This window comes from Sphingobium cloacae (assembly GCF_002355855.1).
Taxonomy (GTDB): Bacteria; Pseudomonadota; Alphaproteobacteria; order Sphingomonadales; family Sphingomonadaceae; genus Sphingobium; species Sphingobium cloacae.
Genome location: NZ_AP017655.1, coordinates 2,264,715 through 2,317,808 on the forward strand (window position 1 = coordinate 2,264,715; position 53,094 = coordinate 2,317,808).

Here is a 53,094-nt window from a genome sequence, read left to right on the forward strand (position 1 = left end):
CCCGCCTGTTCAACCGCGCTGATATGCACGAACACGTCTTCGCCGCCGTCATCGCGAACGATGAAGCCGAAACCCTTTTGTCCGTTGAAGAACTTGACGACGCCCGTGCCTTCGCCGACCACCTGCGCAGGCATGCCGCCACGGCCGCCGCCGAAGCCGCCACCACCGCCGCCGGCGCCGCGGAACCCGCCGCCGCCGCCACCGCCACCACCGAAGCCGCCGCGATCACCGCCGAAACCGCCTCGATCGCCGAAGCCGCCGCGATCACCAAAGCCGCCACCGCCGAAACCGCCGCGGCTACCTTCGTAGAAACTGTCTTCGCCGAAACCGTCGCGCTTGTCCTTGCCGCGCCCGCCGCGGCGACCTTTATCAAAACTCATGCCCTGTTGGTCACTTTCGCTTCGCCCAAATGTAAAATCGGACAGACATGCCGGGCGAAATGACATGCAGAATCCACCGCATCAACGCGGTTTGGGAATCACTATATCAACTTTTCAGGGGAGCGCGAATGATTTTAGCCTGCAACGCTTCATATTCCGCCAGCCCGCATTTCAACAGGGGCGGAATGAAAGCGTCGATTGCGATCCCGCCTCTTTCGCCATAGAGGGACATCATGACCGTTCATTTCCATGAAGAGGACCTGCCCGCAGGCGTCCTTGCCCCCGGCCCCGTCGCCGTCGATACCGAAACCATGGGCCTCATCACCCCGCGCGACCGGCTGTGCGTCGTCCAGATCAGCGACGGCGGGGGGACGAGCATCTGGTGCGCTTCAACCCCGGCAGCACCTATGCGGCGCCGAACCTGAAAGCCGTCTTGGCGGACCCGGAACGGCTGAAACTCTATCATTTCGGGCGTTTCGACATCGCCGCGATCCAGCATTATCTGGGCGTTACCGCCGCGCCCGCCTATTGCACCAAGATCGCTTCGCGGCTGGTGCGGACCTATACCGACCGGCATGGTCTCAAGGAACTGGTGCGCGAATTGCTGGGGCAGGAGATCAGCAAGCAACAGCAAAGCTCCGACTGGGGGGCGCCCGTCCTGTCCGACGCGCAGAAGGATTATGCCGCGTCCGACGTGCGCTATCTGCACCTGCTGAAAGAGGAACTGGACAAGCGGCTGATCCGCGAAGGACGGATGGAACTGGCGCAGGCCTGTTTCGATTTTCTCCCTCACCGGGCGCAGCTGGACCTGGCCGGGTGGCCGGAGATCGACATCTTCGCCCATATGTAACGCGAATCGGGAGACACGCCGCCCATGTCGATCCAGGCCGAACAGCAACGCCATGCGCGCCGCCACTGGGCGCGTCCGGGCGGCAGCCACGACCGGCTGGTGAAAACGCTGAAAAACTGGCTGCCGGTCGCGGTGGGCGTGCTCGCCGCGCTGCTGGCGACCGCGCCCTTCACCGGCGGCAGCACGGTCAGTTTCCTGCTCGACAAGAACAAGGTCGAGATCGCGCATGAGCGGATGCGCCTCAGCGAAGCGCTCTACCGGGGCGAGGACGGCAAGGGCCAGCCCTTCTCCCTGCGCGCCGGATCGGCGGTGCAGAAAAGCTCGCGCGAGCCGGTGGTGGACCTCAACGACCTGTCGGCGCGCATCCTGCTGTCGGACGGCCCCGCCGTGCTGAGCGCGCAAAAAGGCCAGTATAATATGGACAATGAGCGGGTCGGCATCATCGGGCCGGTGCAGTTCGAATCGGCGGGCGGCTATCGCATGACCACCCGCGACGTGGGCGTCGACCTCCAGTCCCGCCGGCTCCAGAGCGCGGGGCGGGTCGACGGGCGCATCCCCATCGGCACCTTCAGCGGCGACCACCTGGAAGCGGACCTCAATGCGCGCACCGTGACGCTGAACGGCAGGGCGAGCTTGCGCATCGAGCAAAATGGCCTCAAAGGGCGGAATTGATGAAACGGACCGTCATCCTCTTTTCGCTGGGCGCGATCGGCGCCGGGAGCGCCATCTTCGCAGGCGCGGGCGCGCAGGTGATGAAGAATCACGACAGCAACGCGCCGGTGAACTTCTCCGCCGACCGGATCGAGGTGCAGGACCGCGCCGACCGCGTGGTGGTGTCGGGCAATGTCGTCGTGACGCAGGCGGGCATGACACTGAACGCGGCGCGCATGACCGTCGCCTACCGCCAGACGCCGGGCAACAGCACCGGCAATACCGGCAGCGGCGTGGAGGTCGACCGGATCGACGCGTCGGGCAATGTCGTCGTGACGAAAGCGAACCAGACCGCGCGCGGCAACGTCGCCATCTATGACCTCAACAAGCGGCTCATCACCATGCTGGGCAATGTGGCGCTGACGCAGGGCGCGAACCGGTTGACCGGCGGGCGGCTGGTGATGGACCTCAACAGCGGGCTTTCGACGGTGGACGGCCGATCCAGCGGCGGCGCCGCGCCGGGGGTTTCGGGCGGCTCCGGCGGACGCGTATCGGGCACCTTCACCGTGCCGCAGCGCAAGAACTGATCCGCCTCACTTCGCCTTCGGGCGGTTGATCCCGATCAGCCAGGGCTTCACCTTGCCGGTCGGGCGCGGGATTCCGTCCAGCCTTTTGGCGCGGATGATGCGGACCGGCTTCACGATCATCTGCCCGCGCATCGGGCCGGAACCGCAGCAGGTCGGCACGGCCAGAATGCGCTTCACCACGTCCATGCCCGCGACGACATGGCCGAAGGCGGCATAGCCGATATAATCGCCCGCCGCGTCCATATTGGGCGTCGGTCCCACGGTGATGAAGAAATTGCCCATGGCCGAATCCGGGCGGTTGGGCCGCGCCATCGACAGCGTGGCGTCGAGATGGCGGATGCCCGTCTTCGTCGTCGGCTCATGCGGGATGGGCGGCAGGGCGCGGCGGGCATCCGTGTCGATGCCGCCCTGTATCAGTCCCAGTTCCGGCGCGCTCCTGCGCCGTGCCGCGCGGTAAAAGGTCACGCCGTCGAAACGGCCGTCATCCACATAGGCGAGGAAATTGGCCGATGTGCGCGGCGCGCGGCGATCGTCGGTGGCGACGACGATCGTGCCCATGGAGGTTTCGATCGCTACCCGCGTATAACCGGGCGTCGGGCGATTGGCCGGAAGCGCGAAAGCGAGGCCGGGAAGCAGGGCGAGGATCGGGAGCAGGAAACGCAGGACGATGGGAAGTGGCATCAACGGGCAGGCACTCATATCTGGACGGATGGAGGGACAGGCGAGGCCGAGGGATTATGCAGCTTGCCAAGCCGGTGTCGAGGGGTGGTGCGTCAGGGTGGAAGGCGGACGGTCTGTTTAGACCCAGCCATGTGCTTCATTTGTGGGTTCCAGACATCCACGCCCGTTCGCCCTGAGCCCGAACGGGGTGAAGGAACGGCAACAATTGCCCCAAACCAGCCTTTGCAGGCCACCCGCCCATCCTTAAAGCCAGTCGGCCCGTTTGAAGCGGAAGTAGAGCAGCGTGCAGATGCTCGCCATCACCGTCAGGACGACGAAATAGCCGTAATGCGTCCGCAATTCGGGCATGTTGTGGAAGTTCATGCCGTAGATGCCCGCGATCGCGGTGGGCACGGCGAGGATCGCGGCCCAGCTTGCCAGTTGCCGCGTGGTCGCGCCCTGACGCTGGGATTCGAGCAAATGGCTGACCTCGAACACCGATGTCAGCACTTCGCGCAGATTTTCGACCATGATCTCGACCCGCCGCACATGATCGTACACGTCCTTGAAATAGGGCCGCACCTGCGCGTCGAGGCAGGGCAGGTCGAGATGGACGAGCCTGCTCGCCATTTCCGACATGGGGCCAAGGATGCGGCGGAAGCGGATCAGTTCCCGGCGCAGGTGGAAGATGCGCATGATGTCGTCCCGCTCCAGGAAGGTGTCAAGCGCCCGGTCCTCCATCGCCAGCACCTCCTCCTCGATAGTCTCGACGATGGGCAGATAGCCGTCGACGATGAAATCGAGGATCGCATGCAGCACATAGTCGACGCCATGGCTGAGCAGCGAGGGGGCCGCCTCCAGATGCGCGCGCAATTCGGTATGGGCGCGGGCGGAGCCGTGACGCACGGAGATGATGTGGTTCGGCCCCACGAAGATCGCCGTTTCGCCGTAACAGATCCTGTCGCCCTCCAGATGGGCGGTGCGCGCGACGACGAAGAGCTGATCGCCATAGACATCGACCTTGGGGAGCTGGTGCGCTTTCAGCGCATCCTCGACCGCCAGCGGATGCAGGCCGTAATTGTCCTGGAGGGTGCGCAGTTCCTCCTCGGACGGCTCCACCAGCCCGATCCATACGAAGTCGGACGGGTTGTGGATCACCGGCGCATGGTCGAGCGAGACGGGTTCGACCGGCTTTCCCGCGCTGTAGAGATAGGCGGCGACGACGCTCATGGCTGCTCCCGGCCCGGATGAAAAGCCCAGCGGTAGCAGATCGCCGGTCCCGCCGGAACAGGCGAAGGCGAGGCCGCGAAAGACGGTTGCCGATCATGACCAAGATTTCATCATCGGATCATCACCGCAGCAGGCGCGCCCCTCTATGGCTGGCGGCAACAGGGACAGGCGCGCGCGAACCACGAGATGACAAGCCCGATTTTCTTCGATCCCACCGGACGGCGGGGCCTGTGGGCGCGGCGGGCGCTGGCGGCGTTGCTGGCGGCCATCGTCATGGCGGCCATCGCCTTCGCCTCCACGCTGATCGCCGTGCCGTCCGAGGGCGATCTGGCCCTGCCGCTGCCCCAGCCCCATGCCGCGCGCCTGTCCGGCCTTTCGCGTGTGCATCGCGACATCGCGAAATGGCTGCCCGACTGGCCCGTCGCGCGCAAAAAGGCGAAGCCGCTCAATGTCGGCTTCTACGTGCCCGACGATGAAGGCAGCATCGCTTCGCTGCGGCGGCATGTGGGGCAACTGGACTGGATCGTGCCCGCGCTGGTGACGGTATCGGGTCCCTCGGCGGCTCCGCATTTCGTCGGCGACCCGCGCCTGTCGCAGATGATCGCCGCCATGCCCCGTCCGCCCCGGCTGTTGCCGATGGTCCAGAATGTCGGCGCGGACGGATGGGACGGCGCTGGCATGGCGCGGCTGTTGCACGACGAGCGGGCCAGCCGCCTGCTCGCGGCGCGTCTGGGCGATTATGTGGCGCGGCACCGGATGGGCGGGCTGGTCATGGACATCGAGGCCCTGCCGCCCGGATCGCTGCGCGACTATCTGCGCTTCCTTCCCATGCTGCGCGCCGCGATGCCGACCCATGCGACGCTGGCGCTCACCGTTCCGGCGGGGGACGGCTGGCCCTTGCAGCGGCTGGCCCATGCCGCCGACCGGCTGATCTTCATGGCTTATGACCAGCATTGGCAGGGCGGGGAGGCAGGCCCCATCGCCGCGCAGCCCTGGTTCGCGGGACAGGTCGAAGAGGCGATGCGACGGGTCGGGCCGGACAAGCTGATCGTCGCGCTGGGCAGCTATGGCTATGACTGGCATGGCGGGACGGCGGACGCGCTGTCGCTGGACGAGGCATGGCTGGCCGCGCATGACAGCGACGCGCCCGTCGCCTTCGATCCCGCGAGCGGCAATGCGGGCTTCGCCTATGACGAAAGCGGCCAGCGGCACCAGATCTGGATGCTGGACGCCGCCGCGACCTGGAACCAGATGCTCGCGCTCCGGCGGCTGGGCGTCGCCAGCGTGGCGCTGTGGCGGCTGGGCAGCGAGGACCCCGGCTTCTGGTCCGACCTCACCGCCTTCCGCCGGGGCGGGCGGCCGGACCTGCGCCGCATCTCCAGCATGCTCAACACCGATGTCGAGGGGAATGGCGAGATATTGCGGATCACCGCCACGCCGACCGAAGGCAGCCGCGCCATCGCCTTCGGGCCGCGGGACATGATCGTGCGGGAAAGCTATGGCGCTCTCCCCACGCCCTATCAGGTGCGGCGGACCGGCGGGCAGCAGGCCAAGATGCTGGCGCTGACCTTCGACGACGGGCCGGACGCGACATGGACGCCGAAAATCCTCTCCATCCTGGAGCGGACGCATACGCCCGCCACCTTCTTCGTCATCGGGGAGAATGCGCTGGAGCATCCCGCGCTGCTGCGACGCATCGTCGCGGACGGCAGCGAGATCGGAAACCACACCTATGCCCATCCCAACCTCGCCACATGGTCCGAACGGGGGACGCGGTTGCAGCTCAACGCCACGCAGCGGCTGGTGCAGGCCTATACCGGACGCAGCATGAAGCTGTTCCGCGCGCCCTATTTCGGGGATGCCGAACCCACCACGGCGGACGAACTGGAGCCCGCGCTGGCGGCGCAGAAAGCGGGCTATACGGAGGTGGGGCTGCACGTCGATCCCAATGACTGGCAGCGGCCCGGCACCGACGCCATCGTGAAACAGGTGCTGGATCAGGTCCATTCGGCAACGCCCGACCGTTCGGAGAACATCATCCTGCTCCATGACGGCGGCGGCGAACGGTCGCAGACGGTCGCCGCCCTGCCCCGCATCATCGCGGCGCTGCGGGCGGAAGGGTACAGCTTCGTCCCCGTCTCGCGCCTCGCGGGCCTGTCGCCGGAGGCCGCGATGCCGCCGGTGCAGCCCACCGACCTGATGGCGGTGCGGATCGACGTGGCCGCCTTCATCACGCTGGCGGCGTTCAGCACGCTGCTGGGCTGGATGTTCACCCTCGCCATTTCGCTGGGGATCGCGCGGGCGGTGCTGATGGCCGCGCTCGCCGCCTTCCAGTCGCGCCGCCGCCGGGCGGAGCCGCCGGTCCATCGGCCGAGCGTGTCGGTCATCATCCCGGCCTATAATGAGGCCCGCGTGATCGAGGCGTCAGTGCGGCGCGTGCTGGCGAGCGACTATCCCGGCCTGCAACTGATCGTTGCCGATGATGGGTCGAAGGACGCGACCAGCGCCATCGTCGCCCATGCCTTTGCCGGCGATCCGCGCGTCACGCTGCTGACGCTGGACAATGGCGGCAAGGCAGGGGCGCTGAACCGCGCGCTCGCCCATGCGACGGGGGAGGTCGTCATCGCGCTCGACGCCGACACCCAGTTCGAGCCGACGACCATCGCGCGGCTTGTCCGCTGGTTCGCCGATCCCGCCATCGGCGCGGTGGCGGGGGACGCGCGGGTGGGCAATCGCGTCAACCTCGTCACCCGCTGGCAGGCGGTCGAATATATCACGGCGCAGAATCTGGAACGGCGGGCGCTGGCGGGCTTCGACGCGATGACGGTGGTGCCCGGCGCGGTCGGCGCGTGGCGGCGCGCGGCGCTGGACGCGGTGGGCGGCTATCCCGAAGATACGCTGGCCGAGGACCAGGACCTCACCATCGCGATCCAGCGCGCGGGCTGGCGCGTCACCTACGATCCCGAAGCCGTCGCATGGACCGAAGCGCCCGAAAGCTTCCGCGCGCTCGCGAAGCAGCGTTACCGCTGGGCGTTCGGCACCTTGCAATGCCTGTGGAAACATGCGGGCGTGCTGCGCGAACGCAAGCCCACCGGTCTGGCGCTGGTCGGGATGCCGCAGGCGTGGCTGTTCCAGATTATCTTCGCGGCGATCTCCCCCCTCATCGACCTGGCGCTGCTGCTGTCCATCGCGGCGACGGCGGTGCGGGTGCAGGAGCATGGCTGGGCGCAGACCAGCGGCGACGTGTGGACCATGGGCGTCTATTGGCTGGTCTTTACCGCCATCGATGTCGCCTGCGGCTGGGTCGCCTATCGCCTGGATGGCGGCGAGGCCCGCTATCCGCCGCATCTGCTGGTCGCGCAACGCTTCGTCTATCGCCAGATCATGTATTGGGTGGTCGTACGCGCCATCGCTTCGGCCATTGGCGGCTGGGTCGTTGGGTGGGGCAAGCTGGAGCGGTCGGGCCGCGTCGCCATGGCGGCGGGCGAGGCTCCGTCCCCCGAGCGATGGCGCGCCGCATGACCGTGCGGGACAGGCGGAACAGGGCGGCGACCGGAGTCGCGCTCGCCTGCCTGGCCGCCGGGGCGCTGGGGATGAGCGCCGCCTTCTTCCTCCACGCCCGCCGCGCCACCGGCAGCCATGCGGGACAGGCCGCCGCGCAGGGGCATGTCCTGCCCGGCGTGACGCTGGCCAACGCGCAGGCGGGCGGATCGGGCCTGATCGTCACCAGCCTCGCCTCCGACGGGCAGGCCCGGCGGCTGGGCTTCGCGGTGGGCGACGACATCGTGCAAATCGACGGGCGGGCGGTGCGATCGCTGGATCAGGCGGCCGCCTATCTGTTACAGCATCCGCAGGGCAGCATCCATCTGGCGCTGCGCCATGGGGGAGCCATGCGGAAAGTGACGTTCCAACTGCCGGATGAGCGGAAATGAGCCAGAAAATCCTCGTCGTCGAAGATGATGCCGCCACCGCCGACTATGTCGCCAGGGGCATGAGCGAGGCGGGCTTCACCGTCGACCGGGCGGACAATGGCCGCGACGGCCTGTTCCTCGCCAGCGACGGGAGCTATGGCGCGATCATCCTCGACCGGATGATGCCCGCCATGGACGGCATGTCGATGCTCAAGGCCCTGCGCGCGGCGGGGATCGAAACGCCCGCGATCATCCTGTCCGCGCTCGGCACGCCGGAGGACCGGGTGGAAGGGCTGACCGGCGGGGCGGACGATTATCTGACCAAGCCCTTCGCCTTCGCCGAACTGCTCGCCCGCGTGCAATTGCTGCTGCGCCGCGCGCGGGGCGGACAGGGGGGAAGCGCGGTCGTGACGATGCTGCGCCACGACGATCTGGAGATGGACCTGCTTTCCCGCCGGGTGAAGCGCGGCGGACGGGCGGTGGAGCTGCAACCGCGCGAGTTCCGCCTGCTGGAATTCTTCCTGCGCCATCCCGACCAGGTGGTGACCCGCACCATGCTGCTGGAGGGAGTATGGGATTATCATTTCGATCCCGGCACCAATGTGATCGACGTGCATGTCAGCCGCCTGCGCCGCAAGCTGGATGACGGGTCCGACCGTCCGCTGCTGCATACGGTGCGCGGCATGGGATACCGGCTTGGCGCCGAGAAATAGCAGCGCCGCCGCCCGCCTGCGGGGTTTCGCGCGGTCGACCATCGGGCGTTTCGTCGGGCTCGCCTTCCTCTGCCAGTTCCTCGTCAGCGGCGGCGTGCTGCTGTTCGTGCAGCAGGCGAGCCAGCGCGCGGTGGTCGCGGCGGACCGGCGGACGGTCGAAGGCCTGCGCGACGAACTGCTGCGGGTGCAGCGCGCGCGCGGCCTCCCCGCGCTGCAACGGGCGATCAAGGGGCGGCTCTCGACCGTCCGGGGGGAACGGATCGTCCTTCTCCTCACCGACGCGCGGGGACGGGTGCTGATCGGCAATCTGGGAGCATGGCCCGCCACCATCCCCTATGACAGCCCATGGCAGACCATCGACCTCTATCGCGTCGGCAACGACCGGCCCGAACCCATCGGCGTGAGGGCGGACAGCCTGCCGGGCGGCGGTCGCCTGCTGACCGGGATCGCGACCAGCAACAGCCTGCAATTGTCGCGCATCTATGAAGAGGCGCTCAGCATCGCCTTCGTCATGACGCTGGCGCTGACGCTGGGGATCGCTATCCTGCTGGGCCGGGTGCTGGCGCGGCAGGTGTCCGCCATCGCCGATACCGCCAATGCCGTCGCGGTGGGCGCGCTCGACCGGCGGGTGGAAACGGACGGCAGCGCCGACGCCTTCGACCGGCTCGGCCAGTCGATCAACGCCATGCTGGAGCGGATCGACGCGCTGGTGACGCAGTTGCGGATGATGACGGACGGCCTTGCCCATGACCTCAAATCGCCGGTCACGCGCCTGATCTCCGTAGTGGAACAGGCGAGCGCGCAGACAAGGGACGACATGGCGCTCGACGCGCTGGAAAAGGTGCATCGCGAAGCGCGCGCGCTGCAATCCATGCTGTCCACCGCGCTGCTCATCAGCCGGACGGAGGCAGGGTTCGGCGGCGACCGGCTGCTGGAGACCGACATCGGCGCGCTGCTGCGCGATCTGGGGGAAGTCTATGGGCCGCTGGTGGAGGATAGCGGCTTCGCGCTTTCCATCGACGCGCCGGACATGCCGCCCTTCCCGCTGCATCGCGAACTGGTGAGCCAGGCGCTCGCCAACCTCATCGACAATGCCCTGACCCATGCGGAAGGGGGCGACCACATCACCCTGTCGGCGGAGCGGCGCGAGGAAGGCGCATGGCTGGCGATCAGCGTGGCGGACAACGGCCCGGGCATAGCGGAGGAACAGCGCGCCGCGGCGCTCAAGCGTTTCGGGCGGCTGGACCCGTCGCGCAGCAAGTCCGGATCGGGTCTCGGCCTGTCGCTGGCCGAAGCGGTAGGACGGCTTCACCAGGGCCGTATCGAACTGTCGGACAATCGGCCGGGCCTGTGCGCCACGCTGCTGTTGCGAAGGCATGGCCAGGCGTTTCGAGCGGCTGGCTGAAGGCGCGCCTTCGATTCTTGAGGAGCGCGCGGGCCGACCATGGGAGAAGGCGGCTGGGTGAGAATGGAGATGGGAGAGCGCGCTCTCCCCCTCAAGGAAGAAGGAAAGGCGAAATCCGCCATCGCAAAATGGCGGCTTTGCAATATGATCGGCTTGATTTATCTTCCCTTCGGACCCGTCATTGCGTGGACGTCCTCCGATGATCCGGCTTGTCCTATAACATGCTCCGTCCTTGCAGAAGGGGAACCGACATGACGAATCAAGCCAGTCTCGGAAGCTTTTCCGATATCGCATGGCTGACCGACAATTGGTGGCTGGTCCTGCTGCGCGGGATCGCGGCGATCCTGTTTGGCGTCCTCACATTCCTGTGGCCCGCCTTGTCGCTGCTGTCGATCGTGCTGCTGTGGGGCGCGTTCGCCCTTGTCGACGGAATTTTCGCCATCGCCACGGCCTTCGTCACGAAGCGGGCGGTCGCGGGATCGCGCTGGTGGATGGGGCTGGTGGGGCTGCTGGGCGTGGCGGCGGGGCTGCTTACCTTCTTCGCGCCCGCCGTCACCGCCTTCGGCCTGCTCACCTTCCTGGCCGCATGGCTGATCGCGACGGGCATCCTGCAGATCGTCGGCGCGATCCGGCTGCGCAAGGCGATCAGCAACGAATGGATGCTGGCTTTGAGCGGCCTCGCCTCCGTCATCCTCGGCGTGCTGCTGATCGGCTATCCGCTGGCGGGCCTTGTGACCGTCGCCTGGATGATCGGCATTTTCGCGCTGGTGGTCGGCGTCTTCTATATCGGCCTGTCGCTGCGCCTCAGGAAAGTGAAGAACGCCTTCGTCGTCTGAGGTCACCGCAAAAGGCGGCGCGTCAATGCGCCGCCCCCGGCACCAGCCGCCACATATGGCGCGACAGGGCCAGGAAGAAGCAGAGCGCCGCCCAGCGGACCAGTTCCCCCTTGCGGGCATGACAGGCGGCGATTTCCGCAAAAGGCAGGGGCGAGGCAGCCTCCATCTTTTTCCGGTAGCGGCTGAGGTCGCCGCGCAGCAGATGCAGGACCCGCTGCCGCCGCCGCACGCGCAGCAGCCTCTTGCCCAGCTTCACATATTCGCGCGCCAGGAAGAGCGCGACCAGCCGCCTGGTTTCCTGCGACACGCCGGGAAGCACGCGAACCAGTTCCTCGCGGAAGCCCGCCATCGCTCCGGCCAGTTCATCGTCGCGCCGATAGTCACAATCCGCGCGGACCTGCGCCAGGATGCTGCCGGGGCGCGAGCGGTAGAAGACCCATGGCTGGGCCGCATAATAATAGCTTTCCGCCCTGAGCAGCAACCAGGGAATGGTGGCCATGTCCTCGAAATAGACGCCTTCGGGGAAGCGGACGCCCTCCAGCACCTCGCGCTTCCAGACGCGCGACCAGGCATGGAGCCGCCGCCGGGAGAATATGCCCGCCACCAGCGCCTCCGTCCCGAGTCGGAACTGCCGCGCCGGACCCTCGAAAGTGGCATGCACCTTCCCGCCGCTACAGGCATAGTCGCACAGCACCACGTCCGGCCGGCAACCCTCGACGATTTCCCGTAAGGCGCCGATCGCGCCGGGCAGGAGCGCATCGTCGGAATCGAGGAACCAGACATAATCTCCGGCGGCGGCATCGGCCATGGAATTGCGCGCGGCGCTGAGACCCCGATTCTCCGCATGATGGAGCAGCCGGGCCCGCCCGCCGTGGGAGGCGATCAGCGCCTCGGCCAGTTCCGCCGACCCATCCGTCGACCGGTCGTCCAGCAGGATCAGTTCGATCCCCTCATCCCCCTCGATCTGGGAGAAGACCGACGAAAGGCAGTCCTCCAGCCAGGGCAGGACATTGTAGACCGGGATCAAGATGCTGAGCCAGGGACGGCCAGTCGCATTTTTCGGCACGAGGGGCACATCCTCTCCAGAAACCAGGGGCGGCAGGATCACTTTACGCATCCGATCATGTCCCGGGAATGACGAAACCATGACGGTTTTCCCGTCACCGCGTCGCTTCGGCAACCTCGATCGGCGCGACCGGGCGGGTGGCGAACAGGCCGAACAGCAGGATCAGGCCATAGGCGATGGCCGGGACGACCAGCGCCGTGCGCAAAGTCGCCACGTCGGACACCCATCCGGCGATCGGCGGCAGGATCGCGCCCCCCACGATCGCCATGCAGATCACGCCGGACCCGTCCGCCGCGCGGGGCCCCAGCCCTTCGCAGGCAAGGCTGAAGATCGTCGGGAACATGATCGCGTTCATGAGGCCGATGGCGATCAGCGACCAGCCCGACACCGCGCCGACGGTCGATGCCGAAACGGCGAGCAGCAGCACCGCGCCCCCCGCGACGCAGGCCAGCACCTTGCCGGGCGGGAAGAAGCGCAGCACCGCCGACCCGATGAAACGGCCGACCATCGCGCCGCCCCAATAATAAGCGACCAGCTTGCCCGCGCTTTCCAGATCCAGGCCCAGCGTGCTGGACTGCACCAGATAGAGCACCATCAGGCTGCCGATGGTGACCTCCGCGCCGACATAGAGGAAGATGCCCAGCGTCCCGAAGGCGAAGCGCGGCCGCGACAGCAGGCCGAAAGCGGCGGCGACGTTCATCTTCGCGGCGCGCGTTTCGCGGAGCTTCCCGCGCTGGAACCAGACCGCCAGCGCGACGATCACCAGCGCGACGGCAAGGCCGATATAGGTGTGGACGACCACCCGCGCCTCCTGCGCGCGGAAGGCGGTCAGCGCCTCGCCCGTGAGGGTGGCGGGATCGGTCGTGGCGATGCTGCCCAGGATCAGCATCGACCCCACATAGGGAAAGACGGTGGTGCCCAGCGAATTGAACGCCTGCGCGAAGGTGAGACGGCTGGACGCGGTTTCCGGCTTGCCCAGCATGGAGATCAGCGGGTTGGCGACCACCTGCACGATGGTGATCCCGCTCGCCAGCACGAACAGCGCGAAGAGGAAGGCGCCGAACAGGCCGGACCCGGCGGCCGGGATGAACAGCAGGCACCCCGCGGTCATCGCCAGCAGTCCGATCACGGCCGTGCGCATGTAACCGAAGCGGTGCACCAGCGCGGAGGCGGGGATGGAGATCAGGAAATAGGCCGCGAAGAAAGCCGACTGGACCAGCAGCACCTGCGCGTTGGTGAGGGTGAAGAGGTCCTTGAGCTTGGGGATCAGCACATCGTTGAGACTGGTGATGCCGCCGAACACGAAGAACAGCGCGAAGACGAAACCGGCAAGGCCGCGCGCGGCGGTTCCCGTTCCTTGCCGGGAAGCGGAAGGCTCCCCGCCCGTTGCGATCGCCATATGCGGCCTTCCCCCTCATCCATGGCCGGCGCAGCGCAACGGCGCGCGGCCGCCGTCATCCTATCGCCGGCAAAAGCGAAGGCAATTAAAATGAAGCCGCTTCCCGCGCAACCGGCGCCGGGGACTTTTGGGGCGGATGCGATCATGGCCGCGCCGAACGCGATTCGAAAGCGGCGGCGGTCTTGCGAAAGCGGAGAGAATGGCCATTTCCATCCCATGTCCGGGGCGGCCGGTGATTTTTCCGCTTGCCCCCGCGATCCTGACATGCACAAAGCTTGCCAATTGCCGCATTTCGGATCGACGATAACGGGCGATTAACCCTGGTGGCCGCAAGGACGGACGGATGGACGATGTGACGATCATGGAAAACAAGGCGGCCGAAGCGCCTCCTGTGCCGCAGGAGGTGAGCGACGGCCTGTCGGTGATCTCCATCGCCAAGAGCTATGACAAGCGCGCCGTGCTGACCGACGTGTCGCTGACGGTGGGCAAGGGCGAGGTCGTCGGCCTGCTCGGCCCCAATGGCGCGGGCAAGACGACCTGCTTCTATTCGGTGATGGGCCTTGTCCGGCCCGATCATGGGCGCATCATCCTCGACGGGCAGGACATCACCGGCCTTCCCATGTATCGCCGGGCGATATTGGGCCTGGGCTATCTGCCGCAGGAAACGTCGATCTTTCGCGGCCTCACCGTCGCGCAGAATATCGGCGCGGTGCTGGAACTGGCCGAGCCGGACAAGAGCGCCCGCGAAGCGCGCCTCGAACAGCTGCTGGACGAATTCGGCCTGATGCGCCTGCGCGATTCCGCCGCCATGGCGCTGTCGGGCGGCGAGCGCCGCCGCTGCGAGATCGCGCGCGCGCTGGCGGCCAATCCCTCCATCGTCCTGCTGGACGAACCGTTCGCGGGCATCGATCCGCTGTCCATCGCCGACATCCGCGACCTTGTGAAGCAATTGAAGACGCGGGGTATCGGCGTCCTCATCACCGACCATAATGTCCGCGAAACGCTGGAGATCGTGGACCGCGCCTGCATCATCTATGGCGGGCAGGTGCTCTTCACCGGCAGCCCCACCGAACTGGTCGCCAATGCCGAAGTGCGGCGGCTCTATCTGGGCGAGAATTTCTCGCTGTGACATGATCGGGCGCCTTTCCCTTTCCTGCCTTCAAGGCACTGGAACAGACTGATGGCGCTCGGCCCCCGCCTCGATCTGCGGCAAAGCCAGTCGCTCGTCATGACGCCGCAGCTTCAGCAGGCGATCAAGCTGCTGGCGCTTTCCAATCTGGAGATCGAGGCCTTCGTCGCGGGCGAACTGGAGAAGAATCCGCTGCTCGAATCCGGCGGTGGGGAGGATGACCGCTTCGCGCCCGCCGACGGCGTGGACCGTGAAGTCGAACAGCCGACCCTCTCCGCCGACATCGGCGAGGCCGACACGCTGATCGGGCAGGGGCTGGGCGAAACGGACTCCCCCCTCGACGTCGACCACAGCACCGAAACCTTCATCGATGATGGCCCCGGCGACCGCATGGCCGCGCAGGCGGTCGGGTCGGGCAGCGGCGATATGGCATCCAGCTATAGCGGCGAAGCGCCCGATTTCGACAGCTTCGCCAACCCGGAGCCGGGGCTTCAGGAACATCTGATGGAGCAGGCGGGATCGCACCTGTCCGGCATGGACCTCCTCATCGCGACGCAATTGATCGGCCAGATCGACGAGGCAGGCTATCTGGAGGCGAACCTGCTGGAAACCGCGCATGCGCTGGGTGTACCGCTTCATGATGTGGAGCGGGTGCTGGGCGTGATCCAGAGCTTCGATCCCACAGGCGTCGGCGCGCGCTCGCTATCCGAATGCCTCGCCCTGCAAGCGAAGGAGGCCGACCGCTACGACCCCTGCATGGCGAAGCTGCTCGCCAATCTCGACCTGCTGGCGCGGGGCGCGCTGCCCCAGCTTCGCCGCATCTGCGGCGTGGACGAGGAGGACATGGCCGACATGATCCGCGAACTGCGCGGCTACGATCCCAAGCCCGGCCTGCGATTCGGCGGGGATCGCGCCGCGCCGGTGACGCCGGACCTGTTCGTCAACCCGACCAAGGAGGGTTGGGCGATCGAGGTGAACGGCGCCACCCTGCCCCGCGTCCTCATCAACCGCAGCTATTATGTCGAACTGTCGGGCGGCGCGCAGGACAAGGCAGCGAAAAGCTGGCTCGCCGATTGCCTCGCCAGCGCCAACTGGCTGGTGAAGGCGCTGGACCAACGGCAAAGGACCATCATCAAGGTCGCGAGCGAGATCGTGCGCCAGCAGGAGGAGTTCTTCCACAAGGGCGTCGCGCATCTGAAGCCGCTGACGCTCAAGGCCGTGGCCGAAGCCATCGAGATGCATGAGTCGACGGTGAGCCGCGTCACGTCGAACAAATATCTGTCCTGTCCGCGCGGCCTTTACGAACTCAAATATTTCTTCACCAGCGGCGTGGCGGCGGCCGATGGCGACGGTGCCGTCTCGGCCGAGGCGGTGAAAAGCCACATCAAGGCGCTGATCGCCGCCGAAGCCCCGCAGGCGATCCTGTCCGACGACACGCTGGTCGACCTGCTGCGCGCCAAGGGGATGGACATCGCCCGCCGCACCGTCGCCAAATATCGCGAGTCGATGGGCATCGGCTCTTCCGTCCAGCGGCGGCGGCAAAAGGCGTTGCAGGGCAAGGCGGCTTGATGGCGATGCCGCAACCCTGATCCGGATGACGGGTCGAACGGATTTCCGCCCTTCAATCCCCTATAAGGGGAAATGGCTGGCCGCAGGCCAGACGGAGGATAATGCCATCCTGATAGGGGTCCTCCACCTTTATGCGACGCCCTCCTGACGGGAGGATCGGGACGTCCATTTCCGGCCCGAAGCTGCCATTCCTCTCAACTTTGCGGGGGTGGCTACCCCCTGTTCGTCTCGGCGCGCCGCGCAGGCGATGCATTATGTGGTTCCCCCCTTGACCCTCGCCCGCGAAGCGGCGACATCGCTGGCCATCGCCACCGTCGGAGGTCCATCGCTTTCCCATGTCCGTCGCCTATTTGAACGGTCGTTTCCTTCCCCTGGCGCAAGCCCAGGTCTCCGTGCTCGATCGGGGGTTTCTCTTCGCCGACGGCATCTATGAAGTGGCCGCCGTGATCGACGGCCATCTGGTCGACAGCGCGGCGCATCTGACACGGCTGGAACGGTCGGCGGGCGAAATCGGCCTGTCCCTGCCCATCCCCCCGGCGGAGATCGAGGCGGCGCAGAAGGATCTGGTCGCGCGCAACGGCCTGGGCGAAGGACTGGTCTACCTCCAGTTGACGCGCGGCGCGGACGCCACCCGCGATTTCCTGCCGTCGGCCGCGATCCGGCCCACGCTGGTGATGTTCGTGCAGGACAAGCCCTTTCTCGACGTGCCCGCCGTCCGCACCGGCATCAGCGTCGCGACCATGCCCGACCTGCGCTGGAAGCGGCGCGACATCAAGAGCGTGATGCTGCTGGCGCAAGCCATGGCGAAGCAAGCCGCCAGGGCGGCGGGCGCGCAGGAGGCCTGGATGGTGGAGGACGGCTTCGTGACCGAAGGCGCCTCCTCCACCGCCTTCATCCTGACCGGGGAAGGGATCGTCACGCGTCCCTATTCCCATGCGGTACTGGCGGGATGCACCGGCGCGGCACTGACCGTGCTGGCGGAGGAAAGCGGCCTCAAGGTCGTACAGCGGCCCTTCACCGTGGCGGAAGCCATCGGCGCGCGCGAGGCCTTCATCGCCAGCGCCTCCACGCTCTGCCAGTCGGTCGTGCGGATCGACGGCCAGACCATCGGATCGGGCATTCCCGGGCCGGTCGCGATGCGGCTTCGCGAACTCTATATCGACTTCGCCCGCCGCACCGCTTCCTAGCCGATAGGAAAAAAGAGTCCGATTTGGATGAAATGTCGCGCCGGCTGCGTAAGGAGCCGGCTTTCTCCCCAAATTGGAGGAAAGTCGGGCTGCGCGGCTCCGGCATTGCGATAGGATGAGAACATAACAGGGACAGGAGCAGCCACATGACCAATGATTTCCCTTACGGCACAAAAGACGGACGCTTCCCCTTGCCCTTCGGTGAAAGGGATGACCGCCCCGGCCTGCTGGTTCTGACCGATATGGGGGGAACCGGCGAAATCGCGGCAGCCGCCGAGGCGGCGGGCCTGCGCCTGCTGGAAGTGGTGGGGCTGGAGGACGCGTCATCCCGGCTCGACATCCAGCTGGGCTGCGACGTCATCCTGCTGCTGTGCGACAGGCCCAGCCCGATCCTGGAACGGCTGCTGGTGCAGGTGGAGACCTTTGCCATCCAGCGGGAGATTCCCGTGATCCTCGTCGCAGGGCTCGACACCATAGACCTCGCTTATGCCTGCACGCGCAACGACCGCACCCAGTTGCTGTGCCAGCCCGACGAAACCGACCTCGCCGCCACCCTGCTCGCAGCGGCGGAAAGCGTGGAGACCGTCCGCAGCGTCCATGACCTCAGCAGCGACAGCGACGGCATCCGCCTGCAAAAGCTGAGCGATGAAGTCAGCCGTCTCGCCCGCACGCTGGAAACATTGACGCAGCGGCAACAGGCCGCGCCTTCCTTCGAACTGGGCCCCCGCATTTCCGACCGGCCGAGCGATTATATCGGCATGCCCGCGCTCTCGCCCCTGGGCGAGGAACAGGAGGGCGGCGAGATCGGAAAGGACGTGACGCCCCAGCAGGTGCGCGACCTGCTGCGCGCGCGCCGGTTGCGGGATGAGTTCCTGCCCGGCGACCTGTTCGCCGATCCGGCCTGGGACATGCTGCTCGACCTGTTCGCGGCGCGGCTGGAGCAGGAGCGCGTGTCCGTCTCCAGCCTGTGCATCGCATCGGCCGTGCCGCCCACCACCGCGCTTCGCTGGATCCGCACGCTGACGGAAAGGGGGCTGCTGCAACGGCAGGCCGATCCGTTGGACGGCCGCCGTATTTTCATCGCCCTGGCCGACAGCGCCGCCATCGCCCTGACGCGCTGGTTCCGCGCAAGCCGCCGCTTCGTCGACTCCGAAGGTCGCGGCGGGCTTCGCGCCTGATCAGGCGGCTTCCTCCAACAGGGCGTCGATCATCGTGATGTGGGCGGATTCGATCTCTTCGGCGTCCGGCGCGAAAACCGCCCCGGCCCGGACCCTGGCGATCAGGTCCGCGCCGGGATGCCGGACGGCCATCAATATTTCGCGTACATGCGGCCGGAAATCCTTCCAATGCGCATCCACCCAGCTCTGGACATAAGGATCGCCTTCAAACCAGTTTTGGCTTTCGATCAGATAGGCCTTGGCAAAGGCGCGGGCGGCGCGTTCAAGAGGGGGCAACCCGTCTTCTCCCTGGATAGTGGAATCCGCCGACAATGCATGACCGGCGATATGGTTCCACCCGCCATTCCCCTTCCCGCCCCGCGCCGGCCGGGGAACAGATCGGCCCGTGCGGGATTATTGTAACCTGGATCAGGCGATCGGCCTTGGGAATGGTGGATATAAAGGATATTGAATGAGCGATGCCGCATGCTTCTTTGCCGGAAACATTGCAGGGTTCGCGATCGCCTTCCGATACCGGCGCGCCATCATGCGCTGGTGCGTCAGCTATTTGGCCTGATTTCCGGGCGGACCATCGCGTCGACCGGCGGAATCGCCCCGGGCTCGATACGGATTTCCGGCATGGTGTCTGCGCCCAGTTCCACGATGGCCTGCTGAAGCGCGGGCAGTTCGCGGATCAGTTCCATCAATTCCCGCGCCGCGCCGTCGTCATGGCCGGCCGCATATTCGCCGTTGGCCTTCGGACGGCCCAAGGCGCCTTGGGCCGGCACCAGAAATTCCAGCTTGCCGCCCGTTATGCGGATTTCGATTTTGAAACGGCGCAGTCGATGGACGACAGCCGCCGCCACAGGTCGCAGTGACATGATCTCTTCCCCCCGGAAGCTCGAACGATGTTCTGCATCTCTTCCCCCGAAATGGATGCATTGCGACTTAATCGCGCGCATATTCGTTATATTGGTTGCTGGCAAGCTTTCATGGTGGTCGAATCGCGTCATGCCGCTACGGCATCGCCCCGTATCCAAAGGCGGATGCCCTTCCGGAAAGCCTCGTCCATCCACGGATCGGATCGGGATAGTTCGGGACTCTCAGGTCCGCTCCTGTCCCTTCGTTGCCGCCCTGTTCGCTGAACGCGCTCTTGACCGATAGCCAAAAACCCCTAGAAGCGCGGGCAATTCCCCGCAGGGGCGATTAGCTCAGTTGGTAGAGCGTCTCGTTTACACCGAGAATGTCGGCGGTTCGAGCCCGTCATCGCCCACCATTTCTCCCAAAGCGCGTTCATCCGCCAGCAATGCTGGCGAAGCCATTCTCCCGCCATGCTGGTTTCGATCCTCATGAGCGTGGGCATCGCGCCTGTCCTGCTGATGTTCGCGCCGCTGGGCGGAACGGCCGCACGGGACTGCCTCGATTGGAACCCGCCCGCCAAAGCCGCTCCGGCAGAGGCAGACAAGCCGTGCCGCCGTCCGCCGCTGCTGCTGATGTGACTTCGCCATGCCAGCGCATATTGCGGCAAAGCCCCCGCGCTGCTAATCGGCCCGGCCATGATCCAGCCGCCTGAAATCATCCGAGTCTCCCGCCCGCGCGTGTCCTGCGACGGTTCAGGGGACATTCCCGCCGCGCTCGGCCATCCACGCATTTTCCTGGAAATCGACGAGCATGGCTATGTCGATTGCGGCTATTGCGACCGGCGCTTCGTGCTGATCGGCGGTCCGGCGGATACGCCCGAAGTCGGCGACCTGCCCGACATTTCCTCCGGCGCGAGCCTCTGACGAAAATGCATTGGGCTTGAAGGTCACTGTGCCTATATCGGGCGCATGACCGATCTCGCTTCCCAGTTCACCGATGCCCGTGGCCTGCTCTATCGTCCGGGCCTGCTCGATCCCGATGGCGCGCGCCGCCTGACTGCGCAGGCGCTGAAAGCCTGCGACGATGGCGAGCTTTACCTGCAATATCGCGCGAGCGAGAGTTTCGGCTTCGACGACGGTCGGCTCAAGACCGCCGATTATTCGACCGACGCGGGCTTCGGCCTGCGCGGGGTGTCGGGCGAGATGACCGGCTTTGCCCATGCCAACGACATCAGCGAAGCGGCGATCCGCCGCGCGGCGCAGACGCTGACGCTGCTCGACCCGGCCAAGGGCCAGCCCGCCCCGCCGCCGCAGCGGACCAACCGCCATCTCTATACCGACGCCAATCCGCTGGAGATCGTGCCTTTCGCGGAGAAGGTGAAGCTGTGCGCCGAGATCGACGCCGCCGCCCGCGCCCGCGATCCGCGCGTCGCGCAAGTGTCGGTCAGCCTGTCGGGAAGCTGGTCGGTGGTGGAGATCGTCCGCGCCGACGGCTTCACCGCGACCGATATCCGCCCGCTGGTGCGCCTCAATGTCTCGATCATCTTGGAGGAGAATGGCCGCCGCGAGACGGGCACCTTCGGGATCGGCGGGCGCTATCTCTACGATCAGGTGATGGATGCGGCGATCTGGAACCGCGCCATCGACGAGGCGCTGGCGCAGGCGCGGGTCAACATGCGGTCCATCGCCGCGCCCGCCGGCGAGATGACGGTGCTGCTCGGCCCCGGCTGGCCCGGCGTGCTGGTGCATGAAGCCATTGGTCACGGACTGGAGGGCGATTTCAACCGCAAGGGCACCAGCGCCTTTTCCGGCCGCATCGGCGAGCGCGTCGCCGCGCCCGGCGTGACGGTGGTGGACGACGGCGCGATCCTCGACCGGCGCGGGTCGCTCTCCATCGACGATGAAGGCACGCCGACGCGCGAGAATGTGCTGATCGAGGACGGCATCCTCAAGGGCTATATGCAGGACCGCCTGAACGCCCGGCTGATGGGCGTCGAGCCGACCGGCAACGGCCGCCGCGAAAGCTATGCCCATGCGCCCATGCCGCGCATGACGAATACCTTCATCAAGGGCGGCCATGACGATCCGGCCGAGCTTCTTTCCCGCATGAAAACGGGCATATTCGCCAAGAGCTTCGGCGGTGGGCAGGTCGACATCGTGTCGGGCAAGTTCGTCTTTTCCTGCACAGAAGCCTATAAGGTCGAGAACGGCAAGCTGGGCGAGCCGATCAAGGGCGCGACCCTGATCGGCGACGGTCCGACCGCGCTGACGAAGGTTGCGGGCATCGGCGACGACTGGGCGCTGGACGAAGGCGTCGGCATGTGCGGCAAGGGCGGGCAAAGCGTCCCCGCGGGCGTCGGCCAGCCGACGCTGCTGATCGAGGGGCTGACCGTCGGTGGCACGGCGACCTGACGCGAAGCCGCCACGGGCTGAGGAACCCATGGCCACCGATGGTCATTCATCCGTCATGAACATGCTGACGGACAGTCCCGATGCCGTGACCGCCGATTGGGCCGCGGCGCTGCTTGATTTCTGGTTCAACCAGATCGGTGAAAAAGGCTGGTGGAGCCATGATCCGCAACTGGATCGGCTCTGCAAGGATAGGTTTCTGGAGGTTTGGGAAGACAAGCGGGCGCTGCCCGCCGAGGATTTCCTGGAGCGCGCGGACGAGGCGCTGGCGGCGGTGCTGCTGTTCGATCAATTGCCGCGCAACATGTTCCGGCAGAGCGCCACCGCCTTCGCCACCGATCCGCTGGCCCGCGACATCGCGCGGGGCGCCATCGCGCATGGCTATGACATCCAGATCGGTGGCGCGGGCAGGCTCTTCTTCTACATGCCGTTCCAGCATAGCGAGGCGCTGGAGGACCAGGAGCTCTCCCTCACCCTGTTCGAAGCGGCCGGGGACGAGCGATCGCTGGACTTCGCGCGCCGACACCATGCCGTCATCCAGCGCTTCGGCCGTTTTCCCCACCGCAATGCCGTTCTGGGCCGGCCGGACCGGCCCGGCGAAGCGGAAGCGGCGGCGGAAGGCGCAGGCTGGTAACCGCTCCGATTGCCCAAATTTTAGGCATATCCCGGCCGCTGCCCATTTTTTTGGCGCCGCAACATGAGCGCCTTTGCCCGGACCCCCTGTTAAGCGCCATTTAACGAATTGGCACGGCCCTTGCTGAGTGATTGTCGCACACCATTCAAAGGGGGCGACATGAAACTGGTCATGGCTATCATCAAGCCGTTCAAGCTTGACGAAGTCCGCGAGGCACTCTCCTCGCTGGGCATCGCGGGCATGACGGTCAGCGAGGTGAAGGGCTTCGGCCGCCAGAAGGGGCAGACCGAAATCTATCGCGGGGCCGAATATTCCACCAACATGGTTCCCAAGATCAAGATCGAGGTGGTCTGCGACGACGACCTCGCGCCGCGCGTCGTCGAAGCCGCGCAGGCCGCCGCCCATTCGGGCGCGATCGGCGATGGCAAGATCTTCGTCCTCGATGTCGGGCAGGCGGTTCGCATCCGCACCGGCGAAACCGGCGAAACCGCGCTGTAAAGAAAGGGGAATTGATGAGCTTTTCCAAGAAACTTTGCGGCGTGGCCGGGGCGACAGCCCTGTCGCTGTTCGCCGCCCTGCCCGCCTGGGCGCAGGATGCCGCCGCCGCCCCCGTCCCGGACAAGGGCGACACGGCCTGGATGATGGTGTCGACCGTCCTCGTCCTCGCCATGATCCTTCCCGGCCTCGCGCTGTTCTATGGCGGCCTGGTCCGCACCAAGAACATGCTGTCCGTCATGACGCAGATCGGCGCGGTGGCGTGCCTCGCGATGCTGGTCTGGGTCACCTATGGCTACAGCCTCGCCTTCGGGCCGGACGGCTCGGAGGGGCTCAGGCCCTTCATTGCCAGCCTGGGCAAGATGTTCCTGTCAGGCATCACCCCGGAGTCGACGGCGGCGACCTTCACGGACGGCGTGGTCATTCCCGAATATGTGTTCGTCAGCTTCCAGATGACCTTCGCCGCGATCACCATCGCGCTGGTGCTGGGATCGGTGGTCGAGCGCATCAAATTTGCGGCCGTGATGGTGTTCGCGCTCGTGTGGCTCACCATCGTCTATTTCCCGATCGCCCATATGGTCTGGGCGGCGGGCGGCCTGTTCTTCGAAATGGGCGCGCTGGACTTCGCGGGCGGCACGGTGGTGCACATCAACGCGGGCGTCTCCGCGCTGGTGGCCTGCATCATCCTGGGCAAGCGCATGGGCTTCCCCAAGGAACCGATGCCGCCCCATTCGCTGACGCTGACGATCGTGGGCACCGGCCTGCTGTGGGTCGGCTGGTTCGGGTTCAACGCCGGATCGGCGCTGGAAGCCAATGGTTCGGCCGCCCTCGCCATGATCAACACCTTCGTCGCCACCGCCGCGGCCGCCCTGGCCTGGATGATCGCGGAGAAAGCCGCGGGCCACAAGGCGTCGGCGCTCGGCTTCTGTTCGGGCGTGATCGCCGGCCTCGTCGCCATCACTCCGGCGGCGGGCAATAGCGGGCCGTTCGGCGCCATCGTGCTGGGCGCGGTCGCCTCGGTCGTCTGCTTCTTCGCGGTGACGGTGGTGAAGCCCAAGCTCGGCTATGACGACTCGCTCGACGCCTTCGGCATCCACGGCATCGGCGGCATGATCGGCGCGATCGGCACCGCCATCGTCTATGCGCCTTCGCTGGGCGGCCCCGGCGGCGCGGACTATGCCATGGGCGGTCAGCTCATGACGCAGATCCTGGCGACGCTGACCACCATCGTCTGGGCGTCGATCGGCACCGCCATCGCCATCTTCATCGCCAAGGCCGTGACCGGCCTGCGGGTCAGCCAGGAGGTCGAATATGAAGGCCTCGACCTCGGCGAGCATGGCGAGCGCGCCTATAATTACTGAGATTGGCAGGGCGGCGACAAGCCGCCCGCCTCACCCTGTTCCTCCTGCGAACACCACTCGGGACCGGTGCGAAAGCATCGGTCTCCTTTTTTACAGCTGCGACGATGTCATCGAACAGATCGGCTGATGCGGCTGATAGCGCGCCATGCCGTCCAAAAGCGCGTCCATGTCGTCCGCGTGGATCAGAATGCCCGCATGGGCGGAGCGGATGAAGCCCGCCTCCACCATCTGCCGATAGAAGGCGATCAGCGGATCGTAGAAGCGGCTGACGTTCAACAGCCCCACCGGCTTGGCATGATAGCCAAGCTGCGCCCAGCTGATCGCTTCCCATAGTTCGTCCATCGTGCCGACGCCGCCCGGCAGGGTCACGAAGCCGTCGGACAGGTCGGTGAACAGCGCCTTGCGCTGATGCATGGTCTGGACGATGTGGAGGTGCGTGAAGCCATGATGGGCGGCTTCCGCCTGGACCAGCGCTTCGGGGATGACGCCGATCACTTCGCCGCCCGCTTCGAGCGCGGCGTCCGCGAGCGTGCCCATCAACCCCAACCGGCCGCCGCCATAGACGACCCCGATGCCGCGCCGCGCCAGCCCCTGCCCCACCTGCCGGGCGGCTTCGATAAAGGCGGGGTCGGCGGGCGTGGCCGAACCGCAATAGACCGCCAGTCTCTTCATATAAGGTCTTTCAGCATCAGCGCCGCCGTCACCTTCGCCCCGGCCACCACGCCGGGAATGCCCGCGCCCGGATGCGTGCCCGCGCCCACCAGATAGAAGTTGGGCAACACGTCATCCTGATTATGCGGCCGGAACCCGGCATTCTGGGACAGGCGCGGCTCCAGGCTGAAGGCGCTGCCATGATGCGCGGACAGGTCGCGCGCGTGATCGGCGGGCGTCCGGTGAAACTGGGTGACGATGCGGGAACGGATGTCGGGGATCAGCCGGTGCTCGATCTCGTCCAATATCCGTTCGGCATAAACCGGCCCGAAGCGGTCCCAGTCGATCGGCAATTTGCCCATATGGGGCACGGGCGTCATGACGGAAAAGGTCGAATGGCCGTCCGGCGCCAGCGACGGGTCGGTGACGGTGGCGTGTTGCAGGTAGAGGGCGGCATCCTGCGGCAGGATGCCATGGTCGAAAATGTCCTTGAGCCACGCTTCATAACGCGGGCCGAACAGCATCATGTGGTGCGGGATGCCGGGCCAGCTTCCCCTGATCCCGAAATGCAGGACGAACATGCCGGGCGACCAGTGTTTGCGCGCGATCCGCTCCGCCATCTTCGGACCGCGCGGATGATGGCCCAGAAGGTCGCGATAGCTGTGCAACAGATCGGCGTTGCTGGCAACCGCCTCCGCATCGCCGCGCCAGCCCGATGCCGTGCGGACGGCCACGGCGCGGTCGCCATGCACTTCGATCCGTTCGACCTTGTCGCCCAGGCGCAGCACGCCGCCCAGCCGCTCGAAATGAGTCGCCATGCCCTGCACCAGACGGTGGGTCCCGCCCTGGGCGAACCAGACGCCGCCCTGCTTCTCCAGCTTGTGGATCAGGCTGTTGACGCCGCTGGCGGTCGACGGATTGCCGCCGATCATCAGCACGCGCCACGACAGCGCCTGCCGCAGCCTTTCATCCTTCACATAAGAGGAGACCACCGAATAGACGGAGCGCCACGCCTGATGGCGGGCGAGCATCGGCGCGGCCCGGACCATGGAGCGGACATCGGGAAAGCCCGCCGAACCGAGCCGCCGCCAGGCGTCTTCATACACATCGTCGGCATAATCGAGGAACCGTTCATAGCCCGCGACGTCCGATGGGCTGAGCTTCGCGATCCGGGCGCGCAGGCTGCCCTCCCCGCCCGCATGGTCGAACTGGGCGCCATCGGGCCAGTTCAGGCGGTAGAAGGGCGAGACGGGGAGGAGCGTCACATCCTCGCCCATGTCGTGGCCGGAGAGACGCCATAGCTCCGCCAGCGAGGCCGGATCGGTGATGCCGGTCGGCCCGGCGTCGAAGATGAAGCCGTCCCTTTCCCACAGGGCGGCGCAGCCGCCGGGGCGGTCGCGGGCTTCGACCAGCGTGGTGTCGATCCCCGCGGACTGGAGGCGGATGGCGAGCGCCAGGCCGCCGAAGCCCGCGCCGATGACGACGGCTTTCCTGCTCATCGGGCGATGGGGTCCGGCATGGGAAGCATGGCGCCTCTTATGGGCATGGGGGAGGAAGGGCACAAGACGGGATGCAAAACCATGAAGGAGATGGCGAGGGGAAAGGGTTTACGAAGGATGCGATATAGTATAGGGGGGTATATTATGCATATCGTGGCGGATCGGGAAAAATTGCTGGCGCGCGTCCGGCGGATCGCGGGACAGGTCCAGGCCGTCGAGCGGCAGTTGACGGGCGATGCGGGCTGTTCCGAGACGTTGCAGCTGGTCGCGTCGGTGCGCGGGGCGGTGGGCAGCCTGATGGAGGAACTGATCGAGCAGCATATGCGCGAGCATGTGGCCCGGCCCGGCCTGAACGACATGCAGCGGGAAGCGGCGGCCGAAGAGATGCTAACGCTGATCCGGCGATACGGGAAATGACCATGCACGGCGACCATGAGCAGGGCCACGGCCATCATCATCACCACGGCCATCATGACGGCCCCGAACGTCACGCCCATGGGAGCGGGCATGGGAACGGGCATGGCGATGGACAGGACGATGGGCGTGGCGGGCGGGACCGGTTCCCGCCGCCGCGCGCCGATGCGGAGATCAGCCATTATTTCGACCATATCTACCTGAGCGCCGGGCATGACCGGAATGCGAAGCGGACGGTCTGGGTCGTCTGGCTGACCGCCGCGACCATGGTGGTGGAGATCGTCTTCGGATGGATCACCGGCTCCATGGCGCTGCTGGCGGACGGGTTCCACATGGCGACCCATGCGGGCGCGCTGGCGGTGGCCGCCGCCGCCTATGGCTATGCCCGCAGGCATGCGCGCAATCCGCGCTTCACCTTCGGCACGGGCAAGGTGGGCGACCTGTCGGGCTTTGCCTCCGCCCTGCTGCTGGGGGTGACGGCGCTGTTCATCGCGGTCGAATCGGGGATGCGCCTGTTCGAGCCGGTGGACGTGCGGTTCGGCGAAGCGACGCTGGTCGCGGTGATCGGCCTTGCCGTCAACCTGCTGAGCGCGCTGCTGCTGGGCCATGACCATGGGCATGATGGGGGGCATGACGGGGGGCATGACGGGCACGACCATGGCGCCGGGCAGGACCACAAGCACAGCGACAATAATCTGCGCGCCGCCTATGTGCATGTGCTGACCGATGCGCTGACGTCGGTGCTGGCGATCGTGGCGCTGATGGCGGGGCGTTACCTGGACTGGTGGTGGATGGACCCGGCGGTGGGCCTGCTGGGCGCGGTGGTGATCGCGCGCTGGGCCTGGGGATTGATGAAGGACACCGCCGCGATCCTGCTGGACACCGCCGAACCGGCGCTGATGGCGCGGGTGCGCGACCTGACCGAAGCGGAAGGCGCGGTCATCCGCGACCTGCATGTCTGGCGCGTCGGACCCCATGCCCATGCCGCGATCATCAGCATCGCCCCCGGCGCGGACAGCGCCGCCGTGCGCGCGCGGGTGAGCGCCCTGCCCCGGATGGAGCATGTGACGGTGGAGACGGTCTGAGGGCGAAGGGATACCAGCCAGCGGCCGGTGCCGGGGGCTGGCCGGTCATCCGCCTGGACAAGATATGGCGCAAGCGCCGGCGCGCTTTTCCTGTCCGGCCCGTTCCCTGTCCGGCTGGCGTCCCCCCTTCAGGGGGAGGGCAGCATCATCGCCGGATCGTCAACAACCTGTCCCGCCCGGACGCCTCGCGTCCGGGCGGGAAGAGAATCAGCCCGACTGCTGCCCCGTCATCGCCTGAATCGAGGGCTTGTTGACGGAGTCGATCGAGCCATCGGCCATCATCGCCTTGCCCATGTCCAGCGCCTCCTTGCGGAGCGCCTCGTCATTGGCGCTCTGGCTCGCGCCGATCAGCGCGGACAGGAGGGTGTTGCGGTTCACCTTGTCCGTCGCATTTTCCGCGACCGACTTGCGCGCCAGGGTCACCGCTTCCTTATAATAGGGGTCGGCGCCGGTCATGTCCTTCGCCGCCAGCTTCTGATTGCCCAGCTGGATCAGGATGCCCGCCAGAATGTTCCGGTTGGCCGCGTCGGCGGGCTTGGCTTCCACCACCTTGCGCCAGTGGGGAAGCGATTCGCCGTAAAGCGCGATCACCTTGTCCATCTGCCCCTGCGCGCCCTGCGCGGCGGCATCGGCATAGAGCGCGTTGGCGAGGAAATTCACATTGTCGATATTGTCGGGCTGCGCCTGGACCGCCGTGCGGATCGCGGGGAGCGCGGCTTCATATTTGGCGACGGCGCCCGCATTGTCGCCCGCCTGCTGGGCCTGCTGGCCCGCCGTGAAGTCGGTGACCGCCTGATTGAAGGCGGCGATCTGCTCCTGCGTCATCTGGCCCGCGGCGGGCGCGGCTTCCGCCGGGGCGGCCTCAGCAGGCGCGGACTCGGCGGGGGCGGCGGGCGCTTCCTGCGCCTGCAAGGGCGCGGCCAGCGCGAAAGGGGCGGCAAGGGTGGTCAGGGCAATATAAACAGAACGGGACAAAACCAACTCTCCATCTTTTCGTTCAAAAAATCCGTTCACGGCGCAATAAGCACCGTCCAACAGACATAATGACCGAAATGGCCGCGTGGTTCCCAGCCCGTCAGGCTCGCGTCAACGCGCAAAAGGCGCAGTTCGTGGAAAATTCCTCACGGCGAAGGGCGCCGCGGGCAGCCGCCTCGGCATCCTCGCCCCATTGTTCGGCCTGCCAGACCTCATCGATTTCGGCCGCGGCCCAGATGGCGGCGGGCTCATGGCCGCCCTCCACCACCGCCAGCCCGCAGACCAGCGAGCCGCTGAGCGTCACCAGCGTCGAAAGGCCCGCCAGCGTGAAGGGATCGAAAGCCTCGACCGCCTGCGCCAGCCGCTCCAGCGTCTCGGGCGGCTGCGCGACCGGGAGGAGGCCCCGCGTCACGCGGAAAGCCACGTCGTAGCGCGCCACCGCCCAGTCCAGCAGCGGGTCCCACGCCGCCGCCTGCCGCGCGACCAGCGCCTCCGGCGCTTCGGCGCGATAGCAGAGCAGGTCGGTTTCGGCATAGCGCGCGATCCCGGCGGCAAAGGCTTCGCGATGGGGCGCGATCTGGTCGATGGCGGCGTTGGCGAGGCCGGTGAAGGGCATGGAGCGGGGGTCGATGGCGTCGCCCTGCGCGCGCCATTCCCGCGCCACCGCCTCGGCAAGCGCGGCATCGGGAAGCGCCAGCAGGGCCCGCGCGGGGGTGCGGACGGGGCGGCCGTCGAGCTGGATTCCAAAGCCCCCTTCCCCCGCGACGACGGCGGCGTCCTGGTAGAAACGCTTCATGGCCGCGGACGCCGGCGAAAGAGGCTGAGGAGAAGGCGCGGCACGATCATATATTGGAACAGGCCGACGATGACGAAGATCAGGCCCATCGCCTTGGCCTTGCCGCCCTGCACCCAGGCGAAACGCTGCATCAGGATCAGGATGCCGAACATCACGACGAACGCGCCCGACAGGCGAAAAAGGCCGATGGCGAAGAAGCGCTGGCGCGCGACCTTTTCCGGGTCGACGGGCGGCGGCGGGGCCGGGGGCGGGACAGGCGGCGGCGTCATGTCATCCATGCGCGCCGATATGGCCGTGCAATTCGCCGCTGTCCATCGCCACGGCGGCCGCGCCCGCCTCGATCAGGTCGGCGGGCGGGTGATAGCCCCAGCCGACGCCGAGGGAGCGGACGCCAGCCGCCACCCCCATGTCGATGTCGAACACCGTGTCGCCGATCATGACCGTGCTTTCGGGCACGGCGCCCGCTTCGGCCATGGCGGCGAGCAGCATGGAGGGGTGCGGCTTGGACGGGTGGCGGTCGGCGGTCTGGAGCGTCACGAAATGGGTTTCGATGCCATGGGCGGCCAGGCAGAGGGCAAGGCCGCGATCCGATTTGCCGGTGGCGACGCCCAGCAGCCAGCCGTCGCCGTCCAGCCGCCGGATGAGGTCCGCGATGCCGGGATAAAGCGGTTCGGACACGCCTTGGTCGCGGCGCATCTGCTGAAAAGCCTGTTTGTAGCATTCGGACAGGTGATCGTGGAAATGCGGCTCCGCGTCGGGCAGCAGCCGCGCCATGGCGTGGGGCAGCGACAGGCCGACCACCGACAGGATCGCCAGCCGGTCCGGCGCGGGCAGGTGCTGCGCTTCGAAGGCGCGGGTCATGGCGGTGCAGATGCCGTGCTGGCTGTCGACCAGCGTGCCGTCGCAATCGAACACCGCGAGCCGGTTGCTCATGGGCGCCGCCCGCCGCCCTTCGCCTCCCCCGCGCCGCGCGAGCGCCGTTCGCCGCGACGGCCCTTGCGGACCTGCTTGGCGTGGGCGCGGGCGACCTTCTTTTCATCCTCGCGCGTGGGCTTGCGCTCGATCTCCTCGTCCAGCGGCAGGTCGCCCATGGATAGATCGAAGCCCAGCGAGGCGAGGCTGGCGGCGAAATGATCGGGCAGGTCCGCCTTCACGTCGATCCGCCCGCCGTCGGGATGGTCGACGCGGATGCGGCGGGCATGGAGGTGCATCTTGCGGCTGATCGAGCCGGAAAGGAACGCGTCCTTGCCGCCATATTTGCCGTCGCCGACGATGGGATGGCCGATCGCCGCCATATGGACGCGCAACTGGTGCGTGCGGCCGGTATGGGGTTGCAGCTCGACCCAGGCGGCGCGGTTCCCGGCGCGCTCGATCACGCGATAGCGCGAGCGGGCGGGCAGGCCCTCCGCCTCGTCCACATGCATCTTCTCGCCGCCGGTGCCCGGCTGCTTGGCGAGGGGGAGTTCGATCATGCCGTCCTCGATCGAGGGGACGCCCATGACGATGGCCCAATAGACCTTGCGCGCGGTGCGGCTGGAGAAGGCCTTGGCGAAATGCGCCGCCGCGCGGGACGTGCGGGCGATGAGGAGCGCGCCGGACGTGTCCTTGTCCAGCCGGTGGACCAGCTTGGGGCGGGTTTCCAGATCGAACATCAGGCCGTCGAGCAGCTTGTCGACATGATCGTCGGTCCTGGTCCCGCCCTGCGTGGCGAGGCCGGGGGGCTTGTTGATGACGATGGCCTGTCCGTCGCGGTGGATCACCATCTCCTGCACGAAGGCGATCTCGTCGGGCGTCAGGTCGATGATGCGGGCGCGCTTCGGCTTGTCGGGCGCGGCGGCCTTGGGTTCGGCGGGGGGGACGCGGATGGTCTGCCCATCCGCGATACGGTCGCCCGGCGCGGCGCGCGCGCCGTCGACGCGAAGCTGCCCGGTGCGCGACCAGCGCGACACGATGTTGAAGCCGACATCGGGCAGATGCCGCTGGAACCAGCGGTCGAGGCGGATGCCGTCATCGTCCGCGCCGACCCGATACTGGCGCACGTCGAGCGTGACGCCCTTGGCGGGATTGGCCTTGGCCGGCGCGGCCTTGACGGCGGCAGGCTTGGCGGCGGGAGCCTTGGCGGTGGTGGGCGCGGCGCGGGACGAGGGCGCCTTGGGCTTCGCGCCGTCGGCCTTGCGCGCCTGCGCCGCCTTGGCGGCTCCACGGGCGCGGCCGGGCGCGGCGGAACCGCCGGGCTTGCGGCCGCGCGGCGGGCCGGAGGGCTTGCCGGGAGGACGCCCCTTCATGCGACGCTCCGCATGAACAGCAGCCCGCCCGCCAGCGCGCCCACGGCGCAGACCACGGAGAACAGCGCATAGGCCAGCGCCATGGCGACCTGTCCGCGCTCGATCATCAGCAGGGTTTCGAGACTGAAGGAGGAGAAGGTGGTGAAGCCGCCCAAGAGGCCGACGCCCAGCAGCAGACGGATCGGTTCGCCCGGCGCGGCGCTGAACCGCGCCAGCCAGCCCGCCAGCAGGCCCATGGCAAGGCCGCCCAGCAGATTGGCGGCGAACGTCCCCCAGGGCCAGGCCGACCCCGGCAGCATGTGCCCGGCCAGCCGCCCCAGCAGGTAACGCAGCGCGGAGCCGACCGCGCCGCCGCCCATGACGAGAAGCAGATTGTTCATGCCGCCCGCCCTAGAGGGAAAACGCGGCAAAGGAAATGGCGCTATGCGGGTGAGGCGCGCCGGGCGCCGGGCGGCCTGGCAAGACGAACGAAGCGCCGTCCGGACGAAGGCATCAGGCTGCCGCGATCCCGCGGGCGGCGCAGCCAGCGCAGGAACCCGCATCGAACGGCGCAACCGGGCCGGGAGCGGGCCGCTTGCCCCGTCCCCGCGCCTTCGCAGGAGCACGGCTTTCGGGCAATGCGGCTATGCGCGGAACCGGCCGGGTTCAGCGGCCATTGTCGGCGATGATGTCGACATTGGTCCTGCCGCCCGGCGCGTCGGTGAACAGCAGGAAATAGGCCGCACCGTCATCCTTGCGCGTGCCGCCCAGCACATTGTCGCCATCGACGAGGCGATGTTCCGCGTCGAAGCCGGCGCGGCGGGCCTGGGTGAAATAATAGTCGATGACGCTTTTCTTGGGCACCGGCGTCGTGAAGCTGGCGGCGCGCAGGGTGCAGCCGTCCTTTTCCGCGCCCGCCGCTTCCAGCAGTTGCGCGCCGGGATAGAGGGTGAAGGGTTCGGGCAGCCGCTGCGACCATTGCGTGCCGTAGACCAGTTCCTTGCTGCAATTGCGGCCGCCGGTCCGCTGCGCCTGCTCGCGGGCCAGCGCGCCCAGCGTCACGGTCGATTCCATCTGGCCGCCCTGCGCCGGAGCGGGCGCGGCGAGCAGCTTGCCGCCGGCGCGCTGCACCGCCTGCGCCAGCGCCTTGGCGGCGTCGCCGGTCAGCACGGGCAGCGCGGCGTTGGTAGGCTTGTCGGCGGAGCGCACCGCGTTGCGGTTGGACTGGCCCGCCAGCTTGGGATCGACGACGATCTGGTCCGCCAGCGCGCTTTTGAGCGCGGGATCGACCATGTTGTTGGTGAGCTGCGCGTCGAGCGCGGCGAGGTTCGCGTTCTTGTCATCCTTGCCGCAGGCCGCAAGCGGCAGGGCCAGCAACGCAGCCGCCATGCAGAAAGACCGGGAAAACGCCATAGCTTCACTCCTTCGTAAACAAGGAATGAAGAGCGGAAGTTAATTTTCCGTTAGGAGTTTTGGTGAATCGGCATTTTTTCGGACGATGCGTGGGTTTTGAGGCGGTTTGCAGTCCGTCCGCCGGGACCCGGCGTGCTCCTGCGAAGCACTTGATCGAGACAAGTGGCTCGTGAGAGCCCGGATCAGACGGCGGAACCGGGCTCCCGCCTTCGCAGGAGTATGGCACATTTCCATTTTGCGTGATTCCAGACCCCTCCCCCGTTCACCCTGGACCTGTCGAATGCCATCACCTCACTCCGTTCGGTGAAAGGCCGTTCGACGCCGGCTGCGGCGGCGTTCAGGACAGGCTTCGACTTCACTCGGCCCGAGCGGGGGAATGCGTGTCAGGCCATTGGGCGGGCAATGGCATGGCCGGGGTGCTTGCCCCGGCGGGGCGGAAGGGCCATGTGGACGCCATGCTCAACATCCTTTCGGCCCTGATCGGCCTCGTCACCCTGATCCTGATGATCCCCGCCGTGCTGCCGATGCTCGGCGCGCTCAACTGGATATTGGTGCCGATGGCGCTGGTGGGCGCCTTTGTCGGCATACTCTCGTCCAAAAATGGCGGACGCAATTTCTGCCTGATCGTCGCGGCGTTCGGCGCTCTGCGGCTGTTCATGGGCGGCGGCCTCTTGTGACGGGGAACGCCCGGCCTGCCGATGAGGGACGCAGCGGCCTTCCGGCCGCGCTGGCGGCCTATGGCCTTTGGGGGCTGCTTCCCATCTTCTTCAAGCTGCTGCACCATGTCGGCCCGTTCGAACTGGTGGCGCAGCGGGTGTTCTGGTCGCTGATCCTGATCCTCGTCCTGCTGGCGGCGCGCCGGGCGCTGGGACCGTTCCGGGAGGTGCTGGCGACGCCGCGCCTGCTGTTGCCGCTGGCGGCCAGTGCGGTCTTCATCGCGACCAACTGGACGACCTATATCTGGGCCGTGAACGACGGCCATGTGATTGCCGCGAGCCTGGGCTATTTCCTCAATCCGCTGGTCAATGTCGCGCTGGGCGTGCTGGTGCTCAAGGAAAGGCTGCGGCGCGGGCAGACGCTGGCGATCGGGATCGCGGGGATCGGCGTCGCGATCATGGCCGCGTCCGCGCTGACGACGCTTTGGATCAGCATATTGCTGGCTTTCTCCTTCGCTTTCTATGCGCTGATCCGCAAGATGACACCGGTTGCGCCTATGGCGGGGCTGGGCGTGGAAACGCTGATCCTGACCCCGGTCGCGCTGGCCTATCTCGGCTGGCTTGCGGGTCATGGCGGCGTTTCCTTCGGCAAGGACGGCTTCACCACCGCCATGCTGGTCGTGAGCGGCGCGATCACGACCGTGCCGCTGGTGCTGTTCGCCGTGGCGGCGCACCGCCTGCCGATGGCGACGCTGGGCCTGTTGCAGTTCATCGCGCCAACATTGCAGTTCCTGTCCGGCATCCTGCTGTTCGGCGAAACGCTGAACCATGGGCAGATGGCGAGTTTCGCGCTGATCTGGCTGGGCCTGATCCTGTTCGCGGGCGACAGCATGACGGCCGTCCGCCGCAACCGGATGGCGGCGGTTTAGGAAAATTCCGTCGCTTCGAAGCGCACCGGCTCGCCCACGGCTTCGTTGGCGAGCGTGTCTTCCCACATCACGCGATGGCCGCGGATGATGGTGCCCACGGCCTTGCCGGTCAGCTCCATGCCCTCGAAGGGCGACCAGTCGCAGCGGGACGCGAGCCAGTCCCTGCCGACCGTCCACCGCTTCCTGAGGTCCACCACGGTGAAGTCCGCGTCATAGCCGAGCGCGATCCGCCCCTTGCCGACGAGGCCGAAGACGCGCTGCGGCCCCGATGACGTGAGTTCGATGAAGCGGCGCAGGGTGAGGCGGCCTTGCGCCACATGGTCCAGCAGCAGCGGCACCAGCGTCTGCACCCCCGGCATCCCGCTGGGGGAAGCGGGATAGGCCTTCGCTTTTTCCTCGATGCTGTGGGGGGCATGATCGCTGCCCAGCACGTCGGGCACGCCCTGATTGAGCCAGCGCCAGAGGCCCTCGCGATGCGCGGCGGAGCGGATCGGCGGGTTCATCTGGGCATGGGTGCCGAGGCGGGGATAGGCGTCCTCCGCGGCCAGCGTCAGATGCTGGGGCGTCACCTCGCAGGTGGCGATGTCCTTGTGCCCGGCGATATATTCCAGTTCGGCGGGCGTCGTCACATGCAGGATATGGATGCGGCGGCGCGCCTTGCGGGCAAGGGCGATGATGCGCTTCGTCGCGATCATCGCGCTTTCGTCGTCGCGCCAGACGGGATGGGAGGACGGATCGCCCTCCACCCGCAGACCCTTGCGCGCGTTCATCCGCGCCTCATCCTCCGCATGGATGGCGACGCGCCGCCAGCCGCTCGCCAGCACGCGGGACAAGGCATCGTCGTCGTCCACCAGCAGGCTGCCGGTCGATGCGCCCATGAAGATCTTGACGCCCGCCGTGCCGGGGATGCGCTCCAGTTCCTTCAGCTGCTCCGCATTGTCCGCCGTCGCGCCGACATAGAAGGCGTGGTCGCACCACATGCGGTGACGGGCGCGGGCGAGCTTGTCGCGCACCCGGTCCTCGCTGTCGGTGTTGGGGTTGGTGTTGGGCATTTCGAAGACGGCGGTGACGCCGCCCAGCACCGCCGCGCGGCTGCCCGATTCGAGGTCTTCCTTATATTCGAGGCCCGGCTCGCGGAAATGGACCTGGCTGTCGATGCAGCCGGGCAGCACGTCCAGCCCGGTGCAGTCGATCACTTCGCCCGCGTCGCCCAGCGACGGGCCGATCGCCGCGATCTTTCCTGCGCGAACGCCCACGTCCACGCTTTCCGCGCCGCCCGGCGTATGGACGGCGCCGTTCCTGAGGATGAGGTCGAAAGTCTGGGCCATGTCATTCACCGCTTGGATATGAATGCCGCCTGTCCTACCTAAAGCCGATGACCGGCACCACCCTTCGCGACCGCGCGATCCTCAGAATTTCGGGCGAGGAAGCCCGCCCCTTCCTCCAGGGCCTGCTGACCCGCGACGTGATGGGCCTGAAAGAGGGCGAGCCGCGCTGGACCGGCCTGCTGACGCCGCAGGGGAAGGCGCTGTTCGACTTCATCCTGTGGGGCGATGGCGAGGACGTGCTGATCGATGGCGAGGCCGCGCAGGCGGACGCGCTGGCGAAGCGCCTGACCCTCTATCGCCTGCGCCGGAAGGTGACGATTGCCCGGGAAGACGGGCTGGCCGCGCACTGGTCCCCCGATGCGGCGGACAGGCCGCTCGACCCGCGCCTGCCCGCGCTCGGCCATCGCTGGGTCGGTCCGGCCGGGGACGGGGACGCGGCGCCCGCCTTTCGCGCGCATCGGCTGGCCCTGGGCGTGTTCGAAGGCGCGGAGGAGCTGGGGCAGGACCAGACGCTCTGGCTGGAAACCAATGCCGGGGAACTGCATGGCGTCGATTATGACAAGGGATGCTATGTGGGGCAGGAAAATACGGCGCGGATGCATTATCGCAACAAGGTGAGCCGCCGCCTCGTCGCCGTGCCGCTGGATCAGGCGGACGAGAAACGGCAGCGGGCGGCCCTGCCCGACCTTGGCCTGTCCATCGAATTGCGGCGGGTGGAGGCGCTGGGCGCGGCGCTGGTGCCGGACTGGCTGGCCGCCGCGATGGCGGAGAAGGCGGCGGAATGATCGGCGCGGACTGCGCGCGATGGGCGCGGGGGCTGCTGGCGGCGGGGCTGATGCTCGTCGCCCTGCCCGCTCATGCGGACACGCCGTGGACATGGGTGAAAAGCTATCCCCATGATCCCGGCGCGTTCACCGAAGGGCTCTTCTTCCATGACGGGGCGCTTTACGAAAGCACGGGCCTGGCCGGGCAGTCGGAGATCCGCAAGCTGCGCCTGAAGGACGGCAAGGTCCTCCAGCGGCGCAGGATCGATCGGCCCTATTTCGGCGAGGGGATCGTGAACTGGAAGGACCGGATCGTCAGCGTCACCTGGCAGCATGAGAAGGGTTTCGTGTGGAAGCTGGGCGATTTCTCGCCCGTTTCCAGCTTTCGCTACCAGGGCGAAGGCTGGGGACTGACGCAGGACGGGCGGCACATCATCATGAGCGACGGCAGCGCGCAGCTGCGCTTCCTCGACCCCGACAGCCTGACCGAGGAAAGGCGGATCACGGTGACGTGGAACGGCCGCCCCGTCGACCGGCTGAACGAACTGGAATGGGTGAAGGGCGAGATCTGGGCGAATATCTGGTACGATAGCCGGATCGCGCGGATCGATCCGCGATCGGGCGGCGTCATCGACTGGATCGACATCGCGCCGCTGCTGAAGGAGGCGGGGGTGCGCGACAGCGAGGCGGTGGCCAACGGCATCGCCTATGATGCGGCGGGCGACCGCGTCTTCGTGACCGGCAAATACTGGCCCAAACTGTTCGAGATACGGGTGGAGCGGTGAAGGGCGCTCAGCGGCGCCAGCGCGCCCAGATGGCGGTGGGGAGCAGCAAGCCGCGCGATTCCTCCCGCACGGCCAGTTCGCCCGCCTCGACCGTGCCGGGCAGGTCCGCGAACGCCTGTTTCAGCAATTCCCCGATGGCGAGCGCGGACATGCGCACGGCATAGACGGTGAGGAACAGGAACCGGCTGTCCGCATCCAGAAGCTGGCGGCCATTCGCGATCAGGGCGGGCAGGTCTTCCTCCAGACGCCAGACTTCCCCATCGGGCCCGCGCCCATATTTGGGCGGGTCGAGCAGGATGCCGTCATAGCGCCGCCCGCGCCGCACCTCACGCGCGACGAATTTGGCGGCGTCGTCGACGATCCAGCGGACGGGCCGGTCATCCAGCCCGGAAAGCGCCGCATTGGCCCGGGCCTGCGCGACGGATTTCTTCGAAGCGTCGACATGCACCAGCTTCGCGCCCGCCGACGCCATCGCCAGCGTCCCGACGCCGGTATAGCCGAAGAGGTTCAGGACATCCGCTTCGGCCTTGTCCGCCGTCCGCTCCCGCATCCAGTCCCACACCGGCGCCATGTCCGGGAAGAAGCCCAGATGGCGGAAGGGCGTGCAGCTGGACTGGAAGGTCACCTCGTTCCAGCGGAGCGGCCATCCCTCGGCGGGCACGGAGCGTTCATAATACCAGCGGCCGCCGCCTTCCTCGTCGGAACCGGGGATGAATTCACCATCGGCGCGCCAGTCGTCGGTAGCGGGCGCCCACATCGCCTGCGGTTCGGGCCGGATGAAGCGATAGCGGCCGTAACGCTCCAGCTTGCGGCCATGGCCCGAATCGATCAGGCCGTAATCGGCCCATGGCTCGCCGATGAGGGTCTGGAGTTCCAAGCCTGTTATCCCCGAGGCGTCGCGCGCTCCGCGACATAGGCGGTCACGGCGTCGAACGTGCCGGGCAGCTTCGCATAGCTTTCCTCGCGCGCGAAGAGGTCGCCCATGCGTGAGGGCAAAGCGGGCCGCGTGCCGGTCGCTCGCTCCACCGCGTCGCGGAACTTGGCGGCATGGGCGGTCGCCAGCGTCACGACCGGAATGGACGGGTCGAGGTCCAGCGAGCGCGCCGCCGCGAGGCCCACGGCGCTATGCGGGTCGATCACCTGCCCCGCCGCGTCATAGGCCCAGCGCATCGCCATGGTCATGCCGTCGGCATCGACACGGGCGGAAGTGAAGAGCTGCGATGCGCCATCGCGCTGCGCGTTGGTGAGGCGCATGGCCCGCGTCGCTTCGAACCCGCGCATCTGGTTCGCCAGCGCGTTGCCGTCGCGGCCGCCCGCGTCGAACAGCAGACGTTCGAAATTGGAGCTGACCTGGATGTCCATGCTGGGGGTGGCGGTCGCGACCACCTGCCCCTGGCTGTAATCGCCTTCGGCAAGCGCGCGGTGCAGGATGTCGTTGACGTTGGTCGCGACCATCAGCCTGGCGACGGGCAGGCCCATCTTCGCCGCGACATAGCCCGCGAACACATCGCCGAAATTGCCGGTAGGAACGGAGAAGGCCACTTCCCGATCCGGCGCGCCCAGACGCACGGCGGCATAGAAATAATAGACGACCTGCGCCATCAGCCGCGCCCAGTTGATGCTGTTGACGGCGGACAGGTTGAAGCGGCGCGAGAAACCGGCGTCGTTGAACATCGCCTTCACCAATGCCTGCGCATCGTCGAAGCTGCCTTCGATGGCGATGTTATAGACATTGGGGGCGCGCACGGTGGTCATCTGCCGCCGCTGAACATCCGACACCCGGCCATCGGGATGCAGCATGAAGATGTCGATCTTCTCCCGGCCCGCCACCGCGTCGATGGCGGCCGACCCGGTGTCGCCCGAGGTCGCGCCGACGATGGTGAGATGATCGTCGCGGCGCGAGAGGAACCGCTCGAACAACTGGCCGAGCAGTTGCAGCGCCACATCCTTGAACGCCAGCGTCGGGCCGTGGAACAGCTCCAGCATCCAGTGACGGTGGTCTAGCTGGACCAGCGGCGTCACGGCATCGTGGCTGAACCGGCCATAGGCGGCTTCGCACAGGTCGCGCAGTTCCTCTTCGGACAGCGATCCGGCGACGAAGGGCGCCATGACGCGCACCGCCGTTTCCACATAGGAAAGGCCCGAAAGGGCGCGGATTTCATCGGGCGAGAAGCCGGGCCAGCGTTCCGGGACGTAAAGTCCCCCGTCGGACGCCAGACCCGCCAGCGTCACATCCTCGAAACCCAGCGCAGGCGCGCTCCCCCTGGTGCTCACATATTGCATGATGGAGAAGCGCGGTAACGGCGCGCGGCCCCGGGAGCAAGCCTTTACGGCGAATCGGCGGGCGGCTTGTTCCGGCGGCGGAGCGCGAGGAGGTAGATCGCCACGGCGACCGCCGCGAAGAAGAACCATTGCACGGCATAGGCCAGATGGTTGTTGGGCACGTCCTGCACGCTGGGCGGCGCGAGGGGCTTGAGGCCCGCGGGGGCTTCGCGGGCGATCAGCATGGGCCGCAGGGGCAAGGCATGGCCGCCGATTCGCGTCAGCAGGGCGCGATGGTCGGGCTCCTCGGAAATCCAGCCCGCGACCTGGCCGCCATTCCATCGCGGCCGTTCATCGGGGCGCTGGCCCACGCCGAGCGCGACGAGGACGCCCGGCCCTTCGGCGCCCGTCGCGCATTGGGCGATATGGCGATAGCCCATCGAACCGTCCCTGGCGCGACCGGCTTCGGCCTGCCAGCCCACGACCCGCAGGCAATGGACCGAGGACGGGCGGAAGAGGATTTCCGGCGGCACGGGCGGAAGAGCGGGGAAGGCGACCGCGGGCCTGGCGGGATTGGCGGCGGCGAGCGCCAGCATCGCTTCCTTCTCATGCCTCCGCTCCAGCTGCCACATGCCAAGGGCGATCATCACCAGCACCGCCAGAATGACGATGATGGTCGGGATCAGGGGCACGGAGCGGCGCATGGTCATGACGGTCCGGCATAACGCCCGCCGGGACAAAAGAAAACGGCCGGGAATCGATCCCGGCCGTTTTCCCGATTCGGAGAAGAGCGCGGGCCTCAGCCGCCGTGCACCGGCGCGCCCCAGCCGCCCCACACATAGATGGCGACGAACAGGAACAGCCAGACGACATCGACGAAATGCCAGTACCAGGCAGCCGCTTCGAAGCCGAAATGCTGGCGCGGCGTGAAATCGCCCTGATAGGAACGGACCAGATTGACGATCAGGAAGATCGTGCCGACCAGCACGTGGAAGCCGTGGAAGCCGGTCGCCATGTAGAAGGCCGAGCTATAGGGGCTGCCGCCGAAGGGGAACGGCGCATGGGCATATTCATAAGCCTGGATCGACGAGAAGAGCAGGCCCAGGATGATGGTGCACCACAGGCCCTTCTTCAGCCCTTCGCGATCGCCATGGATCAGCGCGTGATGCGCCCAGGTGACGGTGGTGCCCGAGCACAGCAGGATCAGCGTGTTGAGCAACGGCAGCTCGAACGCGTTCATCACCTCGATGCCCTTGGACGGGAAAAGCCCTTCGATCGGCGCGAGTTGGCTGGGGAACAGGGAAAAGTCGAAGAAGGCCCAGAACCAGCCGACGAAGAACATCACTTCCGACGCGATGAACAGGATCATGCCGTAGCGCAGATGCAGCTGCACGACCGGCGTGTGATCGCCCGCGCGCGCTTCGTGGATCACGTCGCTCCACCAGCTGAACATGGTGAACAGGACGCCCGCCAGGCCGATGAGGAAAACCCAGCCGCCGCCCGCAGGCAGCGCGTCGGGATGCATCCACATGATCCCGCCGAACGCCATGACCAGCGCCGACAGCGAGCCGAACATCGGCCAGATGCTGGGCGGGAGAATGTGATAATCGTGATTCTTGGCGCCTGCCATGACCTAACTCTTCCCTGTTCGCGTTATTGCCTGTTGCCTTAGCTTGGCTTCCTGTCCTGCTCAACAGGATAGAAGGTGTAGCTGAGCGTTATTTCCTGCGTGTCCTTGTTGTCCGGGTCGGACAGGATCTTGGGATCGATATAATAGAGCACCGGCATCCGCACTTCCTCGCCGGGCTTGAGCGTCTGCTGGGTGAAGCAGAAACATTCGATCTTGGCGAAGAAGGCGCCCGCCTGGGTCGGCGTGACGTTGAAGCTGGCGGTGCCGGTGACCGGCTTGTCCGACATGTTCTTCGCCACGAAGATCGCCATGTTGCGCGCCCCCACCGTCACCGACTGGGTCGGATGTTCGGGATGGAATTTCCACGGCATGCCCGGCTGCACGTTGGAATCGAAGCGGATCGATAGGATGTGGCCGGTCGCTTCCTTCACCTGGACATCGGCCGAGGCCCGCCTGGTCGTGCCGCCGAAACCCGTCTGTTCGCAGAAGATGCGGTAGAGCGGCACGGACGCGAAGCCCAATGCGAGCATGGCGAGGCCGACCACCACCGTCATGAGGAGCGTCCGCCGGTTCCGGCGCGCGCTGTCGAAGGGGGAGGGAGGAAGCGTCGCCATCATCAATTGCCCCCGCCCATCTTCGCGATGGTGATGGCGTAGAAGAGGATGACCAGCGCGGCCAGCAGCACGCCGGTCAGGATGGCGCGGGATTTCTGGCGCGCGCGCACCTGGCTTTCCTCCTCGGGCGTCATCCCAGCCACCAGCGGTCCGCCACGACGGCGCCGAACAGAAGGAACAGATAGAAGATGGAATATTTGAAAAGGCGCCGCTCCGGCATCATCCGGGCCGGGTCGGCCTCGCGGTGCCGGTACACCTGGAAGGCGAACAGCGCGAACAGCGCCGTGCCCAGCAGGGCGGTGACGCCATAGACGAGGCCGGTCAGGCGCAGCAGCACCGGCGCCATGGCGGCCACCGCCATGATCGCGGTGTAGAACCAGATCTGGCGGCGCGTCGCGACCTCGCCCGACACGACCGGCAGCATGGGGATGCCCGCGGCGGCGTAGTCCGTCCGCACGAACAGGGCCAGGGCCCAGAAATGCGGCGGCGTCCAGAAGAAGATCAGCATGAAGAGCGCCACGGGCAGCGCCGATATGTCGCCCGTCACCGCCGCCCAGCCGATCACCGGCGGGAAGGCCCCGGCCGCGCCGCCGATGACGATATTCTGCGCCGTGCGGGGCTTGAGCCAGATGGTGTAGACGAAGACATAGAAGAGGATCGACACCGCCAGCACCGCCGCCGCGAGCCAGTTGGTGGCGACGCCCATCAGCAGCACGGAGAAGAAGGAGAGGCCGACGCCGAAGTGCAGCGCCGATTGCGGGTCCATCCGCCCCGCCGGAAGCGGGCGGCTGGCGGTCCGCTGCATCAGGCCGTCCGTGTCCCGCTCATACCATTGGTTGAGCGCCGCGGCCGCGCCCGCGCCGAGCGCGATGCACAGGATCGCGGTGAAGGCGAGGACCGGGTGGATATGGCCGGGCGCCGCCAATAATCCGCACAGGCCGGTGAAGACCACCAGCGTCATTACCCTGGGCTTGGTCAGCGCCACGAAATCCCGCCAATGGGCCGGCAAAACGGGCGAAAGCGACCCGGACATGATCGGCGAACTTGCCATAATCTCCTCATGCGTCAGCCCGGCGCCAGTGCAGCGCCGGGTCTGATCCGGGGATGGGCCGAAGCCGTCCCCGTTGGCGCCCCGTCCATCCGGGACGCCGCTTCGTCAAACGGTCAGTCGATGACCGGCAGGGTTTCGAACTGGTGATAGGGCGGCGGGCTGGGCAGGGTCCATTCCAGCGTCGTCGCGCCTTCGCCCCACGGATTGCCCACGGCCTTCTTGCCCGCGGCCAGCGACCAGATCAGGTTGATGAAGAAGATCACCATGCCGGCCGCCATGATCTCATAGCCGTGGCTCGCGATCTTGTTCCAGTAGGCGAAGGCTTCCGGATAGTCGGGATAGCGGCGCGGCATGCCCGACAGGCCCAGGAAGTGCATCGGGAAGAACAGCAGGTTCACGCCCACGAAGAACACCCAGAAGTGCAGGTGGCCGAGAAACTCGTTGTACATCTTCCCCGACATCTTCGGGAACCAGTAGTAGAAGCCCGCGAACAGGCCGAACACCGCGCCCAGCGACAGCACATAGTGGAAGTGCGCGACCACATAATAGGTGTCGTGCAGCACGTCGTCGACGCCGCCGTTCGCCAGCACGACGCCGGTGACGCCGCCCACGGTGAACAGGAAGATGAAGCCCAGCGCCCAGACCATCGGGGTCTTGTAGCTGATCGATCCGCCCCAGATGGTCGCGATCCACGAGAAGATCTTGATGCCCGTGGGAACGGCGATGACCATCGTCGCGGCGGTGAAATACATCTTCACATTGACCGACATGCCGGTGGTGAACATGTGGTGCGCCCAGACGATGAAGCCCACGACGCCGATCGCGACCATGGCGTAGGCCATGCCGAGATAGCCGAACACCGGCTTGCGGCTGAAGGTCGACACGATCTGGCTGATCATGCCGAAGCCCGGCAGGATCATGATGTACACTTCGGGGTGGCCGAAGAACCAGAAGAGATGCTGGTACAGTTCGGGATCGCCGCCGCCGGCCGCGTCATAGAAGGTCGTGCCGAAATTGCGGTCGGTGAGCAGCATGGTGATCGCGGCGGCCAGGACGGGCAGCGCGAGCAGCAGCAGGAAGGCGGTGATCAGCACCGACCACACGAACAGCGGCATCTTGTGCAGGGTCATGCCCGGCGCGCGCATGTTGAGGATGGTGGTGATGAAGTTGATCGCGCCCAGGATCGAGCTGGCGCCCGCGATGTGCAGCGACAGGATCGCCATGTCCACCGCCGGACCCGCCGAACCGCTGGTCGACAGCGGCGCATAGACGGTCCAGCCGGTGCCCGCGCCGTTGCCGGTGCCGCCGGGAACGAAGGTCGAGCCGAGCAGCAGCGCGAAGGCGGGGATCAGCAGCCAGAAGCTGATATTGTTCATGCGCGGGAAGGCCATGTCCGGCGCGCCGATCATGATCGGCACGAACCAGTTGCCGAACCCGCCGATCATGGCGGGCATCACCATGAAGAAGACCATGATGAGGCCGTGCGCGGTGATGAGCACGTTCCAGAGGTGATAGGCCTGGTCCAGCGTGGCGCCGGGACCGTCGCTATATTGCGCCCAGATCTGGAGATACTGGATGCCCGGCTGCGCCAGCTCGGCGCGCATCAGGCCCGAAATACCGCCGCCGATGATGCCGGCGATGATCGCGAAGATCAGGTAGAGGGTGCCGATGTCCTTGTGGTTGGTGGACATGAACCAGCGCTGGAAGAAGGCCGGCTTGTGATCGGCGTCGTGATGCTCATGAGCATGATCGCCGTGGTGGTCTGCGGTTATGGTCGTCATGGCGTATCTGCCCTTACATCAAATCTTGGCCGGAGCGGCGGCGGGCCGGGGCGCTTCCGCCGTGGCGGCGCCCTCGGCCTTCTTCGGCTTGCCGCCCTGCGACAGCACCCACTGGTCGAACTGCGCGGGAGGCAGCGCCTCGATCGCGATCGGCATGAAGCCGTGGCGCGCGCCGCACAGTTCCGAACACTGGCCGTAATAGACGCCCGGCTTCTCGATGGTGAAGCTCTTTTCATTCAGGCGGCCCGGCACGGCGTCCATCTTCACCCAGAGCGACGGCACGGCGAAGCTGTGGATCACGTCCGCGCCGGTGATGATGAGCTTGATCGGACGGCCCACCGGCAGGACCAGGCGGTTGTCGGCGGCGAGCAGATAGGGCTCGCCATTTTCCGCCGCCTTCTCCTTGGTCAGCATGTTCGACACGAATTCGGGGATTTCGTTGTCGGGATATTCATAGCCCCAATACCATTGATAGCCGGTCACCTTGACGGTCACCGCATCCTTGGGCGCGGGCTTGTACTGGTCGGCGAGCAGGCCGATCGAGGGCACGGCGATCACCAGCAGGATCATGACCGGCACCACGGTCCAGATCACCTCGACCAGCGTGTTGTGCGACGTCTTGGACGGCGTGGGGTTCGCCGAGCGGCGGAAGCGGACCATCACATACAGCATCAGCGCCAGGACGAAGACGCAGATGATCGTGATGATCGGCAGCAGCATCTGGTCGTGCAGCCAGCGGGCGGTATGTCCGTTGGGCGAGAATTGCTGCTGAAGGGTGATTTCGCCGGGGCGCGGCATGCCGATCCCCTCGGTCGGCTTCATGCGCGGCGGCGCGGCGACCTGCGCCGCGGGCGCGGCGGCCGTGGCGTTGGCGGCCGATTCGACCGGCGCGGCGGCATTTTCAACGGCGGGCGCGGCGGCGGCATTATCCTGCGCCAGCGTCGGACTGCTCATCGCCAAAGCCGGCGCAAAGGCCAGCATCCCGGCGAGAATGAGCGATTTCACCTTGTTCATAGCGTCTTCTTACCCCGTAACCCCTTCGCGCCCCTGCGGCCAGGACATGCGCGCATGCGCCTCGTCCCCGCCCGGTCGGTCTGCGGCGGCTTATAGGCATGGTTTTTTTCTGCCTCAAGGTTCCAGGAGCAGATTTTCTTCTCTGTTGCAACGCCTCCCTCGCCCGCCTATTCCGCTCCCGCGCACAGGGGCGCCGTTTCACGGGGCGTGACATGCCCCCAAACAAGGGAAGCGCGACGGACGGGCGGGCCCGTTTCCGGCGCGCGAATGGATCTGTATCGAATGACCGACGACGAAATATTGGCGGAGTTCCGGGCGGCGGGCGCGCTGCTCGAAGGGCATTTCATCCTGTCATCGGGACGGCGCAGCGGCAATTATCTGCAATGCGCCCGGGTGCTGATGAACGCGGAGCGGGCCGGACGGCTGGCCCGCGCGATGGTGCAGCAATTGCCGCGCGAACTGCGCCAGGAAATCGACCTGGTGGTATCCCCGGCGATGGGCGGCCTCATCATCGGGCATGAAGCGGGCCGCGCGCTGGACCGGGACGCCATCTTCCTCGAACGCCCGGAAGGCACGTTCGAACTGCGGCGCGGCTTCGCCATCGCGCCGGGGCAGAAAGTGCTGATGGTCGAGGATGTGGTCACGACCGGCCTGTCCTCGCGCCAGGCGATCGAGGCCGTGACGGCGGAAGGCGGCATCGTGGTCGCCGAGGCCGCGCTGGTCGACCGTTCGGCGGGCGAAGTCGATCTGGGCGTGCCCTTCTATCCGCTCGTCAGCATCAATTTTCCCGTCTATGACGCGGATGACGTGCCGCCCGAACTGGCGGCCATCCCCGCCGTGAAACCGGGCAGCCGGAAGCAGTAGCCGATGACGATCCCCCCCGCGCATCTTCGCCTTGGCGTCAATATCGACCATGTGGCGACCATCCGCAACGCGCGCGGGGGAGAGCATCCCGATCCGGTCAAGGCCGCCCTGCTGGCGGTGAAGGCCGGGGCGGACGGGATCACCGCCCATCTGCGCGAAGATCGGCGCCACATCCGGGACGAGGATATCGCGACGCTGATCGCGGCGCTCACCGTGCCGCTCAACCTGGAGATGGCGGCGACGCGGGAGATGCTCGGCATCGCGCTGAAACACAGGCCGCACGCCGCCTGCATCGTGCCGGAAAAGCGGGAGGAGCGGACGACCGAGGGCGGGCTGGACGCGGCCGGGCAGATCGACGCGCTGCGCCCCATCGTCGCGGCGCTGGGCGATGCGGGCGTGCGCGTCAGCCTGTTCATCGAGCCCGATCCGGCGCAGATCGAGGCGGCGATCAAGCTCGGCGCGCCGGTGGTGGAACTGCACACGGGCCGCTATGCCGAACTCAGCGGCGCGGAGCGGGCGCAGGAATTGCGGCGGCTGTCCGAGGCGGCGGCGCTGGCGGCGAAGAACGGCATCGAACCCCATGCGGGCCATGGCCTCACCTTCGACAATGTGGGGCCGGTCGCCGCCATTCCGCAGGTGGCCGAACTCAATATCGGCCATTTCCTGATCGGCGAGGCGATCTTCGGAGGACTGGAAAGCGCCATTCGCGAAATGCGGCGGCAGATGGACCTGGTGCGTTGATCGTCGGCCTGGGCTCCGACCTCTGCAATATCGAGCGCATCCAGAGCTCGCTCGACCGCTTCGGCGAGCGGTTCGAACAACGGGTCTTCACCGATGTGGAGCGCGCCAAGGCCCATCGCCGCCCCTTCACCCGGGCGGGGACGCTCGCCAAGCGCTTCGCCGCCAAGGAAGCCTTTTCCAAGGCGGTCGGGACCGGCTTCAGGCGGGGCGTGTTCATGAAGGATATCGGCGTCGTCAACGCCCCGAGCGGCGCGCCGACGCTGGCGCTGACGGGCGGCGCGCTCGAACGGCTTCAATCCCTGGTCCCGGCGGGCTACAAGCCGGTCATCCACCTGACGCTCACGGACGATCATCCCTGGGCGCAGGCGTTCGTCATCATCGAAATCCTGCCGCAGGATCATGCGGCGCCAGAGGCCCGCCCCCATCCATGACGGCATCCGACATGACCGAAAACAGCCCGCCGCCCGAACAAGGCGGTGGAACGCCGGAAGAAGAGGCCACTTCGCCGCCCGTCAACTGGTGGCATGAGGTTAGGAGCATCGGGTTGCTGATCCTGGCGGTGCTCGCCTTTCACAGCTTCGTCGCCAAGCCCTTCTACATTCCGTCGGAATCGATGATGCCGGTGCTGTTGAAGGGCGACCGGCTGGTGGTGAGCAAATTCCCCTATGGCTGGTCCTATGTGTCGCCCAGCTTCCACCCGCTGCCTTTCCTGAAAGGGCGCGTCTTCGGGCATATGCCGCAGCGCGGCGACATCGTGATCGTTTCGCCGCCGAACCGGCGGGAGGATTATATCAAGCGGGTGATCGGCCTGCCGGGCGACATATTGGAGGTGCGGGGCGGGCAGGTCATCCTGAACGGCAAAGCCGTGCCGCAAAGGACGCTGCGGCCCATCCGCATCCCCATCGACGGCAACGCCCCCTGCCCGCCGCTGCAATTCCCCGGCGCGCGGCGGACCGGCGCCGGCGGCGAACGCTATTGCGAACTGCCGGTGAAACAGGAGGTGCTGCCCAACGGCAAGACCTATCTCACCATCGACATGGGGCCGAGCGCGCTCGACTGGTATGGGCCGGTCCGCGTCCCGCGGGACCATGTGTTCCTGATGGGGGACAATCGCGACAACAGCGCCGACAGCCGAGCGCCGCTGGAGGAGAACGGGCTGGGCGGGCCGGTGCCGTGGGAAGCCATTGGCGGCCGCGCGGAGTTCATCACCTTCTCGCTGGACGGCGATTCCACCTGGAACCCGCTGAGCTGGCTCCACGCGCTGCGAAGCGGGCGGGCCGGGAACAGCCTGCGCGCGCGGAGCGTTACACCGCCGCAATAGTCATCGAGGGGGAACGGGTTTGAGCGACAGGCAGGTCCATATCGAGGAGCCCGGTCCCAGCGAATATCGCAGCCCCCTGGTCCAGCATGAAATGAAGCGCGCGGGCGTGTGGATCGCCATGGGCATCGCGGTCGCGCTGGTCGTGCTGCTGGCGCAGCCGATCATGCTCATCATGGGCGCGCTGGTGCTGACGACGATGATGGACGGCGGCACGCGGCTGCTGGGCCGGGTGCTGCCCATCGCGCGGGGATGGCGGCTGGCGATCGTGCTGATCGCCGCCCTCGCCTTCCTGATCTATACCTTCTACCTCACCGGATCGAGCCTCGCCGCGCAGGCGCAGGCGATGCGGGCGATCATCGAAACCCAAGTGACCCGGATCGGCGGCTGGATGCACCAGATGGGCATCTCCACGTCGCCGGAGGATTTCAAGAGCCTCGCCAGCCAGGCGATGAGTTCGCTGGGCCGGGTCACGGCCGCGGTCGGGACCGCCGTCGGGGCCATTACGGGCGGCGTGATGATGCTGGTCCTCGCCATCTTCATCGCCGTCGAGCCGAAACTCTATGAACGCGGCGTCGCGTGGATGCTGCCGATGGACAGGCGCGCGCATTTCTACCGGATCGCCGACAGGATGGGCTGGACGCTGCGGCGGCTGATGTTTGGGCGGCTGATCGGCATGGCGGTGGAGGGCGTGGGAACGTGGCTGCTGCTCTGGGCCGGGGGCGTGCCGATGGCGGGGCTGCTCGGCATATTGACGGGCCTGTTCGCCTTCCTGCCCAATATCGGGTCGATCATATCGGGCGTGCTGATCGTGCTCGTCGGCTTTTCGGCGGGCGTGAATGTGGGGCTTTATGCCTTCGGCGTGTATATGGTCGTGCAGATCATCGACGGCTATCTGATCGTGCCGATGGTCGCCAAGCGGGCGACGGACCTCGCCCCCGCGCTGGTGCTGGCGGCGCAGATCCTGTTCGGCGCGCTGTTCGGCATCATGGGGCTGTTCCTGGCCGATCCGATCGTGGCGATGATCAAGGTCTATCTGGAGGAACGGTCCAAGACGCTGGAGGCGGACCGGGCGGATGCCGCCATGCTTCAGGCAGCGTCCTGAAGGAGGAACGGTTCGGCATGGCTGTTTTGGGCCATTTGCCGACACTCCTTCATCCGTTCGGGCTGAGCGAAGTCGAAGCCTTCCACCGAACGAAGTGAGGTGCAGAGCCTTCGACTTCGCTCAGGGCGAACGGGGGTGGGTCGAAGCAGAAGACCGTCCGCTATCCACCCATCACCACGCAAGAAAAGAGGCCCTCAAGGGGCCTCTTCCTGTATCTGCGATGACGGTGGCGCTCAGTTGCCGGGCATGGGCGGCGGGACGGCGCCCTGCTGCATCATCTGCTGCATCTTCATGATGTCCGCGCGCGACTTGAAATCGTGGAGCTGAACGTCGAAGACCAGAACCGAATTGGCGGGGATCGGACCGGCGGCCTGATCGCCATAGCCCAGCTGCGGCGGAATCCAGAGGCGGTACTTGCCGCCCTTCTTCATCTTCTGAAGACCTTCGGAAAAGCCCGGGACAACGCCGTCGACCGGCATGGCCGTCTGCGGATTCTCGTCGAACACGGTGCCGTCGAGCAACGTGCCCTTATAGCCGACCAGGGCCACGTCCTCGGCCGTCGGGCTGGGCCCGGCGCCTTCTTCCAGAACCTTGAACTGGAGGCCGGACGCGGTCGCCTCGACGCCGTCGGCATGGGCGTTCTGCGTCAGGAAGGTCGCGGGCGACGGTTCCAGGTTGCGCTGCCCGGCCCAGGCGAGCCCGCCCGCCGCCAGCACGATCGCGGCGACGCCGGTCCAGAGGCGCGTCAGCGACCCCCTGGCGATGGGATGAAGGGGAACAGCCGTCGTGGACATGGGCGCGCGCCTTGCAGTGGGGTGAGGACTTTAAGGAATGGGCGGCCGCCATGGCCGCCCGTCAGCCGTTCTTAACGGACGCCGTCGCGCTCGGCGCGCTTGCGCTCCAGCTTGCGGGCGCGGCGGACAGCGGCGGCCTTTTCGCGGGCGCGCTTTTCCGAAGGCTTTTCATAGTGACGGCGCAGCTTCATCTCGCGATACACGCCTTCCCGCTGCAGCTTCTTCTTGAGAGCGCGAAGAGCCTGATCCACATTGTTATCGCGAACGATGATTTGCATAAGCCAGTCAATCTCCAGTCGAAAACGGGCGGTCCGCCAGGAATGAAAACCCCTTCCCGGCGGGCCTCCCGAAATGAAATCCATGAGTCGCCGCAGGTCGCCCTGCGCCGTGTGGGGCGCGCCCTACCAGCAGAGTCGGGCAAATTCAACCCCAAAGCCGCCCATTTCCGGCCATTCGCCGCGCGATCGGCCGCCCCCTTGGCGAGGCCGTGGCGGCGGGCGCTTTCCGGCAGGGCGGTCTTGCGGGCGATTTTCCGGCCTTTTCCCGCTCTTTGCGGTTGATCGGCGCGGCGCTTCGTGATTTTCTGGCGGCGGGCGAATGCAATGGAGGACAGGGTTGGCGACCATATGGAACAATCGCGCGGGCGGGAGTCGCCGGACCTCCTTCGCCAGGCGGATCAGTTCGCACCTTGCCGCCGCCCTCGTCGTCTTCTGCCTGCTGCAAATCTTCATCGTCGCGAAAATGGGCGGATCGCTGCTGCTGCATCTGGGCGTCATCGTCGCCATCGGCGGCTTTGCCGTGGCGGCGCGGGGGCTGGAGCGGCGCTGGCAGATGATCGAACAGGCCGCGCTGCCCCATGACGGGCTGGCCTTGCGATTCCGGCGCGACGTGCTGCACCTGTGGGCGGCGAGCCTGATCGGCGCGCTGCTGTGGATTCCGGTGGTGGTCATCTACCGCGCCCTTTTCGGCTGATCGAGGGAGCCAAAACGGCATCCTCCTCGTTCCTTCCCGATCACACCAAGCCCGATCGCAGGAGGAACGACCCCATGGCCAACGCCACGATTTTCGACCGGCTGAAACAGGATCATGACGCGCACCGGCAATTGCTGGCCAAGATCGCCGACGCCGCGGACGAGCCGGACCGGCTCGAGAAGCTGTTCGAGCAGTTCAAGGTCGAGGTGACCGCCCATGCCGCGGCGGAGGAGGAAACGCTCTACGCCACCATGCTGGCGCGGCCGGACCTGCGCGAGGACGCGCAGCATAGCGTGGCGGAGCATAAGGAGATCGGCGATTATCTGGAGGATCTGGACGAACTGCCGTTCCATGGCGAGGCGTGGAAAGGCAAGTTCGCCGACATGAAGAAGCGCTATATCCACCATATCGACGAGGAAGAGGAAGAGATGTTCCCCGACGCGGCGAGGGACCTGGACGCGGAGGAGGAAGGCAAGCTGGCCGCCGCCTTCGCCCGGCGCAAACCGGACGAACTGAAACGGGCCGAAGCGGAGAATTGAAGGGCGATGCGGGCCGATCCGGGACGCCCCGGCTGGAGATGAGGGTCAGAGCAGCCCCAGTTTCGACAATTCTCCCAGCAAGGCGGGCGGCATGGCGTCCAGATCGCCGGCCTCGCCCGATCCGATGTCGGGGGGTGCGTCCTTTTCCTCCAGATAGCGCCAGCCCTGGTGGGGCCGTTTGGGCACGGCCCGCACGGCGACGAGGCGCGGCGCGAGCCTGATCCAGAAACGGCCCTGTCCGGTTTCCTCGAAACCCCATATCGGGCTGCGGCCGACGATCTGGCTGCTATGTATCCAGTAAAGCGAGCCGCCCTTCAGTTCCTCGAAACGCCGGGGCATGTAGCGGGTGCTGGCGCGCGCC

At 66.8% G+C, this 53,094-nt stretch carries 61 protein-coding genes, 1 tRNA gene and 1 pseudogene (2 of these 63 running past the window's edge); 33 read left to right on the forward strand and 30 right to left on the reverse strand.

Annotation, left to right across the window (positions count from 1 at the left end; translation table 11 throughout):
- Together SCLO_RS24190 and SCLO_RS24195 are read right to left on the reverse strand one after the other, a co-directional pair.
- A protein-coding gene (locus SCLO_RS24190) for a cold-shock protein (protein WP_066516811.1) crosses the window boundary here: on the reverse strand, positions 1-380 show its start. It extends 409 nt beyond the left edge of the window; only the first 380 of its 789 coding nucleotides appear in the window; the start codon lies at positions 378-380; its stop codon lies beyond the left edge, outside the window.
- A 106-nt stretch (positions 381-486) separates the two neighbouring features.
- A complete protein-coding gene (locus SCLO_RS24195) occupies positions 487-615 on the reverse strand; it encodes a hypothetical protein (RefSeq protein WP_255210231.1) in 129 nt (42 codons plus the stop codon).
- Between SCLO_RS24195 and SCLO_RS11310 the strand changes: the two are divergent.
- The 3 genes and pseudogenes from SCLO_RS11310 to SCLO_RS11320 all read left to right on the forward strand — a co-directional run bounded on the left by SCLO_RS11310 (position 614) and on the right by SCLO_RS11320 (position 2,468).
- A pseudogene (locus SCLO_RS11310) lies at positions 614-1,230 on the forward strand (ribonuclease D). The gene SCLO_RS24195 and the pseudogene SCLO_RS11310 overlap by 2 nt on opposite strands.
- Before the next feature lie 24 nt (positions 1,231-1,254).
- Positions 1,255-1,902, forward strand: coding sequence for an LPS export ABC transporter periplasmic protein LptC (locus tag SCLO_RS11315; RefSeq protein ID WP_066516814.1), 648 nt, complete (start codon positions 1,255-1,257; stop codon positions 1,900-1,902).
- On the forward strand, positions 1,902-2,468 hold the full coding sequence (locus SCLO_RS11320) for an LptA/OstA family protein (RefSeq protein WP_066516815.1): 567 nt from the start codon (positions 1,902-1,904) through the stop codon (positions 2,466-2,468). Before SCLO_RS11315 ends, SCLO_RS11320 begins: the two co-directional genes overlap by 1 nt.
- A gap of 6 nt (positions 2,469-2,474) precedes the next feature.
- Here SCLO_RS11320 and SCLO_RS11325 read toward each other — a convergent pair whose 3' ends face one another.
- Positions 2,475-3,149, reverse strand: a complete 675-nt coding sequence (locus SCLO_RS11325) for a peptidylprolyl isomerase (RefSeq protein ID WP_066516816.1) — start codon at positions 3,147-3,149, stop codon at positions 2,475-2,477.
- A 243-nt stretch (positions 3,150-3,392) separates the two neighbouring features.
- Positions 3,393-4,358: a magnesium/cobalt transporter CorA gene (gene corA, locus SCLO_RS11330; RefSeq protein ID WP_066516818.1), complete on the reverse strand. Its 966-nt coding sequence runs from the start codon at positions 4,356-4,358 to the stop codon at positions 3,393-3,395.
- A 186-nt stretch (positions 4,359-4,544) separates the two neighbouring features.
- Here corA and SCLO_RS11335 point away from each other — a divergent pair, with 186 nt between their 5' ends.
- The 5 genes from SCLO_RS11335 to SCLO_RS11355 all read left to right on the forward strand — a co-directional run bounded on the left by SCLO_RS11335 (position 4,545) and on the right by SCLO_RS11355 (position 11,223).
- Positions 4,545-7,880, forward strand: coding sequence for a glycosyltransferase (locus SCLO_RS11335; RefSeq protein ID WP_066516820.1), 3,336 nt, complete (start codon positions 4,545-4,547; stop codon positions 7,878-7,880).
- Complete coding sequence (locus SCLO_RS11340) at positions 7,877-8,290, forward strand: PDZ domain-containing protein (protein WP_231923218.1); 414 nt, start codon at positions 7,877-7,879, stop codon at positions 8,288-8,290. Before SCLO_RS11335 ends, SCLO_RS11340 begins: the two co-directional genes overlap by 4 nt.
- On the forward strand, positions 8,287-8,982 hold the full coding sequence (locus tag SCLO_RS11345; RefSeq protein WP_066516822.1) for a winged helix-turn-helix domain-containing protein: 696 nt from the start codon (positions 8,287-8,289) through the stop codon (positions 8,980-8,982). The genes SCLO_RS11340 and SCLO_RS11345 overlap by 4 nt, the downstream gene beginning before the upstream one ends.
- Complete coding sequence (locus SCLO_RS11350; RefSeq protein WP_066516823.1) at positions 8,966-10,387, forward strand: sensor histidine kinase; 1,422 nt, start codon at positions 8,966-8,968, stop codon at positions 10,385-10,387. The genes SCLO_RS11345 and SCLO_RS11350 overlap by 17 nt, the downstream gene beginning before the upstream one ends.
- Positions 10,388-10,638: 251 nt before the next feature.
- A complete protein-coding gene (locus tag SCLO_RS11355) occupies positions 10,639-11,223 on the forward strand; it encodes an HdeD family acid-resistance protein (protein ID WP_066516828.1) in 585 nt (194 codons plus the stop codon).
- A 22-nt stretch (positions 11,224-11,245) separates the two neighbouring features.
- Here SCLO_RS11355 and SCLO_RS11360 read toward each other — a convergent pair whose 3' ends face one another.
- Together SCLO_RS11360 and SCLO_RS11365 are read right to left on the reverse strand one after the other, a co-directional pair.
- Positions 11,246-12,340, reverse strand: a complete 1,095-nt coding sequence (locus SCLO_RS11360) for a glycosyltransferase family 2 protein (protein ID WP_066516829.1) — start codon at positions 12,338-12,340, stop codon at positions 11,246-11,248.
- Positions 12,341-12,383: 43 nt separating this feature from the next.
- Positions 12,384-13,688 (reverse strand): sugar MFS transporter, encoded by a 1,305-nt coding sequence (locus tag SCLO_RS11365; RefSeq protein WP_066516831.1) that lies wholly within the window; start codon positions 13,686-13,688, stop codon positions 12,384-12,386.
- Between the two features lie 21 nt (positions 13,689-13,709).
- On the opposite strand from SCLO_RS11365, the gene SCLO_RS23880 reads away from it, so the two are divergent.
- The 5 genes from SCLO_RS23880 (at position 13,710) to SCLO_RS11390 (ending at position 18,751) form a co-directional block, all read left to right on the forward strand.
- Positions 13,710-14,006, forward strand: a complete 297-nt coding sequence (locus tag SCLO_RS23880) for a hypothetical protein (protein ID WP_123905483.1) — start codon at positions 13,710-13,712, stop codon at positions 14,004-14,006.
- 25 nt (positions 14,007-14,031) lie between these two features.
- Positions 14,032-14,817, forward strand: a complete 786-nt coding sequence (lptB, locus tag SCLO_RS11375) for an LPS export ABC transporter ATP-binding protein (protein WP_066516833.1) — start codon at positions 14,032-14,034, stop codon at positions 14,815-14,817.
- A gap of 51 nt (positions 14,818-14,868) precedes the next feature.
- Complete coding sequence (gene rpoN, locus SCLO_RS11380) at positions 14,869-16,386, forward strand: RNA polymerase factor sigma-54 (RefSeq protein ID WP_066516834.1); 1,518 nt, start codon at positions 14,869-14,871, stop codon at positions 16,384-16,386.
- Positions 16,387-16,721: 335 nt separating this feature from the next.
- Entirely contained in the window at positions 16,722-17,573 is an 852-nt protein-coding gene (locus tag SCLO_RS11385; RefSeq protein WP_066516835.1) for a D-amino-acid transaminase, read from the forward strand.
- A gap of 146 nt (positions 17,574-17,719) precedes the next feature.
- Complete coding sequence (locus tag SCLO_RS11390; RefSeq protein ID WP_066516836.1) at positions 17,720-18,751, forward strand: winged helix DNA-binding protein; 1,032 nt, start codon at positions 17,720-17,722, stop codon at positions 18,749-18,751.
- On the opposite strand, the gene SCLO_RS11395 is transcribed toward SCLO_RS11390, so the two are convergent.
- Both SCLO_RS11395 and SCLO_RS11400 read right to left on the reverse strand, forming a co-directional pair.
- On the reverse strand, positions 18,752-19,027 hold the full coding sequence (locus tag SCLO_RS11395; protein WP_066516838.1) for a hypothetical protein: 276 nt from the start codon (positions 19,025-19,027) through the stop codon (positions 18,752-18,754).
- A gap of 263 nt (positions 19,028-19,290) precedes the next feature.
- The gene (locus tag SCLO_RS11400) at positions 19,291-19,611 is read right to left on the reverse strand and encodes a hypothetical protein (protein WP_123905484.1); all 321 of its coding nucleotides are present in this window, start codon (positions 19,609-19,611) and stop codon (positions 19,291-19,293) included.
- A 319-nt stretch (positions 19,612-19,930) separates the two neighbouring features.
- On the opposite strand from SCLO_RS11400, the gene SCLO_RS11405 reads away from it, so the two are divergent.
- The 7 genes from SCLO_RS11405 (at position 19,931) to SCLO_RS11430 (ending at position 24,489) form a co-directional block, all read left to right on the forward strand.
- Positions 19,931-20,006 (forward strand) — tRNA-Val (locus SCLO_RS11405).
- Positions 20,007-20,061: 55 nt separating this feature from the next.
- Positions 20,062-20,229 (forward strand): hypothetical protein, encoded by a 168-nt coding sequence (locus tag SCLO_RS23375; RefSeq protein WP_157080308.1) that lies wholly within the window; start codon positions 20,062-20,064, stop codon positions 20,227-20,229.
- Between the two features lie 57 nt (positions 20,230-20,286).
- Complete coding sequence (locus SCLO_RS11410; protein WP_066516841.1) at positions 20,287-20,514, forward strand: zinc-finger domain-containing protein; 228 nt, start codon at positions 20,287-20,289, stop codon at positions 20,512-20,514.
- A 45-nt stretch (positions 20,515-20,559) separates the two neighbouring features.
- Positions 20,560-22,002, forward strand: coding sequence for a metalloprotease TldD (gene tldD, locus SCLO_RS11415; RefSeq protein ID WP_066516842.1), 1,443 nt, complete (start codon positions 20,560-20,562; stop codon positions 22,000-22,002).
- Positions 22,003-22,057: 55 nt separating this feature from the next.
- Complete coding sequence (locus tag SCLO_RS11420; protein WP_066516920.1) at positions 22,058-22,633, forward strand: DUF924 family protein; 576 nt, start codon at positions 22,058-22,060, stop codon at positions 22,631-22,633.
- 159 nt (positions 22,634-22,792) lie between these two features.
- A complete protein-coding gene (locus SCLO_RS11425) occupies positions 22,793-23,131 on the forward strand; it encodes a P-II family nitrogen regulator (RefSeq protein ID WP_066516844.1) in 339 nt (112 codons plus the stop codon).
- A 14-nt stretch (positions 23,132-23,145) separates the two neighbouring features.
- A complete protein-coding gene (locus tag SCLO_RS11430; protein ID WP_066516846.1) occupies positions 23,146-24,489 on the forward strand; it encodes an ammonium transporter in 1,344 nt (447 codons plus the stop codon).
- Positions 24,490-24,579: 90 nt separating this feature from the next.
- Here the strand turns inward: SCLO_RS11430 and SCLO_RS11435 are convergent, their stop codons facing one another.
- Together SCLO_RS11435 and SCLO_RS11440 are read right to left on the reverse strand one after the other, a co-directional pair.
- On the reverse strand, positions 24,580-25,161 hold the full coding sequence (locus SCLO_RS11435) for an LOG family protein (RefSeq protein WP_066516847.1): 582 nt from the start codon (positions 25,159-25,161) through the stop codon (positions 24,580-24,582).
- Positions 25,158-26,639, reverse strand: coding sequence for a phytoene desaturase (locus SCLO_RS11440; protein WP_066516848.1), 1,482 nt, complete (start codon positions 26,637-26,639; stop codon positions 25,158-25,160). The genes SCLO_RS11435 and SCLO_RS11440 overlap by 4 nt, the downstream gene beginning before the upstream one ends.
- 144 nt (positions 26,640-26,783) lie before the next feature.
- Between SCLO_RS11440 and SCLO_RS11445 the strand changes: the two genes are divergently transcribed.
- Both SCLO_RS11445 and dmeF read left to right on the forward strand, forming a co-directional pair.
- Positions 26,784-27,056, forward strand: coding sequence for a metal/formaldehyde-sensitive transcriptional repressor (locus SCLO_RS11445; protein ID WP_066516850.1), 273 nt, complete (start codon positions 26,784-26,786; stop codon positions 27,054-27,056).
- Positions 27,053-28,138: a CDF family Co(II)/Ni(II) efflux transporter DmeF gene (gene dmeF / locus SCLO_RS11450; RefSeq protein WP_083949067.1), complete on the forward strand. Its 1,086-nt coding sequence runs from the start codon at positions 27,053-27,055 to the stop codon at positions 28,136-28,138. The genes SCLO_RS11445 and dmeF overlap by 4 nt, the downstream gene beginning before the upstream one ends.
- Positions 28,139-28,345: 207 nt before the next feature.
- On the opposite strand, the gene SCLO_RS11455 is transcribed toward dmeF, so the two are convergent.
- The 7 genes from SCLO_RS11455 to SCLO_RS11485 all read right to left on the reverse strand — a co-directional run bounded on the left by SCLO_RS11455 (position 28,346) and on the right by SCLO_RS11485 (position 33,586).
- Positions 28,346-29,113, reverse strand: coding sequence for a tetratricopeptide repeat protein (locus SCLO_RS11455; RefSeq protein WP_066516852.1), 768 nt, complete (start codon positions 29,111-29,113; stop codon positions 28,346-28,348).
- A gap of 100 nt (positions 29,114-29,213) precedes the next feature.
- A complete protein-coding gene (locus SCLO_RS11460; RefSeq protein WP_066516853.1) occupies positions 29,214-29,909 on the reverse strand; it encodes an ATP12 family chaperone protein in 696 nt (231 codons plus the stop codon).
- Positions 29,906-30,178, reverse strand: coding sequence for a hypothetical protein (locus SCLO_RS11465; protein WP_255210232.1), 273 nt, complete (start codon positions 30,176-30,178; stop codon positions 29,906-29,908). The genes SCLO_RS11460 and SCLO_RS11465 overlap by 4 nt, the downstream gene beginning before the upstream one ends.
- Before the next feature lies 1 nt (position 30,179).
- Positions 30,180-30,842 (reverse strand): HAD-IA family hydrolase, encoded by a 663-nt coding sequence (locus tag SCLO_RS11470; RefSeq protein WP_066516856.1) that lies wholly within the window; start codon positions 30,840-30,842, stop codon positions 30,180-30,182.
- Entirely contained in the window at positions 30,839-32,194 is a 1,356-nt protein-coding gene (locus SCLO_RS11475) for an RluA family pseudouridine synthase (RefSeq protein WP_066516858.1), read from the reverse strand. The genes SCLO_RS11470 and SCLO_RS11475 overlap by 4 nt, the downstream gene beginning before the upstream one ends.
- Positions 32,191-32,574 carry a fluoride efflux transporter CrcB gene (crcB, locus tag SCLO_RS11480; RefSeq protein WP_066516860.1) on the reverse strand — a complete coding sequence of 128 codons (384 nt, stop codon included), beginning with the start codon at positions 32,572-32,574 and terminating at the stop codon, positions 32,191-32,193. The genes SCLO_RS11475 and crcB overlap by 4 nt, the downstream gene beginning before the upstream one ends.
- Positions 32,575-32,839: 265 nt before the next feature.
- Complete coding sequence (locus tag SCLO_RS11485) at positions 32,840-33,586, reverse strand: hypothetical protein (protein ID WP_066516862.1); 747 nt, start codon at positions 33,584-33,586, stop codon at positions 32,840-32,842.
- Positions 33,587-34,041: 455 nt separating this feature from the next.
- On the opposite strand from SCLO_RS11485, the gene SCLO_RS23885 reads away from it, so the two are divergent.
- Both SCLO_RS23885 and rarD read left to right on the forward strand, forming a co-directional pair.
- Positions 34,042-34,263 (forward strand): hypothetical protein, encoded by a 222-nt coding sequence (locus SCLO_RS23885; RefSeq protein WP_066516923.1) that lies wholly within the window; start codon positions 34,042-34,044, stop codon positions 34,261-34,263.
- Between the two features lie 50 nt (positions 34,264-34,313).
- Positions 34,314-35,171, forward strand: coding sequence for an EamA family transporter RarD (rarD, locus tag SCLO_RS11495; protein WP_066516924.1), 858 nt, complete (start codon positions 34,314-34,316; stop codon positions 35,169-35,171).
- Here rarD and SCLO_RS11500 read toward each other — a convergent pair.
- Positions 35,168-36,499 (reverse strand): dihydroorotase, encoded by a 1,332-nt coding sequence (locus SCLO_RS11500; protein ID WP_066516864.1) that lies wholly within the window; start codon positions 36,497-36,499, stop codon positions 35,168-35,170. The two genes, rarD and SCLO_RS11500, sit on opposite strands and share 4 nt — an antisense overlap.
- 47 nt (positions 36,500-36,546) lie before the next feature.
- Here SCLO_RS11500 and ygfZ point away from each other — a divergent pair, with 47 nt between their 5' ends.
- On the forward strand, positions 36,547-37,284 hold the full coding sequence (gene ygfZ, locus SCLO_RS11505) for a CAF17-like 4Fe-4S cluster assembly/insertion protein YgfZ (RefSeq protein ID WP_066516865.1): 738 nt from the start codon (positions 36,547-36,549) through the stop codon (positions 37,282-37,284).
- 50 nt (positions 37,285-37,334) lie between these two features.
- Positions 37,335-38,048 (forward strand): glutaminyl-peptide cyclotransferase, encoded by a 714-nt coding sequence (locus tag SCLO_RS11510; RefSeq protein WP_174521953.1) that lies wholly within the window; start codon positions 37,335-37,337, stop codon positions 38,046-38,048.
- Positions 38,049-38,055: 7 nt separating this feature from the next.
- On the opposite strand, the gene SCLO_RS11515 is transcribed toward SCLO_RS11510, so the two are convergent.
- From SCLO_RS11515 to coxB, 9 genes are all read right to left on the reverse strand, one after another.
- On the reverse strand, positions 38,056-38,925 hold the full coding sequence (locus SCLO_RS11515; protein ID WP_066516870.1) for a class I SAM-dependent methyltransferase: 870 nt from the start codon (positions 38,923-38,925) through the stop codon (positions 38,056-38,058).
- A gap of 5 nt (positions 38,926-38,930) precedes the next feature.
- Complete coding sequence (gene thrC, locus SCLO_RS11520; RefSeq protein ID WP_066516871.1) at positions 38,931-40,331, reverse strand: threonine synthase; 1,401 nt, start codon at positions 40,329-40,331, stop codon at positions 38,931-38,933.
- Positions 40,332-40,375: 44 nt separating this feature from the next.
- Positions 40,376-41,014: an SURF1 family protein gene (locus SCLO_RS11525; protein ID WP_066516872.1), complete on the reverse strand. Its 639-nt coding sequence runs from the start codon at positions 41,012-41,014 to the stop codon at positions 40,376-40,378.
- A gap of 95 nt (positions 41,015-41,109) precedes the next feature.
- Positions 41,110-41,940 carry a cytochrome c oxidase subunit 3 gene (locus SCLO_RS11530; protein ID WP_066516873.1) on the reverse strand — a complete coding sequence of 277 codons (831 nt, stop codon included), beginning with the start codon at positions 41,938-41,940 and terminating at the stop codon, positions 41,110-41,112.
- A 38-nt stretch (positions 41,941-41,978) separates the two neighbouring features.
- Complete coding sequence (locus SCLO_RS11535) at positions 41,979-42,554, reverse strand: cytochrome c oxidase assembly protein (RefSeq protein WP_066516925.1); 576 nt, start codon at positions 42,552-42,554, stop codon at positions 41,979-41,981.
- Positions 42,555-42,556: 2 nt separating this feature from the next.
- A complete protein-coding gene (locus SCLO_RS24200; RefSeq protein WP_269459013.1) occupies positions 42,557-42,688 on the reverse strand; it encodes a hypothetical protein in 132 nt (43 codons plus the stop codon).
- Entirely contained in the window at positions 42,685-43,605 is a 921-nt protein-coding gene (locus tag SCLO_RS11540; RefSeq protein WP_066516875.1) for a heme o synthase, read from the reverse strand. Before SCLO_RS11540 ends, SCLO_RS24200 begins: the two co-directional genes overlap by 4 nt.
- 113 nt (positions 43,606-43,718) lie before the next feature.
- The gene (gene ctaD, locus SCLO_RS11545) at positions 43,719-45,386 is read right to left on the reverse strand and encodes a cytochrome c oxidase subunit I (protein WP_066516876.1); all 1,668 of its coding nucleotides are present in this window, start codon (positions 45,384-45,386) and stop codon (positions 43,719-43,721) included.
- An 18-nt stretch (positions 45,387-45,404) separates the two neighbouring features.
- Entirely contained in the window at positions 45,405-46,400 is a 996-nt protein-coding gene (coxB, locus tag SCLO_RS11550) for a cytochrome c oxidase subunit II (RefSeq protein ID WP_066516877.1), read from the reverse strand.
- A gap of 282 nt (positions 46,401-46,682) precedes the next feature.
- Here coxB and pyrE point away from each other — a divergent pair, with 282 nt between their 5' ends.
- The 5 genes from pyrE to SCLO_RS11575 are packed head-to-tail and all read left to right on the forward strand — an operon-like array spanning position 46,683 to position 50,428.
- On the forward strand, positions 46,683-47,264 hold the full coding sequence (gene pyrE, locus SCLO_RS11555; protein ID WP_066516879.1) for an orotate phosphoribosyltransferase: 582 nt from the start codon (positions 46,683-46,685) through the stop codon (positions 47,262-47,264).
- A 3-nt stretch (positions 47,265-47,267) separates the two neighbouring features.
- Complete coding sequence (locus tag SCLO_RS11560) at positions 47,268-48,005, forward strand: pyridoxine 5'-phosphate synthase (protein ID WP_066516881.1); 738 nt, start codon at positions 47,268-47,270, stop codon at positions 48,003-48,005.
- The gene (gene acpS / locus SCLO_RS11565) at positions 48,002-48,436 is read left to right on the forward strand and encodes a holo-ACP synthase (protein ID WP_066516883.1); all 435 of its coding nucleotides are present in this window, start codon (positions 48,002-48,004) and stop codon (positions 48,434-48,436) included. Before SCLO_RS11560 ends, acpS begins: the two co-directional genes overlap by 4 nt.
- A complete protein-coding gene (gene lepB / locus SCLO_RS11570) occupies positions 48,433-49,326 on the forward strand; it encodes a signal peptidase I (protein ID WP_066516885.1) in 894 nt (297 codons plus the stop codon). The genes acpS and lepB overlap by 4 nt, the downstream gene beginning before the upstream one ends.
- A 19-nt stretch (positions 49,327-49,345) precedes the next feature.
- The gene (locus tag SCLO_RS11575; protein WP_066516889.1) at positions 49,346-50,428 is read left to right on the forward strand and encodes an AI-2E family transporter; all 1,083 of its coding nucleotides are present in this window, start codon (positions 49,346-49,348) and stop codon (positions 50,426-50,428) included.
- A gap of 233 nt (positions 50,429-50,661) precedes the next feature.
- Here the strand turns inward: SCLO_RS11575 and SCLO_RS11580 are convergent, their stop codons facing one another.
- Both SCLO_RS11580 and rpsU read right to left on the reverse strand, forming a co-directional pair.
- Complete coding sequence (locus SCLO_RS11580) at positions 50,662-51,222, reverse strand: FKBP-type peptidyl-prolyl cis-trans isomerase (protein ID WP_066516890.1); 561 nt, start codon at positions 51,220-51,222, stop codon at positions 50,662-50,664.
- Between the two features lie 71 nt (positions 51,223-51,293).
- Positions 51,294-51,500, reverse strand: a complete 207-nt coding sequence (gene rpsU, locus SCLO_RS11585) for a 30S ribosomal protein S21 (RefSeq protein ID WP_004208618.1) — start codon at positions 51,498-51,500, stop codon at positions 51,294-51,296.
- A gap of 319 nt (positions 51,501-51,819) precedes the next feature.
- Between rpsU and SCLO_RS11590 the strand changes: the two genes are divergently transcribed.
- On the forward strand, positions 51,820-52,194 hold the full coding sequence (locus tag SCLO_RS11590) for a hypothetical protein (RefSeq protein ID WP_407695307.1): 375 nt from the start codon (positions 51,820-51,822) through the stop codon (positions 52,192-52,194).
- Positions 52,195-52,268: 74 nt separating this feature from the next.
- Positions 52,269-52,733: a hemerythrin domain-containing protein gene (locus SCLO_RS11595; RefSeq protein WP_066516892.1), complete on the forward strand. Its 465-nt coding sequence runs from the start codon at positions 52,269-52,271 to the stop codon at positions 52,731-52,733.
- Positions 52,734-52,778: 45 nt separating this feature from the next.
- On the opposite strand, the gene SCLO_RS11600 is transcribed toward SCLO_RS11595, so the two are convergent.
- Positions 52,779-53,094, reverse strand: the 3' portion of a protein-coding gene (locus tag SCLO_RS11600) for a DUF1489 family protein (RefSeq protein ID WP_066516894.1). It continues 83 nt past the right edge of the window; only the last 316 of its 399 coding nucleotides appear in the window; its start codon lies beyond the right edge, outside the window; its stop codon occupies positions 52,779-52,781.

What these genes read in the sequence shown, in the direction of transcription:
- SCLO_RS11485 (WP_066516862.1), bottom strand. Translation starts at nt 33,586, where the DNA reads ATGGCGTTTTCCCGGTCTTTCTGCATGGCGGCTGCGTTGCTGGCCCTG.
- SCLO_RS23885 (WP_066516923.1), top strand. Translation starts at nt 34,042, where the DNA reads ATGCTCAACATCCTTTCGGCCCTGATCGGCCTCGTCACCCTGATCCTG.
- SCLO_RS23880 (WP_123905483.1), top strand. Translation starts at nt 13,710, where the DNA reads ATGGCCGGCGCAGCGCAACGGCGCGCGGCCGCCGTCATCCTATCGCCG.
- SCLO_RS11500 (WP_066516864.1), bottom strand. Translation starts at nt 36,499, where the DNA reads ATGGCCCAGACTTTCGACCTCATCCTCAGGAACGGCGCCGTCCATACG.
- coxB (WP_066516877.1), bottom strand. Translation starts at nt 46,400, where the DNA reads ATGAACAAGGTGAAATCGCTCATTCTCGCCGGGATGCTGGCCTTTGCG.
- SCLO_RS11420 (WP_066516920.1), top strand. Translation starts at nt 22,058, where the DNA reads ATGAACATGCTGACGGACAGTCCCGATGCCGTGACCGCCGATTGGGCC.
- SCLO_RS11535 (WP_066516925.1), bottom strand. Translation starts at nt 42,554, where the DNA reads ATGGCGACGCTTCCTCCCTCCCCCTTCGACAGCGCGCGCCGGAACCGG.
- lepB (WP_066516885.1), top strand. Translation starts at nt 48,433, where the DNA reads ATGACGGCATCCGACATGACCGAAAACAGCCCGCCGCCCGAACAAGGC.
- SCLO_RS11595 (WP_066516892.1), top strand. Translation starts at nt 52,269, where the DNA reads ATGGCCAACGCCACGATTTTCGACCGGCTGAAACAGGATCATGACGCG.
- SCLO_RS11340 (WP_231923218.1), top strand. Translation starts at nt 7,877, where the DNA reads ATGACCGTGCGGGACAGGCGGAACAGGGCGGCGACCGGAGTCGCGCTC.
- thrC (WP_066516871.1), bottom strand. Translation starts at nt 40,331, where the DNA reads ATGCAATATGTGAGCACCAGGGGGAGCGCGCCTGCGCTGGGTTTCGAG.
- pyrE (WP_066516879.1), top strand. Translation starts at nt 46,683, where the DNA reads ATGACCGACGACGAAATATTGGCGGAGTTCCGGGCGGCGGGCGCGCTG.
- SCLO_RS11465 (WP_255210232.1), bottom strand. Translation starts at nt 30,178, where the DNA reads ATGACGCCGCCGCCTGTCCCGCCCCCGGCCCCGCCGCCGCCCGTCGAC.
- SCLO_RS11470 (WP_066516856.1), bottom strand. Translation starts at nt 30,842, where the DNA reads ATGAGCAACCGGCTCGCGGTGTTCGATTGCGACGGCACGCTGGTCGAC.
- lptB (WP_066516833.1), top strand. Translation starts at nt 14,032, where the DNA reads ATGGACGATGTGACGATCATGGAAAACAAGGCGGCCGAAGCGCCTCCT.
- SCLO_RS11315 (WP_066516814.1), top strand. Translation starts at nt 1,255, where the DNA reads ATGTCGATCCAGGCCGAACAGCAACGCCATGCGCGCCGCCACTGGGCG.
- SCLO_RS24195 (WP_255210231.1), bottom strand. Translation starts at nt 615, where the DNA reads ATGATGTCCCTCTATGGCGAAAGAGGCGGGATCGCAATCGACGCTTTC.
- SCLO_RS11525 (WP_066516872.1), bottom strand. Translation starts at nt 41,014, where the DNA reads ATGCGCCGCTCCGTGCCCCTGATCCCGACCATCATCGTCATTCTGGCG.
- SCLO_RS11390 (WP_066516836.1), top strand. Translation starts at nt 17,720, where the DNA reads ATGACCAATGATTTCCCTTACGGCACAAAAGACGGACGCTTCCCCTTG.
- SCLO_RS11530 (WP_066516873.1), bottom strand. Translation starts at nt 41,940, where the DNA reads ATGGCAGGCGCCAAGAATCACGATTATCACATTCTCCCGCCCAGCATC.
- ctaD (WP_066516876.1), bottom strand. Translation starts at nt 45,386, where the DNA reads ATGACGACCATAACCGCAGACCACCACGGCGATCATGCTCATGAGCAT.
- SCLO_RS11590 (WP_407695307.1), top strand. Translation starts at nt 51,820, where the DNA reads ATGCAATGGAGGACAGGGTTGGCGACCATATGGAACAATCGCGCGGGC.
- rpoN (WP_066516834.1), top strand. Translation starts at nt 14,869, where the DNA reads ATGGCGCTCGGCCCCCGCCTCGATCTGCGGCAAAGCCAGTCGCTCGTC.
- crcB (WP_066516860.1), bottom strand. Translation starts at nt 32,574, where the DNA reads ATGAACAATCTGCTTCTCGTCATGGGCGGCGGCGCGGTCGGCTCCGCG.
- SCLO_RS24200 (WP_269459013.1), bottom strand. Translation starts at nt 42,688, where the DNA reads ATGACGCCCGAGGAGGAAAGCCAGGTGCGCGCGCGCCAGAAATCCCGC.
- SCLO_RS11445 (WP_066516850.1), top strand. Translation starts at nt 26,784, where the DNA reads ATGCATATCGTGGCGGATCGGGAAAAATTGCTGGCGCGCGTCCGGCGG.
- SCLO_RS11385 (WP_066516835.1), top strand. Translation starts at nt 16,722, where the DNA reads ATGTCCGTCGCCTATTTGAACGGTCGTTTCCTTCCCCTGGCGCAAGCC.
- ygfZ (WP_066516865.1), top strand. Translation starts at nt 36,547, where the DNA reads ATGACCGGCACCACCCTTCGCGACCGCGCGATCCTCAGAATTTCGGGC.
- SCLO_RS11320 (WP_066516815.1), top strand. Translation starts at nt 1,902, where the DNA reads ATGAAACGGACCGTCATCCTCTTTTCGCTGGGCGCGATCGGCGCCGGG.
- SCLO_RS23375 (WP_157080308.1), top strand. Translation starts at nt 20,062, where the DNA reads ATGCTGGTTTCGATCCTCATGAGCGTGGGCATCGCGCCTGTCCTGCTG.
- SCLO_RS11425 (WP_066516844.1), top strand. Translation starts at nt 22,793, where the DNA reads ATGAAACTGGTCATGGCTATCATCAAGCCGTTCAAGCTTGACGAAGTC.
- rpsU (WP_004208618.1), bottom strand. Translation starts at nt 51,500, where the DNA reads ATGCAAATCATCGTTCGCGATAACAATGTGGATCAGGCTCTTCGCGCT.
- dmeF (WP_083949067.1), top strand. Translation starts at nt 27,053, where the DNA reads ATGACCATGCACGGCGACCATGAGCAGGGCCACGGCCATCATCATCAC.
- SCLO_RS11325 (WP_066516816.1), bottom strand. Translation starts at nt 3,149, where the DNA reads ATGCCACTTCCCATCGTCCTGCGTTTCCTGCTCCCGATCCTCGCCCTG.
- SCLO_RS11360 (WP_066516829.1), bottom strand. Translation starts at nt 12,340, where the DNA reads ATGCGTAAAGTGATCCTGCCGCCCCTGGTTTCTGGAGAGGATGTGCCC.
- SCLO_RS11355 (WP_066516828.1), top strand. Translation starts at nt 10,639, where the DNA reads ATGACGAATCAAGCCAGTCTCGGAAGCTTTTCCGATATCGCATGGCTG.
- SCLO_RS11540 (WP_066516875.1), bottom strand. Translation starts at nt 43,605, where the DNA reads ATGGCAAGTTCGCCGATCATGTCCGGGTCGCTTTCGCCCGTTTTGCCG.
- SCLO_RS11365 (WP_066516831.1), bottom strand. Translation starts at nt 13,688, where the DNA reads ATGGCGATCGCAACGGGCGGGGAGCCTTCCGCTTCCCGGCAAGGAACG.
- SCLO_RS11335 (WP_066516820.1), top strand. Translation starts at nt 4,545, where the DNA reads ATGACAAGCCCGATTTTCTTCGATCCCACCGGACGGCGGGGCCTGTGG.
- SCLO_RS11475 (WP_066516858.1), bottom strand. Translation starts at nt 32,194, where the DNA reads ATGAAGGGGCGTCCTCCCGGCAAGCCCTCCGGCCCGCCGCGCGGCCGC.
- SCLO_RS11345 (WP_066516822.1), top strand. Translation starts at nt 8,287, where the DNA reads ATGAGCCAGAAAATCCTCGTCGTCGAAGATGATGCCGCCACCGCCGAC.
- tldD (WP_066516842.1), top strand. Translation starts at nt 20,560, where the DNA reads ATGACCGATCTCGCTTCCCAGTTCACCGATGCCCGTGGCCTGCTCTAT.
- SCLO_RS11510 (WP_174521953.1), top strand. Translation starts at nt 37,335, where the DNA reads ATGCTCGTCGCCCTGCCCGCTCATGCGGACACGCCGTGGACATGGGTG.
- SCLO_RS11580 (WP_066516890.1), bottom strand. Translation starts at nt 51,222, where the DNA reads ATGTCCACGACGGCTGTTCCCCTTCATCCCATCGCCAGGGGGTCGCTG.
- SCLO_RS11400 (WP_123905484.1), bottom strand. Translation starts at nt 19,611, where the DNA reads ATGTCACTGCGACCTGTGGCGGCGGCTGTCGTCCATCGACTGCGCCGT.
- SCLO_RS11460 (WP_066516853.1), bottom strand. Translation starts at nt 29,909, where the DNA reads ATGAAGCGTTTCTACCAGGACGCCGCCGTCGTCGCGGGGGAAGGGGGC.
- SCLO_RS11560 (WP_066516881.1), top strand. Translation starts at nt 47,268, where the DNA reads ATGACGATCCCCCCCGCGCATCTTCGCCTTGGCGTCAATATCGACCAT.
- SCLO_RS11435 (WP_066516847.1), bottom strand. Translation starts at nt 25,161, where the DNA reads ATGAAGAGACTGGCGGTCTATTGCGGTTCGGCCACGCCCGCCGACCCC.
- SCLO_RS11430 (WP_066516846.1), top strand. Translation starts at nt 23,146, where the DNA reads ATGAGCTTTTCCAAGAAACTTTGCGGCGTGGCCGGGGCGACAGCCCTG.
- SCLO_RS11410 (WP_066516841.1), top strand. Translation starts at nt 20,287, where the DNA reads ATGATCCAGCCGCCTGAAATCATCCGAGTCTCCCGCCCGCGCGTGTCC.
- corA (WP_066516818.1), bottom strand. Translation starts at nt 4,358, where the DNA reads ATGAGCGTCGTCGCCGCCTATCTCTACAGCGCGGGAAAGCCGGTCGAA.
- SCLO_RS11440 (WP_066516848.1), bottom strand. Translation starts at nt 26,639, where the DNA reads ATGAGCAGGAAAGCCGTCGTCATCGGCGCGGGCTTCGGCGGCCTGGCG.